Annotated in this window: 49 protein-coding genes; 18 read left to right on the forward strand and 31 right to left on the reverse strand. The window is 69.1% G+C overall.

Annotated features, from left to right (window positions below; genetic code table 11):
- The 7 genes from OPU67_RS12440 to OPU67_RS12470 all read left to right on the forward strand — a co-directional run.
- On the forward strand, nt 1-357 hold a 357-nt coding region (locus OPU67_RS12440), incomplete at its 5' end, for a flagella basal body P-ring formation protein FlgA (RefSeq protein WP_267620046.1).
- Nucleotides 358-454: 97 nt separating this feature from the next.
- Nucleotides 455-751, forward strand: a complete 297-nt coding sequence (flgM, locus tag OPU67_RS12445) for a flagellar biosynthesis anti-sigma factor FlgM (protein WP_267620048.1) — start codon at nt 455-457, stop codon at nt 749-751.
- Nucleotides 752-755: 4 nt separating this feature from the next.
- Nucleotides 756-1,130 (forward strand): flagellar protein FlgN, encoded by a 375-nt coding sequence (locus OPU67_RS12450; protein WP_267620050.1) that lies wholly within the window; start codon nt 756-758, stop codon nt 1,128-1,130.
- A 119-nt stretch (nt 1,131-1,249) separates the two neighbouring features.
- The gene (locus OPU67_RS12455; protein WP_267620051.1) at nt 1,250-2,269 is read left to right on the forward strand and encodes a transglycosylase SLT domain-containing protein; all 1,020 of its coding nucleotides are present in this window, start codon (nt 1,250-1,252) and stop codon (nt 2,267-2,269) included.
- A gap of 65 nt (nt 2,270-2,334) precedes the next feature.
- Entirely contained in the window at nt 2,335-4,380 is a 2,046-nt protein-coding gene (locus OPU67_RS12460; RefSeq protein WP_267620135.1) for a flagellar biosynthesis protein FlhA, read from the forward strand.
- Nucleotides 4,377-5,126, forward strand: a complete 750-nt coding sequence (locus OPU67_RS12465) for a sigma-70 family RNA polymerase sigma factor (protein ID WP_267620052.1) — start codon at nt 4,377-4,379, stop codon at nt 5,124-5,126. Before OPU67_RS12460 ends, OPU67_RS12465 begins: the two co-directional genes overlap by 4 nt.
- A gap of 321 nt (nt 5,127-5,447) precedes the next feature.
- Entirely contained in the window at nt 5,448-6,407 is a 960-nt protein-coding gene (locus OPU67_RS12470; RefSeq protein ID WP_267620053.1) for a bile acid:sodium symporter family protein, read from the forward strand.
- A gap of 92 nt (nt 6,408-6,499) precedes the next feature.
- Here OPU67_RS12470 and OPU67_RS12475 read toward each other — a convergent pair whose 3' ends face one another.
- The 3 genes from OPU67_RS12475 to OPU67_RS12485 all read right to left on the reverse strand — a co-directional run bounded on the left by OPU67_RS12475 (nt 6,500) and on the right by OPU67_RS12485 (nt 10,601).
- The gene (locus tag OPU67_RS12475) at nt 6,500-7,786 is read right to left on the reverse strand and encodes an acyl-CoA dehydrogenase family protein (protein ID WP_267620055.1); all 1,287 of its coding nucleotides are present in this window, start codon (nt 7,784-7,786) and stop codon (nt 6,500-6,502) included.
- 4 nt (nt 7,787-7,790) lie between these two features.
- Nucleotides 7,791-8,984: a phosphotransferase family protein gene (locus OPU67_RS12480; RefSeq protein WP_324255368.1), complete on the reverse strand. Its 1,194-nt coding sequence runs from the start codon at nt 8,982-8,984 to the stop codon at nt 7,791-7,793.
- 189 nt (nt 8,985-9,173) lie between these two features.
- The gene (locus OPU67_RS12485) at nt 9,174-10,601 is read right to left on the reverse strand and encodes an aldehyde dehydrogenase family protein (RefSeq protein WP_267620059.1); all 1,428 of its coding nucleotides are present in this window, start codon (nt 10,599-10,601) and stop codon (nt 9,174-9,176) included.
- A 190-nt stretch (nt 10,602-10,791) separates the two neighbouring features.
- On the opposite strand from OPU67_RS12485, the gene OPU67_RS12490 reads away from it, so the two are divergent.
- Entirely contained in the window at nt 10,792-11,496 is a 705-nt protein-coding gene (locus OPU67_RS12490; RefSeq protein ID WP_267620061.1) for a glutathione S-transferase family protein, read from the forward strand.
- 35 nt (nt 11,497-11,531) lie between these two features.
- Nucleotides 11,532-12,398 carry an S-methyl-5'-thioadenosine phosphorylase gene (gene mtnP, locus OPU67_RS12495; protein ID WP_267620062.1) on the forward strand — a complete coding sequence of 289 codons (867 nt, stop codon included), beginning with the start codon at nt 11,532-11,534 and terminating at the stop codon, nt 12,396-12,398.
- Between the two features lie 19 nt (nt 12,399-12,417).
- Here mtnP and OPU67_RS12500 read toward each other — a convergent pair whose 3' ends face one another.
- Nucleotides 12,418-13,602: a hypothetical protein gene (locus OPU67_RS12500; RefSeq protein WP_267620065.1), complete on the reverse strand. Its 1,185-nt coding sequence runs from the start codon at nt 13,600-13,602 to the stop codon at nt 12,418-12,420.
- Between the two features lie 181 nt (nt 13,603-13,783).
- Between OPU67_RS12500 and OPU67_RS12505 the strand changes: the two genes are divergently transcribed.
- From OPU67_RS12505 to OPU67_RS12515, 3 genes are all read left to right on the forward strand, one after another.
- Entirely contained in the window at nt 13,784-14,680 is an 897-nt protein-coding gene (locus OPU67_RS12505) for an SH3 domain-containing protein (RefSeq protein WP_267620067.1), read from the forward strand.
- A 192-nt stretch (nt 14,681-14,872) separates the two neighbouring features.
- On the forward strand, nt 14,873-15,145 hold the full coding sequence (locus OPU67_RS12510; protein WP_267620069.1) for a hypothetical protein: 273 nt from the start codon (nt 14,873-14,875) through the stop codon (nt 15,143-15,145).
- Nucleotides 15,146-15,200: 55 nt separating this feature from the next.
- Nucleotides 15,201-15,968 (forward strand): hypothetical protein, encoded by a 768-nt coding sequence (locus tag OPU67_RS12515; protein ID WP_267620071.1) that lies wholly within the window; start codon nt 15,201-15,203, stop codon nt 15,966-15,968.
- Between the two features lie 66 nt (nt 15,969-16,034).
- Here OPU67_RS12515 and OPU67_RS12520 read toward each other — a convergent pair whose 3' ends face one another.
- From OPU67_RS12520 to pepN, 12 genes are all read right to left on the reverse strand, one after another.
- A complete protein-coding gene (locus tag OPU67_RS12520) occupies nt 16,035-16,454 on the reverse strand; it encodes a Na+/H+ antiporter subunit G (protein WP_267620073.1) in 420 nt (139 codons plus the stop codon).
- Nucleotides 16,451-16,720 carry a K+/H+ antiporter subunit F gene (locus tag OPU67_RS12525; RefSeq protein WP_267620075.1) on the reverse strand — a complete coding sequence of 90 codons (270 nt, stop codon included), beginning with the start codon at nt 16,718-16,720 and terminating at the stop codon, nt 16,451-16,453. Before OPU67_RS12525 ends, OPU67_RS12520 begins: the two co-directional genes overlap by 4 nt.
- Nucleotides 16,713-17,204, reverse strand: a complete 492-nt coding sequence (locus OPU67_RS12530; protein WP_267620077.1) for a Na+/H+ antiporter subunit E — start codon at nt 17,202-17,204, stop codon at nt 16,713-16,715. Before OPU67_RS12530 ends, OPU67_RS12525 begins: the two co-directional genes overlap by 8 nt.
- Entirely contained in the window at nt 17,201-18,718 is a 1,518-nt protein-coding gene (locus OPU67_RS12535; RefSeq protein ID WP_267620079.1) for a monovalent cation/H+ antiporter subunit D, read from the reverse strand. The genes OPU67_RS12530 and OPU67_RS12535 overlap by 4 nt, the downstream gene beginning before the upstream one ends.
- Complete coding sequence (locus OPU67_RS12540) at nt 18,715-19,113, reverse strand: Na+/H+ antiporter subunit C (RefSeq protein WP_267620081.1); 399 nt, start codon at nt 19,111-19,113, stop codon at nt 18,715-18,717. The genes OPU67_RS12535 and OPU67_RS12540 overlap by 4 nt, the downstream gene beginning before the upstream one ends.
- Nucleotides 19,110-21,947 carry a monovalent cation/H+ antiporter subunit A gene (locus OPU67_RS12545; RefSeq protein WP_267620083.1) on the reverse strand — a complete coding sequence of 946 codons (2,838 nt, stop codon included), beginning with the start codon at nt 21,945-21,947 and terminating at the stop codon, nt 19,110-19,112. Before OPU67_RS12545 ends, OPU67_RS12540 begins: the two co-directional genes overlap by 4 nt.
- A gap of 144 nt (nt 21,948-22,091) precedes the next feature.
- Nucleotides 22,092-22,643 (reverse strand): adenine phosphoribosyltransferase, encoded by a 552-nt coding sequence (locus OPU67_RS12550; protein ID WP_267620085.1) that lies wholly within the window; start codon nt 22,641-22,643, stop codon nt 22,092-22,094.
- Nucleotides 22,644-22,734: 91 nt separating this feature from the next.
- Complete coding sequence (locus OPU67_RS12555; protein ID WP_267620087.1) at nt 22,735-23,565, reverse strand: cytochrome c1; 831 nt, start codon at nt 23,563-23,565, stop codon at nt 22,735-22,737.
- Nucleotides 23,566-23,622: 57 nt separating this feature from the next.
- Nucleotides 23,623-24,999 (reverse strand): cytochrome b, encoded by a 1,377-nt coding sequence (locus tag OPU67_RS12560; protein WP_267620089.1) that lies wholly within the window; start codon nt 24,997-24,999, stop codon nt 23,623-23,625.
- A gap of 66 nt (nt 25,000-25,065) precedes the next feature.
- Entirely contained in the window at nt 25,066-25,629 is a 564-nt protein-coding gene (petA, locus tag OPU67_RS12565) for a ubiquinol-cytochrome c reductase iron-sulfur subunit (RefSeq protein WP_267620091.1), read from the reverse strand.
- Between the two features lie 225 nt (nt 25,630-25,854).
- On the reverse strand, nt 25,855-26,607 hold the full coding sequence (gene pgeF, locus OPU67_RS12570) for a peptidoglycan editing factor PgeF (protein ID WP_267620093.1): 753 nt from the start codon (nt 26,605-26,607) through the stop codon (nt 25,855-25,857).
- A 1-nt stretch (nt 26,608) separates the two neighbouring features.
- Nucleotides 26,609-29,269: an aminopeptidase N gene (pepN, locus tag OPU67_RS12575; protein ID WP_267620094.1), complete on the reverse strand. Its 2,661-nt coding sequence runs from the start codon at nt 29,267-29,269 to the stop codon at nt 26,609-26,611.
- Between the two features lie 137 nt (nt 29,270-29,406).
- On the opposite strand from pepN, the gene OPU67_RS12580 reads away from it, so the two are divergent.
- A complete protein-coding gene (locus OPU67_RS12580; RefSeq protein WP_267620096.1) occupies nt 29,407-30,246 on the forward strand; it encodes an SDR family NAD(P)-dependent oxidoreductase in 840 nt (279 codons plus the stop codon).
- A 47-nt stretch (nt 30,247-30,293) separates the two neighbouring features.
- Here OPU67_RS12580 and OPU67_RS12585 read toward each other — a convergent pair whose 3' ends face one another.
- Together OPU67_RS12585 and OPU67_RS12590 are read right to left on the reverse strand one after the other, a co-directional pair.
- Nucleotides 30,294-31,217, reverse strand: a complete 924-nt coding sequence (locus OPU67_RS12585) for a DMT family transporter (protein WP_267620098.1) — start codon at nt 31,215-31,217, stop codon at nt 30,294-30,296.
- Nucleotides 31,218-31,237: 20 nt separating this feature from the next.
- The gene (locus OPU67_RS12590) at nt 31,238-32,257 is read right to left on the reverse strand and encodes a threonine aldolase family protein (protein WP_267620100.1); all 1,020 of its coding nucleotides are present in this window, start codon (nt 32,255-32,257) and stop codon (nt 31,238-31,240) included.
- Nucleotides 32,258-32,309: 52 nt separating this feature from the next.
- Between OPU67_RS12590 and OPU67_RS12595 the strand changes: the two genes are divergently transcribed.
- The gene (locus tag OPU67_RS12595) at nt 32,310-32,627 is read left to right on the forward strand and encodes a GNAT family N-acetyltransferase (RefSeq protein WP_267620102.1); all 318 of its coding nucleotides are present in this window, start codon (nt 32,310-32,312) and stop codon (nt 32,625-32,627) included.
- Here the strand turns inward: OPU67_RS12595 and OPU67_RS12600 are convergent.
- Both OPU67_RS12600 and OPU67_RS12605 read right to left on the reverse strand, forming a co-directional pair.
- Nucleotides 32,573-34,144: a PH domain-containing protein gene (locus OPU67_RS12600; RefSeq protein WP_267620103.1), complete on the reverse strand. Its 1,572-nt coding sequence runs from the start codon at nt 34,142-34,144 to the stop codon at nt 32,573-32,575. The genes OPU67_RS12595 and OPU67_RS12600 overlap by 55 nt on opposite strands.
- Nucleotides 34,145-34,154: 10 nt before the next feature.
- The gene (locus tag OPU67_RS12605; RefSeq protein WP_267620106.1) at nt 34,155-34,688 is read right to left on the reverse strand and encodes a PH domain-containing protein; all 534 of its coding nucleotides are present in this window, start codon (nt 34,686-34,688) and stop codon (nt 34,155-34,157) included.
- A 128-nt stretch (nt 34,689-34,816) separates the two neighbouring features.
- On the opposite strand from OPU67_RS12605, the gene OPU67_RS12610 reads away from it, so the two are divergent.
- On the forward strand, nt 34,817-36,409 hold the full coding sequence (locus OPU67_RS12610) for a fatty acid--CoA ligase (protein WP_267620108.1): 1,593 nt from the start codon (nt 34,817-34,819) through the stop codon (nt 36,407-36,409).
- A gap of 21 nt (nt 36,410-36,430) precedes the next feature.
- Here the strand turns inward: OPU67_RS12610 and folD are convergent, their stop codons facing one another.
- From folD to argB, 3 genes are all read right to left on the reverse strand, one after another.
- Nucleotides 36,431-37,327, reverse strand: a complete 897-nt coding sequence (gene folD, locus OPU67_RS12615; protein WP_267620110.1) for a bifunctional methylenetetrahydrofolate dehydrogenase/methenyltetrahydrofolate cyclohydrolase FolD — start codon at nt 37,325-37,327, stop codon at nt 36,431-36,433.
- The gene (locus OPU67_RS12620; protein WP_267620112.1) at nt 37,327-37,608 is read right to left on the reverse strand and encodes a YggT family protein; all 282 of its coding nucleotides are present in this window, start codon (nt 37,606-37,608) and stop codon (nt 37,327-37,329) included. Before OPU67_RS12620 ends, folD begins: the two co-directional genes overlap by 1 nt.
- A gap of 120 nt (nt 37,609-37,728) precedes the next feature.
- A complete protein-coding gene (argB, locus tag OPU67_RS12625) occupies nt 37,729-38,652 on the reverse strand; it encodes an acetylglutamate kinase (protein WP_420709012.1) in 924 nt (307 codons plus the stop codon).
- Nucleotides 38,653-38,803: 151 nt separating this feature from the next.
- Between argB and OPU67_RS12630 the strand changes: the two genes are divergently transcribed.
- A complete protein-coding gene (locus OPU67_RS12630; protein ID WP_267620114.1) occupies nt 38,804-38,974 on the forward strand; it encodes a hypothetical protein in 171 nt (56 codons plus the stop codon).
- Nucleotides 38,975-38,988: 14 nt separating this feature from the next.
- Here the strand turns inward: OPU67_RS12630 and OPU67_RS12635 are convergent, their stop codons facing one another.
- A complete protein-coding gene (locus tag OPU67_RS12635) occupies nt 38,989-39,240 on the reverse strand; it encodes a YdcH family protein (protein ID WP_267620116.1) in 252 nt (83 codons plus the stop codon).
- 178 nt (nt 39,241-39,418) lie between these two features.
- On the opposite strand from OPU67_RS12635, the gene OPU67_RS12640 reads away from it, so the two are divergent.
- Nucleotides 39,419-39,859 (forward strand): thermonuclease family protein, encoded by a 441-nt coding sequence (locus OPU67_RS12640; RefSeq protein WP_324255369.1) that lies wholly within the window; start codon nt 39,419-39,421, stop codon nt 39,857-39,859.
- A 304-nt stretch (nt 39,860-40,163) separates the two neighbouring features.
- Here the strand turns inward: OPU67_RS12640 and OPU67_RS12645 are convergent, their stop codons facing one another.
- Nucleotides 40,164-40,472 (reverse strand): DUF1294 domain-containing protein, encoded by a 309-nt coding sequence (locus tag OPU67_RS12645; protein ID WP_267620120.1) that lies wholly within the window; start codon nt 40,470-40,472, stop codon nt 40,164-40,166.
- 170 nt (nt 40,473-40,642) lie between these two features.
- Between OPU67_RS12645 and OPU67_RS12650 the strand changes: the two genes are divergently transcribed.
- A complete protein-coding gene (locus tag OPU67_RS12650) occupies nt 40,643-41,008 on the forward strand; it encodes an endonuclease domain-containing protein (RefSeq protein ID WP_267620123.1) in 366 nt (121 codons plus the stop codon).
- Nucleotides 41,009-41,252: 244 nt separating this feature from the next.
- Here OPU67_RS12650 and OPU67_RS12655 read toward each other — a convergent pair whose 3' ends face one another.
- The 6 genes from OPU67_RS12655 to OPU67_RS12680 all read right to left on the reverse strand — a co-directional run bounded on the left by OPU67_RS12655 (nt 41,253) and on the right by OPU67_RS12680 (nt 48,875).
- Nucleotides 41,253-42,206: a hypothetical protein gene (locus OPU67_RS12655; RefSeq protein WP_267620124.1), complete on the reverse strand. Its 954-nt coding sequence runs from the start codon at nt 42,204-42,206 to the stop codon at nt 41,253-41,255.
- Nucleotides 42,207-42,226: 20 nt separating this feature from the next.
- Nucleotides 42,227-43,273: a ribonucleotide-diphosphate reductase subunit beta gene (locus OPU67_RS12660; protein WP_267620126.1), complete on the reverse strand. Its 1,047-nt coding sequence runs from the start codon at nt 43,271-43,273 to the stop codon at nt 42,227-42,229.
- Between the two features lie 66 nt (nt 43,274-43,339).
- A complete protein-coding gene (locus OPU67_RS12665) occupies nt 43,340-43,525 on the reverse strand; it encodes a hypothetical protein (RefSeq protein WP_267620128.1) in 186 nt (61 codons plus the stop codon).
- A 78-nt stretch (nt 43,526-43,603) separates the two neighbouring features.
- The gene (locus OPU67_RS12670) at nt 43,604-45,622 is read right to left on the reverse strand and encodes a ribonucleoside-diphosphate reductase subunit alpha (RefSeq protein WP_267620130.1); all 2,019 of its coding nucleotides are present in this window, start codon (nt 45,620-45,622) and stop codon (nt 43,604-43,606) included.
- Between the two features lie 524 nt (nt 45,623-46,146).
- On the reverse strand, nt 46,147-47,160 hold the full coding sequence (locus OPU67_RS12675; protein WP_267620132.1) for a sensor histidine kinase: 1,014 nt from the start codon (nt 47,158-47,160) through the stop codon (nt 46,147-46,149).
- 65 nt (nt 47,161-47,225) lie between these two features.
- The gene (locus OPU67_RS12680; RefSeq protein WP_267620133.1) at nt 47,226-48,875 is read right to left on the reverse strand and encodes an AMP-binding protein; all 1,650 of its coding nucleotides are present in this window, start codon (nt 48,873-48,875) and stop codon (nt 47,226-47,228) included.
- Between the last annotated feature and the right edge of the window lie 840 nt (nt 48,876-49,715).

Raw genomic sequence — 49,715 nt, forward strand, 5'->3', positions numbered from 1 at the left:
GCCGACCCCCGCCTCCAGCTCGCCCCGTGCGGCGGAGCGCTGGCGGTGAGCTGGCACAGCCCCGCCCGCACGGCGGTGCAGGTCGCGTGCCCCGGGCCCACGCCCTGGCGCATCTTCGTCGCCATCGCACCCGCGCAGGGCACCTCCGTCGCCGCCCGCGCTGGCGCCCCGTCAGTCAAGCGCGGCGAGGCGATCACCGTCATGGTGCGCGGGCGCGGCTTCACCGTCCAGCAACCGGGCGAGGCGCTGGAAGGCGGCGCCGTCGGCGACTGGATCCTCGTGCGCAGCAACAGGAAGGCCGAGGCCCTGCGCGCGCGGATCGAGCGGCCCGGCCTCGCCGTCATCCCGGCGGGGTGAGCCGCGCCCCCGGACCCGCCTTGCAACGCCCCCCCTTAAACCCGCGCCCACGCTGCCGTTCTCGCCCGCAGAAACCTGATCGAAGGACACCCACGCCATGCCCTCCGTCGAACTGAGCAAATTGCCGAGCGTCGGCGCGGCCCGCGCCCCGACCGCCAGCGAGCGCGCGCAGGTCGAAACGCGCGCCGCTGCGCCCACTGCCGCATCCGGCACGCCGGGGATCAGCCTTGAGGTCGCCGCCGCCAGCGCCACGCCCTCGCCGCCGGTCGATGCCGAGCGCGTCGCGGCGATCCGCGCGGCGCTGCGCGACGGCTCCTACCCGCTGGTGCCGACCCGGATCGCCGACGCGATGATCGCCGCGCAGGTCAGCCTCTCGATCCCCGAGCGGAGCTGAGCACGTGGCCGAGACCCTCGTCCCCGCCCGCCGGCCCGAGCCTGTGCCGAACACCGATCCGCTGGCCGGCAACCTGCGGCAGATGATTGCCGTGCTCGAACGCGAGCGGCAGGCGCTTGCCGCGCTCGATGCCGACAGCCTGGTCTGCGCCGCGCAGGACAAGGAGGCGCTGTGCGATGCGCTCGCCGCGCTGGGCCCGCTGGGTCTGGTCGACGGCGAGACCCGCAGCCTCGCGGAAACCGCGCGCCAATTGAACGACGTCAACCGCCGGGTCCGCAACCTGCTGGCGGCCAATGTCGCCGCGCGGATCGAGGCGCTGGGCGGTGGGCGCCTGATGCCGCGGGCGACCTACGCCGCGATGCGGGGCCCTACCGCCTGAGGCGCCGTCGGGCGCGGCCACGGACGGTCCGCCCCGCACTCCACTTGGCACGGGCCTTGCTGCTTCTCCCGCGACAAGCGCGCCGCACCCCCGCGGCACGCGACACTGGCGGAGGACGCGTGAGCCAGCCCATCCCCTTCCCGAGCCTTCCTGCGGGCTCGATCCGCGCCGGCTTCGATGGCGCCGCGCAGATCCATGCCGCGGCGCGGGCCGAGATCGAGGGCCGCACGATCCCGGCCGATCGCCAGATCACGACCGCAGCCGGAGGCCCGGTCGAGGCGGCGATCGCCCGCGCGGCCGAGCGCACCAGCATCGATTTCAACTTCCTCCTCGCCCAGGCCGAGGTCGAATCCGCGATGAACCCCGCCGCCCGCGCCGCAACCTCGAGCGCGACCGGGCTCTACCAGTTCATCGAGAGCACGTGGCTCGGCACCATGAAGCGCCACGGCCACCGCTTCGGGCTCGGCGATCTGGCCGACCGGATCGACATGACCGCCTCGGGCAACGCCTGGGTCGCCGACCCGGGCCAGCGCGAGGCGATCCTCGCGCTGCGCAACGATCCGCAGGTCGCCTCCTTCATGGCCGCCGGGCTCGCCGAGGACAACCGCGCCTATCTGATGCCGATCCTCGGACGCCAGCCGAGCCATGCCGAGCTCTACCTCGCCCATTTTCTCGGCGCGGGGGGCGCGGGGCGGTTCCTGTCCGAACTGCAAGCCGATCCCTCGCAGAACGCCGCCGCGCTGTTCGCCCGGCCGGCGGCCGCCAACCGGGGCATCTTCTACGGCCCCGACGGCAGCCCGCGCAGCCTGGCACAGGTCATGAGCGTGATCGCCGGCAAGCTCGACCGCGCGCTCGCCCGGGCGAGCGACGGGCAGCAGGTGCGCTTCGTGCGCGCCGATTACCCGCGCACCGGCGGCCCGGCGCCGAGCGCGGGGGTCGCGCAGACGCCTTACCTCATCGCCGACGAGGCGGTGTTCGGCCCCGGCGTCCCGCCGCCGCTCACCCAGCAATCCGTGCCGGGAACGCGCCTGCGCCCCGCCATGTCCGACGTGCTGGGGAACACCTTCGGCAGCGATCCCGCCGCGGTTCCGCGCCAGGTGCGGCGCGCCTATGACCGGCTGAAGGCGCTCGGCCTGTGACCCCGGCCGCTGCTGTCACCCCCGCCGCGCGCCTCGCCCGGTTCGGCACGGTGCCGGCGGCGCTGATGCTGCCGGTCGGCATCTTCGCGCTGCTGGCGCTGATGGTGCTGCCGATCCCGGCGGTGCTGCTCGACATCTTCTTCGTGCTCAACATCGCGATCTCGATCGCGGTGCTGATGGTGGCGCTCAACGCGCGGCGCCCGCTCGATTTCTCGTCCTTCCCTTCCGTGCTGCTGTTCGCGACCCTGCTGCGGCTCGCCCTCAACGTCGCCTCGACCCGCGTGGTGCTGGTCCACGGGCACGAGGGGGGCGCGGCCGCCGGGCACGTGATCGAAAGCTTTGCGGCCTTCCTCGTGGGCGGCAATTTCGTCGTCGGGTTGTTCGTCTTCGCGATCCTGATGATCATCAACATGATCGTCATCACCAAGGGCGCGGGCCGCGTCTCGGAAGTCTCGGCGCGCTTCGTGCTCGACGCGCTGCCGGGCAAGCAGATGGCGATCGATGCCGATATCGCCGCAGGCCTCATCACTGCCGACGAAGCGCGCGAGCGCCGCCGCGAGGTCACCGTCGAGGCCGATTTCTACGGCTCGATGGACGGTGCCAGCAAGTTCGTGAAGGGCGACGCAATGGCGGCGCTGCTGATCCTCGGGGTCAACATCGTCGCCGGTTTCGCCATCGGGATGCTGAGCCACGGCCTCAGCGCAACCGAGGCGGGCGAGGCTTACGTCACGCTCGCGGTGGGCGATGCGCTGGTGGCGCAGGTGCCCGCGCTGCTGCTCTCGATTGCGGCGGCCGCGATCGTCACCCGGGTTTCCGACGCCCGCGACCTTGCCGGGCAGATCGGCGGCCAGTTCGCCGATCCCCGCGGGTGGCTGCCAGTGGCGCTGATCCTCGGCGCGGTGGGGCTGGTGCCCGCCATGCCGCAGGTGATCTTCCTGCCCGCCGCTGCGATTGCGGGCACGATCTGGTGGCGGCTCAAGGCGCGCGCGGCACGGCCTGCACCCGTCCCCGAACCGGTGGAGGAGGTCGCCCCCGATCACATCGCACTCGCCGACGTGGCGGATGCGACGCTGGTGACGCTCGAGCTGGGCTACGGGCTTGTCGGGCTGGTCGAGCCTGCGCAAGGCGCCCCGCTGGTCACCCGCATCACCGGCATCCGCAAGCAATTGTCGCGCGACCTGGGCTTTGTCCTCCCGCAGTTCCGGATCCGGGATTCGCTCGATCTCGCCGCACAGGACTATGCGGTTCTGATGGGCGGGGTGAGCATTGCGCGCGGGAGCGTGCGGCCCGGCAAGCTGCTCGCCATCGACGCGGGCGAGGTGCGCCCCGGGCACGGGCTGACGGGCGAGCCGACCCGCGATCCCTCCTTCGATTGTCCGGCGCTGTGGATCGCCCCGGCCGCGCGCGATCATGCCGTGGCCGAGGGGTTCCTCGTCGTCGACCCGGCCTCCGTCATCGCCACCCACGCCAACCAGGCGCTGCTCGCCGAGGCGCACCAGCTGCTCGGCCCCGACGAGGTGCGCGAATGGGTCGAAGGATTGAAGGCCCGCTCGCCCGCGCTGGTCGAGGCGGTGCATCCCGATCCCCTGCCGCTCGCCGCGCTGACCCGCACCCTGCGCGCGCTGATCGCCGACGGCATCGGCCTTGCCCATCCCCAGCCGCTGTTCACCTCGCTCGCCTTGGCGCTCCAGAAAACGTCGGAGTTCGAGGCGGTTATCGATGCCGTTCGGGCCGACATGGCGGCCCGGCTGGTCGCCCGGATCGCCGCGCCGGGCGAAACCCTCAAGGTGGTGACACTCGACGCAGGGCTCGAGGCGGCGATCCTTGGCGGGATGCACGATCCGGCCACCGGCCAGCCGCTGATCGAGCCTGATTGCGGGAGCATGATCGTGCGCGAGGCGGGGCGGATCGCGGATGCGGAAGGGAGCCCGATCGCGCTGATCGTCCAGCCCCCGGCGCGCCGCGCCCTCGCCGGGCTGCTCAGGACCCGCTGCCCGCGCTGTCTGGTGCTGTCCATCGCCGAGCTGCCGCCGAGCCAGCCGATCGCGGTGGTGGGCGTCATCGGCGCGCCTGACGAGCCCCCGGCATTGACCGCGGAGCTGGCCGCGTGAAGCACGATCACAGCCAATTCGGCGTTGCCTCTCAAGGGTTTGCCGTCCAGCCCTACGCCCCATCGCGGGCCGAGGTCGAGGACCGGGTGCGCCGCTTCCTCCCGCTCGTCCGCCGCACCGCCTGGCACATCAACGGGCGGGGGCGCGAGGGGCTGGAGATCGAGGACCTCGTGCAGGTCGGCATCCTCGCGCTCACCGAATGCGCGCAGCGCCACGCCGGGCCGACCGAGGATGGCTTTGCCGCCTATGCCAAGATCCGGGTGCGCGGGGCGATGCTCGACGAGGTGCGCCGCACCGCGCACGACAGCCGCACCGCGCGCGCCCGCCGCGCCGCCTACGAGCGGGCGCTCGCTTCGCTTCGCGGGTCCCTGGGGCGCGAGCCGAGCCGCGCGGAACTCTCTCAGATCCTTGATATTTCCGATGCCGAACTGCTCGCGATCGAAGCCTCGGGCATCCGCCTCACCCCGATCGAGGACGCCTATGACGAGACCAGCCTCGCCTTCGCCAGCGACGATCCCGACCCCTTCGAGGCGCTGTGCGCGGCCGAGGACCGCGAGCGGCTGATCGCGGCGATGATCCGGCTGCCCGACCGGCTGAAACTGGTGCTCCAGCTGTTCTTCGTCGAGGAGCTGAACCTCACCGAAATCGCTGCCGTGCTGGAGGTCAGCGTGCCGCGGGTCCACCAATTGCGGGCCAAGGCGCTGAAGGATTTGAGGGCGCTGCTCGAGGCCGATTGTTCCACGTGAAACATCCGCGTGACAGGCACCTGGCGGCACCCTGGAGGGGGTCTGGAGGGGGTCTGGCGGGGGTCTGTGGGCGGCGAAGCGGGGTCTGGGGCGGCCCTGGCCCGGTCTGCCGCCGCGAGCCATGGGCACTGCCGAGTGCGGCCCGCGCGGCCCGGGCCCGGCGGGCTGGGCTGGCCTTGCACCGCCGCCCGGTGACACTTCCTGCATCCCCCGACGGCGAGAATCCTACGGACCGCCGCTCGCCTGCGCATGGGACTGGCCCTCCCCGGCGCAGATGCTAGAGCGGTTCGCCGGATGGGGGCGGACCTAAGGGAGCGGGCGATGTTGCGCAGGATCACCGATAACTTCGCTGCGCTGACGCTCGCGGGGGTCGCGCTGGCGTGGCTTGTCCCATCCGCCTTCACCTGGATGACCGACGGCAGCATCCGCTTTGCCGGGCAGCCGCTGCTGAGCCTCGCGCTGGGGGTCATCATGCTGGCGATGGGCCTGACGCTGACCTTCGACGACTATCGCGGGCTTTTGAACATGCCTCGCGCGTTTGTGGCGGGCGTGGCGCTGCAATACACCGTGATGCCGCTGTCGGGCTTTGCCGTGGCAAGGGTGCTGGGGCTGGAGCCGGGGCTGGCGGTGGGCCTCATTCTGGTGGCGTGCTGCCCGGGAGGCACGGCCTCGAACATCGTCACCTATATCGCGCGCGGGCATGTGGCTTTGTCGGTGGCGATGACGATGGCCTCGACGCTCGCCGCGGTGGTGCTGACCCCTCTGCTGACGGGGTGGCTGGCGGGGGCCTATGTCGAGATCGACCGGCTCAACCTGCTGGTGAACATGATCGCGGTGGTGCTGGTGCCGGTGGTGCTGGGCACCCTGCTCAACCGCCTGTTTCCGCGCGCCGCGGAGGCGGTGAACGGCGTGCTGCCGCTGGTCGCGATCGTGCTGGTGGTGCTGATCGTGGGCGGGATCGTCGGCGGCTCCAAGGCGCAGATCATGGAGCACGCGGGCGTGCTGCTGCTGGCGACCTTCCTGCTCCACGCGCTCGGCTTCGGGTTGGGCTATCTGCTGGCGCGCTTTCTGGGGCTGGGCGAGATCGAGGCGCGCACGATCAGCATCGAGGTGGGGATGCAGAATTCGGGCCTCGGGTCAGGCCTCGCCAAGACCCCTGCCTTCGCCGCGCAATTCGCCAATGCGACGCAAGCCGCGCTTGCGCCGGTGCCGGCGGCGATCTCGGCGGTGTGGCACGTGCTGATCGGGAGCCTGCTGGCGGGGATTTGGCGGCGGCGGTAGACAACCCGTGAGTCCCCGCGCAGGCGGGGACCTCTCTCGGCCTTGCGCCAGTTTGCCCGAGATCCCCGCCTGCGCGGGGACTCGCAATGGGGTTAGCCGTACATCCCCCGCTTCGGCCCGAGATAGCCGAACAGATAGGCCCCCACCTTCCGCATCTGGATCTCCTCCGACCCTTCGGTGATCCGGTAGCGTCGGTGGTGGCGGTAGATGTGCTCGAAGGGCTTGTGGCGCGAATAGCCGATGCCGCCGTGGACCTGCATCGCGCGGTCCGCCGCTTCACACACCAGCCGGTTCGCCCAGTAATTGCACATCGAGACCTTGTCGGAGATAGTTTTCTCGATCGCCTCGTGGGGCATATTGTCCATCTCCCACGCAGTCTTGAAGATGAGGAGCCGCAGCATTTCCGCCTGGGTGGCCAGTTCCACCAAGGGGAACTGGATCGCCTGATTGCGCGCCAGCTCCTCACCGAAGGGCTTGCGCTCCCGCGCGTATTTCACGCTTTCATCGATGCAATAGAGCGCCGCGCCGCAGCTGCTCGCCGCCTGCCGGATGCGGTTCTGGTGGACAAAGCTCTGGGCGAGCGCGAGGCCCCTGCCCTCGACGCCGAGGATCGCGCTGTCGGGCACCCAGACATCGCGCACGCTGAGGCGCGGGTGGTCGGTGGGCATGTTGAAGGTCCACAGCCACTCCTCGATTTTGAGGCCCTCGGTGGGGTTGGGAACGAGGAAGCAGGTGATCCCGCTCGCATCCCCCGCCTTGCCCGAAGTGCGCGCGAACATCGCGCAGTGGGTCGCGACGTGCATCCCGGTGATCCACATCTTCTCGCCGTTGATGAGCCAGCCGTCGACGCCGTCATGGGTCTCGCGCACCGCATGGGTCTCCATGTGGGTGGCGTCCGAGCCATGGTCGGGTTCGGTCAGCCCGAAGGCGACGCGCCGCGTGCGTTCGAACCCGCCGGTGATGAATTCCTGCTTCTGCTCTTCCGTCCCCCACTGGTCGAACATGGCGACGAAGGGGAAGTTGCCGACAATGCTGTGCTCGTTCTGCAAGTCATTGTGCAGCCCGAGGCCCATACGCGCAAAATGCTCGCGGATCACCGCCATCCAGAGGTTGCTGCCGTCCTTCCCGCCATAGCGCTTGGGCGCGGAGAAACGCCAATGGCCGGCCTTGTCGGCGCGGCGGGTGGCTTCCTTGAGCAGTTCCTCCCACTCGTGCCGGGGCAGCCCGCCCGCCTCGAAATCCGTGCGCGCATATTCGCGGCGGTGGTCGAAGAAGCGGATATTGTCGTCCTGCTGTTCGAGCGGCTTGATCTCGGCGGCGATGAAGGCGTCGAGTTCATCGAGATAGGCTTGCAGGTCGGCGGGGATGGCGAAGTCCATGCGGCTATTCCTCTCCGGTCCATTTTTTGCGCGCATGAGCCAGCGCGGGGTATTTGGGGCAATCTATTGCGGCCCTATCCAAGGCCTCGCGGCGGAGAACCGACAACCAGCCTCCCTCCAATCTCACCGACCCGTTCAAGAAATTCTCGGCCCATTCGCTCGACCATTCGGCGTGAAAGGTACTCTGGCGCGCGATCATGCCCAACGCATTGCGCGCGACGGCGAGTTGAAACAGATCGTGGCCTGAGAGATGCGGCTTGATGGTGCCCAACCATTCAGAAATCGCGACGGCCAGTTCCCCGAATGTCGCTTCGCCAACCGGCAAAGCGAGCAAGTCGGGTTCGTGCACCTGACGCGCTCGCTCCGCCGTCGGCGCATCCTCCTCAAGCAGCAGAAGCAGGTCGAGCTCCTGCTCGCTCGTCCGCCGCGAGATCACCACGCGTTCGAGCATCCGGTCCGCGCCCCAGCGCCATTGCGCCGCCATCTTTAGGCAGCCGAGCGCCCACCAGACGGTGCGGTAGATGGTCCAGAAGCGGAAGCGCGCCGGGTCGATGGTCACCCCCGCCTCGGCCTCATAAGCGGCGAGATAGTCCTCGATACTCCCCAACCCCAGCGCGGGCCGGTGGTAGCGGGCGAAGCGCCACACGGCCATGCAGCCGAAGGCGAGGTCTTCGTGGCGATCGCCGAAATGGGCGAGTTCCCAGTCGAGCACGCCGGTCAGTGTGGAGCCTTCGACCAGCAGATTGCCCATCCGGTAATCGCCGTGGTTGAGGACGGGCTCGACTTGCTCAGGGCAATGGTCCTCCAGCCACTTGAGGCCCAGCGCGATGATCGGGCGATCCCCGCCCGCGTCCATGAACTGCTGCTTGAGGTCGGCGATGGCTGCGCGGTAATCCATCACCGGCATGCCCCCGGGCACATCGCCCTGCCGCAAACGATGGATGCGCGCCAGATCGCGAGCGATGCCGCGCAGCAGCGTGCCCGGATCGTCACATTGCAAAATGACCTTGGGATCGGCCGTTCCCGGCAGCGCGCGCATCACAAAGCCGCTGCCGAGCCCGTCGCCCTCTTCCAGCACCGCGACCACCTCCGGCGCGGTGACGCCCTTCGCGCGCGCGGCCTCGATCAGCGCAGCCTCGACTGCATGCCCGTAAGGCCGCCCCTCCATGAAGGCGAGGCTCGGCGCGCGGCGCAGCACGAACTGCTCCCCCTCCCCCCGGGGAGGGGGCTGGGGGGTGGGGGCTCCACCGCCTGCGGAAAAGCGCCAGCTCTCCATCACCGCCCCGCCGGTCAGGCGCTGCGGCTCCGACGACAAAGCGCCGAGCCCAGCGCGGGCACACACCCGCGCCAGCCCGGCGCTCAATTCATCAACCGTCATTGCCACAAATCAGGCGGTGACGGCGTCCTTCTTCACGGTGATCACCTGCGAATAGGTGAACTCCTTGAGGCCTTCCTTGCCATATTCGGCGCCGAAGCCCGACTGCTTGTGCCCGCCGAAGGGCGCAAACGGCGAGAGGTGAAGGAATTCGTTGATCCACACCGTGCCAGTTTCGAGCTGCTCGGCGATTGCCACGCCCTTCTCGGGATTGCCGGTCCACACGGCCCCCGCAAGCCCGTATTCGGAGTTGTTGGCGCGGGCGATGACTTCTTCCTCCGAGGAGAACTTCATCAGCGGCATGACCGGGCCGAACTGTTCCTCGGCGACGATGCGCGCATCTTCGGGCGGGTTGTCGAGGATGGTCAGCGGCACGAAGTAGCCGGTGCCGCTCGGGTCGACATTCCCGCCGAGCAGGAACTTGTAGCCGTTCGCCTTCGCGTCCTCGATCAGCTCCAGCACGCGCTCATACTGCTTCTTGTTCTGGATCGGGCCGACCCCTGTGCCCTGCTCGCTGCCGTCACCGACCTTCACGGTCTTGGCGTATTCGACGATCGCCGCGGATAGCTCGTCATAGATGTCCTCGTGGATATAGACGCGCTTGGCCGCGACGCAGATCTGCCCGGCATTCGAGAAGCTCGACCAGAACAGCTGTTCGGCGACCTTCTTGGGATCGGCATCGGGGAGCACGATCGAAGCGTCGTTGCCCCCAAGCTCCAGCGTGATGCGCTTGAGGTCGGCGCTCGCGCCTTCCATGATCTTCTTGCCCGTCGCGGTCGAGCCGGTGAAGGTGATCTTGTCGATATCCGGGTGGCTGGTCATCAGCGGGCCCAAATCGTCCTCGCCGGTGATGATGTTGACGACCCCGGGGGGCACCAGCGGGGCGATCAGCTCGGCGATCCTGAGCGTGGTCAGCGGGGTGAAGGGCGAGGGCTTCAGAACGATGGTGCAGCCCGAGAGCATCGCGGGCGCGATCTTCTGCATCGCCATCATCACCGGGAAGTTCCACGGCACGATCCCCGCGACCACGCCCACCGGCACGCGGCGGGTGCGGCTGAGGCGCTTGTCCGAATCCTCGGTGATCTCGTCGTCGAGGCTCAAGGTCGATTGCGCGGCGCTCATCGCGGCGGCGCCGTAGATCTCGCCGCGTGCCTGATCGTGGGGCTTGCCCTGCTCGCTCGTCAGCAGGCGGTAAAGCTCGTCGGCATTGGCCTTGATCGCGCCCGCAATCGCCTGGATCGCGGCGCGGCGTTCCTCGATGGGCGTGTTCTTCCACGTCTTGAAGGCGGCGCGCGCGGCGGCGACCGCCTTGTCGAGCTCCGGTTTGCCGCAGGCCGGCACCTGGCCGATCACCTGCTCGTTGGCGGGGTTCACCACGTCGAGCCAGCGGTCGGCCCCGACCATCTCGCCGCCGATGAGGTTCTTGTACTGCGTGACCATGGGTGTGTCCTCTCTCTCGTCCGATGGGGAGTCGTCCCTCTCGGCCCAAGGTTGGCGCGTTGCATCCGAAAACGCAATCGGGTTGCTGCAATGGTCCGGGGCGCGCCGCGCCGCGCCCGCGACCTGACGATTGCGCTTGCCGCAGGGCGGCCTATGGAGACGGCACAAGACAACGAGAGGAGCCGCCCGCATGACCGATCCCCGCCCCGATTATCTCATCTACGGCAGCCCACTCTCGCCCTTCACGCGCAAGGTCATGGGCGTCTGCATCGCCAAGGGCGTCCCCTACGATATCGAGGGCGTGAACATCTTCGATCCTCCCGCCTGGTTCCGCGACATCTCCCCGCTGAAGCGCATCCCGGTGCTGCGCGACCGATCGGTGGGGGTAGAAGGCAGGGCGGGCACCATCGTCGACAGCTCGGCGATCTGCGCGGCGATCGAGAAGAAGCACCCCGCGCCCGCCCTCTACCCGGATGACCCGATGGCGCTCGGCGAGGCGCTGTTCATCGAGGAATATGCCGACACCTCGCTTGCCGTCGCGGGCGGGGTGGGCATCTTCCGGGCGATCTTCGTCCCGCTCGGCAAGGGCGAGGCGCCGGGGATCGACAAGGCGCGCGAGGCCTGGGCGAACCAGGTCCCGCCGGTGCTCGACGTGCTCGAGACGCGGCTCGGCGGGAGGGCCTTCTTCGCGGGCGATGCCCTGTCGATCGCCGACATCTCGGTCGCCTGCGTGCTGATGCAGATGATGTTCGCCGCGACGATTTCGCTCGACCGCTGGCCGGGCCTTGCCGCGCATATCGCTGCGATGCAGGCGCTGCCGCTGATCGCCGAGCCCTTCGCCGCCGCCGAGCGGATCGCGCGCAAGGCCTTGCCGCAGCCCTTCGACCTGACCTAAGCCCCTCATCCCCAAGACACAGGACATATCGGCGCATGGCCAGCGAATGGTGCATCGGGATCATCGGCGGATCGGGCCTCTACGCCATCGACGGGCTCGAGGACGCGCAGTGGATCGCGGTTCAGACGCCGTGGGGCGATCCTTCGGACGAGATCCTGTTCGGGACCCTCGCCGGGGTGAAGGTCCGCTTCCTCCCCCGCCACGGGCGCGGGCACCCGGTGAGCCCGTCCGAGCTCAACGCGCGCGCCAACATCGACGCGCTGAAGCGCGCGGGCTGCACCGATATTCTCGCGATCAGCGCGGTGGGCTCCTTGCGCGAGGAGCTCGAGCCCGGGCGCTTTGCCGTGGTCGAACAGTTCATCGACCGCACCGTGGCGCGGCCCAGCACCTTCTTCGGCAGCGGCTTCGTCACCCACGTCTCGATGGCCGATCCGGTCTGCCCGCGCCTGTCCGACATGGCCGCCCACGCCATCCACGCCGCAGGCGGCAAGGTCGCGGTCGGGGCGACCTATCTCGCGATGGAAGGCCCGCAGTTCTCGACCCGCGCGGAAAGCCGGATGTACCGCCAATGGGGCGCCGACGTGATCGGGATGACCGCCATGCCCGAGGCCAAGCTCGCCCGCGAGGCGGAGTTGCCCTATGCGCTGGTCGGGATGATCACCGACTATGATTGCTGGCGGGAAGGCGAGGCGGTCGACGTCGCGCAGGTGGTCGGCCAGATGCAGGCCAACGGCGCGCTCGCCCGGGCGATGGTGAAGACCCTTGTCGCGAGCCTGCCCGAGGCGCGCGAGCCGTCGCCCATCGACTTCGCGCTCGACGATGCGGTCATCACCGCCCCTTCCGAGCACGATCCGGAACTGATGGCGAAGCTCGACGCGGTCGCCCGGCGGCTGTTCGCCTGAGCGCGGGCGCGACCAGCCCTCAGCCGAACAGGTAGAGCCGCGTGTCCGGGTTCTCCCGGCGCCACATCACGTTGTCCAGCAGGTAGTGGTGGATGTTGATGAAGATCCAGAACACGAACAGGAACAGCGCCCCGGCGATCGCCTGCCGGTCATAGGGGACCAGCCCCTCGGCGAGGATCGGGATGCCCCAGAAACCGAGATAGCCCAGCACCGCGCCCGTCAGCACGAACGCCGCCATGTGCCCGGCCGGGTTGGCGCCGAACACGGCGCGCACCAGCGAGCCCTTGCGGTAATCGTCCGAGGCGAGCTGCGCGCGCTCGTAATTGAGCTGGTAGCGCCACACCACGGTCAGATATTGCAGCGAATGGAGCGCCGGGACCACCAGCCCCCACAGCGGGTTGATCGTCACGAACAGCAGCCACAGGTAAAGGCTCACCCCGTAGGCGACGACGCCGTTGACCGGCAGCGTGCCCTTGGCCTTCCAGTGCATCGCCAGGACCCAGAGGCTCGCTGCGGTGGTGGCGATGGCGGCGATGACGGTGAGGACATAGAGCGGCTGCGGCAGGGCGAAGCTGTAATAGGCAAGGCCCCACAGGTCCTCCTTGTTGACCGCGATGTTGAGCCCCACCCACCCGGCGAGCCACACGGCGTAGCAGTTCGCGACCAGCACTTTCTTGGTCCGCTCGTCGAGGAAGCGCCGCTTGAGCGCCGCGTCGACCATCAGCATCCCGTAGCCCTGCTTGGCGTAGTGCCAGCCGACCGCGAGGCCCATGATATTGGCGCCATAACCGAGCAGCCGCGTGTCCGCCGCCAGCGCGCCCCAGGCGAGGAACGCCGCGAGCAGCGCCGGGCCGATCAGCCCCGCAAAGAGGTAACGCGCCTGCATCTCGCGCCCCAGCGTGCCGCCGAAGGCCTTGCCCGCGAAGCCGCGATAGAAAATCTGGTAACTGTGCGCGAAGTGCGGGTGATTGACGAGGTTCGCGAGCAGCAGCATCGCGGTTGCGATCGGTGCCCCGAAGCGCGCCTCGGGCAGGAGGTAGAGGAACGGCAGCAGCAGCAGCGACGAGCCGCCCAGACACAGGAAATCGGTGACCGGGCCGAACAGGTAGCCCGGCTGGCGCGTCGGGGCCGGAGCGGGCGCCGTCGTGGCCGCCGCCGCCGGACGGGCAAGCAGGTCGCCGATTGCCGTGGCTTGCGTGTCCATTGCCTCACCCTTCCGCTGGCGGCGCGCTCATGGGGCCGCGAGCGAGGCTTAGCCGATCATCCTTAACAATCGGTTCGGACCTTTGCCGACAGGCTGCGCTGCACGCGCAGATGCTTCCGGTCGGGATCGAACCGTGGTAGCCTTCGCTCCGGGGATGGCTCGGCCAGTGGGGGGACTTCGGATGAAATTTGGCAGAACGGGCCGCGCTGCGGCCTATGCGGCGGTGGCAGTGATGGTCGCGGCACCGGTCGCGGCGCGCAAGGCGGATTCGCTGCGCGACCTCAACGGCGAGACCGCCGCGCGCGCGCGGATCGAGCTGCAACGCCGGGGCTTCACGCTCGCCCGCGGGGACCGCAACGATTTCGCCGGGACCGACTACTGGTGGCATCGGGGCGACAAGGATTGCGTCGCCGTGCAGGTGATCCGCAGCCGGGTCTCGGACATCAGGGACGCGCGCGCCAGCGATTGCGGCGAGAAGGGCGGCGGCAGCGATGCGGCGTTGATCGCCGGCGCGATCGGGGCGGTGGCGATCGGCGCGCTGCTGCTCTCGCGCAAGGACAAGGACAAGCACCGCGAGCAATACCAGCAGGACTGGCAGGACGTCGAGGCGACCGGCACCCAGTCGGGCCGGGTGCGCATCTTCCGCCAGCCCGACAAGGATGCGCGGGTGGCCGGCGAAGTGCGCGAGGGCGAGCGGCTTCGCAACTACGGCTGCGAGAACACCAAGGGCGAAAGCTGGTGCGAGGTGACGACCATCGACCGGCGCATCAGCGGCTGGGCACGCGACCGCTACCTGCGCCCGGTCGGCGGGCAGGGCGGATCGGGGAGCGGCGGCTGGGGCGGATCGGGCGGCGGGTCCTATCCGGTTGGCTTCTCCGACCTCGTCGGCGAACGCACCGCAAACGCCGAAAGCACGTTGCGCCAGCGCGGCTTCCGCGATGTCGACCGGTTTGGCTCGGGGCGGACGGACTACACGATCTGGTATCGCAACGAATCCACCCAGTGCATCCAGATGGCAGCGACGAACGGCCGGGTCGAGGACGTGGTCGACATCCGCGCTCACCCCTCCTGCCGGTAGGGCGCGCCGGGCGCCGCCGCGCTCGCCTCAGATGGTGCTGATAGTGCCGCCGTCGATCACGAACGCGGCTACGTGGCTCGCCACTGGGTGGCCTGAGACGAGGCCGGTTACCTCGTGCGGCTCGGCCGCGCGGACATGAGCGGCATGACCGCCTTGCTCGAGGCATAGAGCGGTTTCCGACCAACCTGACCCGTGACGCGGAGCTGCCCTTGGGCCCTTGCCGACATGGTCACCGACGACGACTGCCGGTGGGAAAGCAAAGCCGCCGATGCCGCGCAGGAGGTCGGCCCGATGCAAGCCAAAGGCGCGCTTGCCCGCGCAATGGTCAGGAACTTCGACGCCGCCTTTCCGGCGACGCGCGAGCCCTCGCCCATCGTTCACGCGCTGGAGGATGCCGTTATCCCCACGCCTTCCGAGCATGATCCGGAACTGATGGCGATGCTCGGCGCGGCGACCTCGTTGTGATACCGTTGGGATCGCTCACCTCACTCCACGGGTAGGGACGCACCACGAGGAGATAATGACCAGACCGCCCCGCACTCTGCTGAAAATTGGCTGTGCTGCGGCGGCTTCTATCGCGAGCGTCCCGCACGCGCAGGTGGCGGATGTCCTGCCAAATCAGGTCACCATCCCGGATCGGCTCGACGAGATCGTCGTCTCCCGGCGCACGGGAGCCCCACCTGCCAGGCTGGACGCGATCGGCTACTTGCAGCGCTACTGCTTCGATGCCAACCGTCTCGCCGGGCGCTCCGCCCCGCCCGAGGATGATCCGGTCTGGGAGCCGCTCGACGAGGAGACGCGGGCACGTTTCGGCATCGCCGATGCAAGCGTACCCGCGTTCGGACTGGTGGACGAGGACCGCAGGCACACGCTTGCGATCAAGTTCGATACCCGCGCGTCGCGCGAAGGTCTGCGCGAGAACCGCTGCACCCTTGCGGTGATCGGCGGCGAGGATCATGCCCGACTGCCGGACCGGATCTCCGCGATGTTCCGCGGCCGCGGGACACAACGGCATGTCGGCCAGCGCGAGGGTTTCGAAAGGACCGAGGGTTGGCGGCAATGGTTATGGACCGCGATGCCGAACCGCCGGTCACGAAACTGGCAGTCGATCAACGGAGCGACTCGGGGCAGGGTTTCGGACACCTGGCTGGTGGTGACCGACGAAGCCTTCTACGACATGCACGATTACGTCGTTACCGACCTGAAGACACGCGACGGCGAAAACGAGAGCCTTAGCATCATCACCTTCGTCTACATGACGCGGGAAACGCGCAAGCCGGGGCGGTAAGCAGCGCCCGCAACGATCAGAGGCCTATCGCCTCAATCTGCTCGCGCATCGCCGGACCGGCCAGACTCAGTCGCCGACGAAATCGCCCGGCGTGCCCCGGTGCGGGACCTCGTGGGTCGCCCAGTCGACGCCGCCCGGCGGCGGCGCGGGCGTTCCGGCGGGGCCGGCAGGCGCGGTCGGCTCGTGCTGGCGCAGGCGGTGGAGGTGGACCTTGGCGATCATGTTGGCGCTGATCGGCGCGGTCATGAACAGGAACACCGAGACCAGCAGCTCGTGCGTCGTCCAGGTCCCGCGCGCGAGGTGAAACCACGCCACCGAAGCGACCAGCAGCGCGCCCAGCCCCAGCGTCGTCGCCTTGGTGGGCCCATGCAGCCGCTCCATCAGCGAGGGCAGGCGCACCAGCCCCCAGCTGCCGATCAGCGCGAAGCTGCCGCCGATCACGATCAGCGCGCTGACCAGCCATTGGGCAAAGGTCGCGGTGCTCATTCGATGATATCCCCCCGCAGCAGGAACTTGGCATAGGCGACCGTGCCGACGAAGCCCACCATCGCCAGCAGCAGCGCGGCCTCGAAGGCGGTGGCGCTGTCGGACGCGATGCCGATCAGGACGATGAGGCCGATCGCATTGATCACCATCGTGTCCAGCGCGAGAATGCGGTCCGCCACCCCCGGCCCCTTGAACAGGCGCCACAGGTTCATCGCCAATGCCAGGCCCAGTGCCGCGAAGCCGAAGGCGAGCGCTCCCTCAATCACTGAAGATCTCCTTGAGCCGCGCTTCGTAGCGAGTCTTGACCTTGGTGACCTCGGCGGCCGGATCAGGCGCGTGGAGCGCGTGGACCAGCAGGTAACGGCCGCAGGCGGAAACGTCGGCCGAGACCGTGCCGGGGGTGAGGCTGATCGTGCCGGCGAAGACGGTGATCGCCTCGGGGCTGGCGAGCTCGAGCGGGATGGCGAGCCAGGCGGGGCGCAGATCGCGGGTGCGCTTGAAGAGGATGATCCAGGCGACCTCGACATTGGCGACGAGGATGTCCCACAGCACGATGCCCGCATAGGACAGCGCCGGGACGAACCGCACCCGCGGGCGGCCCGGCCACCACGGCGCGGTGAAGATCGGCACGACGATCCCGAACACGATACCGAGGAACAGCGCGCCGAAGCTGACCTCGCCGACCATCACCATCCACATCACTACCAGCAAAACGCTGAGGCCGGGGTGGGGAAGCAGTCGCCGGGTCATGACACGGCGTCCTTGAGCACCGCGCGGACGCTCTGCGCGGGGTCGAGCACCTGCGCGGCGGCGGCGCCCGCATAGCCGCTCGCCCAGCCCGCGCCGACCGACCACGCCGCCAGCAGGGCGAGCGCGATGGCGGGCGCGGCGAGGTCATGGCGGGTCGCGGGGGCGGGCGGCACCTCGCAATCGGCGGACTTCCAGAACACCGCGCTCCCCACCCGCGCGAAGCCGACGACGCCGAGGAAGGTTGTGCAGAGGATCACGCCCCACGCCCAGCCCCAGTCGGGCAGGACGGCAACGGACTTCAGGATCAGCAGCTTGCCGATGAAGCCCGACAGCGGCGGCAGGCCGGAGGCGGCGATCGCGGCGGCCATGAACATCAGCGCGACCGTGCCTCTGCCGGCGAAGGCCGGGCCGGGGCTTGCCGCATCGCCGAAGCTCCCGCGCCGCCGCGCCGCGACATCGGCGACGAGGAACAGCGCGGCCGCCGCCAAGGTCGAGTGGACGAGGTAGTAGAGCGCGGCGCCGAGGCTCTCGGCGCTCCATCCGGCGACCGCGATCATCAGCGTGCCAGTCGATCCGATCACCGCATAGGCGGCCTGCTCGGCCATCGAGCGGGCGACGAACACCCCGGCAAAGCCGATCACGGCGCTCGCCAGCGCGGCGGGGAGGAGGAAGGGCGCCGGCACCCAGGCGGCCGCGCCCGCGCCCTCGCCGAACACCTGCGGGACGACGCGGATCAGCGAATAGACCCCGACCTTGGTCATGATCGCGAACAGCGCGGCGACCGCCGGGGTCGATACCGCATAGGTCCGCATCAGCCACAGGTGCAGCGGCGCGACCGCCGCCTTCAGCGCGAAGACGCTCACCAGCAGCAACCCGCCGATTCGCAGCAGCCCCTGGTCCGCCGCCGGCACCGCCGCGACCCGCAGCCCCATGTCGGCCATGTTGAGCGTGCCGGTCAGCGCATAGAGGATCCCCAGCGCGATCAGGAACAGCGAGGAGCCGACAAGGTTCACCACCACATATTGCACCCCCGCCTTCAGCCGGCCCGCGCCCTGTCCGTGCAGCATCAGGCCATAGGAGGCGATCAGCAGCACCTCGAAGAACACGAAGAGGTTGAACAGGTCCCCGGTGAGGAAGGCGCCATTGAGGCCCATCAGCTGGAACTGGAACAGCGGGTGGAAGTGCCACCCCTTGCGATCGGCGCGGGTCAGCACCGCGTGGGAAAAGGCGATCAGCGCCAGCACCGCGGTCAGCACCAGCATCATCGCCGCGAGCCGGTCGGCGACCAGCACGATGCCGAAAGGCGCCGGCCACGAGCCGAGCGCATAGGACCGGATCGTCCCGTCGCCCGCCTCGGCAAGCAGCGCCAGCGCGCAGGCCAGCAGCGACAGCAGCGAGGCGAGCCCGATGCCCACCGCCAGCACTCGCCGCCGCAGCATCGCCAAGAGCGCGAGCGGCCCGGCCAGCGCGGGGATCAGCACCGGCAGGATGGTGAGGTGCGCCGCCCAGCTCACAGGCGGGTCTCCTGCCCGCCATCGCCTTGGGGCGCGTCGCCAAGCCCATCCTGCCGGTCGCAGGGCACCTTGTCGCCGTCGACATGGTCGCTGCCGGTCTCGAGAAAACTGCGCAGCGCAAGGATCACCACGAAGGCGGTCATGCCGAAGGTGATGACGATCGCGGTCAGGACCAGCGCCTGGGGGAGCGGATCGGTGTATTCGCTCACGCCTGCGTCCCAGATCGGCGGGCGGCCGACGACCAGCCGGCCGCTCGCGAAAAGGAACAGGTTGACCGCATAGGAGATCAGCGTGAGGCCCAGCACCACCTGGAAGGTGCGGGCGCGCAGGGCGAGGTAGATCCCCGCGCCGACCAGCACGCCGATCGCGCTTGCGACCATGAATTCGTAGGTCATGGCTGGCCCCCTTCCGCCGTGCCGGCGGCGCGCGCGGCGCGCTGCGAGACATGGCTGAGCTGCGCCAGCGCCAGAATCACCGCGCCGACCACGGTCAGGAACACGCCGGTGTCGAACAGCATCGCGCTCGCCAGTTCGAACTTGCCGATCAGCGGCAGGCTGAAATAGTCGAACCACGAGGTGAGGAAGTCCGCGCCGAGCAGCATTGCGCCGACGCCCGTCGCCCAGGCAGCGAGGATGCCCCAGCCGATCAGCTGGTGCTCGCCGAAGGGTTTCCTCGCATCCGACCAGTCGAACCCGGCGGCGAGATACTGGACGAGGAAGGCGATCGCGACGACCAGCGCGGCGATGAAGCCGCCGCCCGGCTGGTTGTGACCGCGCAGGAACAGGAAGATGCCGACCATCAGCGTCAGCGGCAGGATGATCCGGCTCGCGGCGACCAGCATCATCGGATGGCGTTCGGGAGAGCGCGGCATTTCGTCCCGCCAGGCGCGCAGGCGTGCGCCGGCCGCCCCGATCGCGGCGGTGTCGAGCAGCGCGAAGATGCCGAGGCCGGCGATGCCCAGCACGATGATCTCGCCAAAAGTGTCGAAGCCGCGGAAGTCGACGAGGATCACGTTGACCACGTTGGTCCCGCCCCCACCCGGCTTGGCATTGGCGAGGTGATAGGCGGCGATGCTCGGGCCAGGATCGCGGGTCAGCATCGCCCAAGCGATCCCGCCGACCAGCAGCCCGCCGGTGATCGCCAGCCCCGCGTCGGCCCACTTGCGCGGCACGCTGGAGATGTTGGGCGGGTTCTTGGGCAAGAGGTTCAAGGCGAGCAGCAGCAGCAGCACCGTCACCACCTCGACCGAGATCTGGGTCAGCGCGAGGTCGGGCGCGGAGAACTGGACGAAGGCGAGCGACACGACGAGGCCGATCACGCTGATGTAAATCAGCACCCGCAAGCGGTTGGCGCTGTCGTTCACCACCGCTGCCGTCGCCCCGATCAGGAGCACCCAGGCGACGATGCCCGGAACGCTCGCCGGGATGCCGGTGCGCGCGCCGGTCAGCACCCCGCCGCTCATCGCGCCGTCGATCACCAGCAGCGCGGTGACGGCGAACGTGACGAAGAGCATGATCTGGAGCCGCGGCGTGTGCGTGGCGACGATTGCCTTTCTCACCCAGGTGTCGGCAAAGCGCATCACGAGGTCGAACAGCAGCTTGGCATCGGGCAGCGGCGCGCGCTCCCACGCGGCGAGGAGGCGGTGGTGGAGCCCCATCAGCAGCATCCCGCCGATCACCGCTGCAAGGCTGAGCGCGAGCGCGAGGTTGAGCCCGTGCCACAGCGCCAGCTCGACCACGGGCGTCGCGCCGCCCGTCACCGCGCCCGTCGCCGCCGCGACCAGCGGGGCGGCGAGACTCATCGGTACGAGCCCGAGCAGCACCGCCAGCGCCGTCAGCAGCGCCGGACCGCCCCACATCCCCGCGCCCGGATCATGCGCGCGGGCGAAGGGCTCCGGCTCGCGCGGGCGCCCGAAGAAGAGATGCAGCGCGAGGCGCAGCGAATAGGCGACCGAGAAGGTCGCACCCAGCGTCGCCAGCACCGGCAGCAGCCAGGCGACGCCGAACAGCGCGAGCTTGGGAGTCTGGTAGAGCATCAGCTCCTTGGAGATGAACCCGCCCAGCGGCGGCAGACCCGCCATAGAGGCGGCGGCGAGGGTTGCGATCACGGCGGTGATCGGCATCGCCGTGGCGAGCCCGCCGAGGCGGCGGATGTCGCGCGTGCCGGTCTCGTGCTCGACGATCCCCGCGCTCATGAACAGCGCGGCCTTGAAGGCGGCGTGGTTGAGGATGTGCAGCACCGCAGCCATCGCCGCCGCCTCGAGGCTGAAGCCGAGCAGCATCACCAGCATCCCGAGTTGGCTGATCGTTGAGTAGGCAAGGATGCTTTTCAGGTCGTGCCGGAACAGCGCGACGACCGCGCCGAGGATCATCGTCACCAGGCCGACGCTGGTGACGGTGACGGTGTAGAGCTCGGTCCCCGCCAGCACCGGCCACAGGCGGGCGAGGAGGAAGACGCCGGCTTTCACCATCGTCGCCGAGTGCAGGTAGGCGCTGACCGGCGAGGGTGCGGCCATCGCGTGGGGAAGCCAGAAGTGGAACGGGAACTGCGCGGACTTGGTGAAGCAGCCGATCAGGACCAGGGTCAGGATCGCCGGGTAGAGCGGCGAGGCGCGCACCACGTCGCCGCTCGCGAGAATCGCCCGCAGGTCGAAGCTCCCCGCCGCAAGGCCCAGCAGCACCATCCCCCCGATCAGCGCGAGACCCCCGCCCCCGGTCACCGCCAGCGCCATGCGCGCCCCCTGCCGCGCCTCGGCCTTGTGCTGCCAGAAGCCGATGAGGAGGAAGGAGGCGAGGCTGGTCATCTCCCAGAAGACCAGCAGCAGCAGCACGTTGCCGGCGATGACGATCCCGAGCATCGCCCCCTGGAACAGCATCAGGCTGGCGAAGAAGCGCCCGGTGTCTTCGTCCTTGTAGAGGTAGGCATGGGCGAAGATCACCACGAGGAGGCCAATGCCGAGGATCAGCAGGCCGAACAGCCACCCCAGCGGATCGACGATCAGCGCGAGGTCGAGGCCCAGCGCCGGGACCCAGGACCAGCTCGCCTGCGGGATAGCGCCGCCGCCCAGCGCAGGGCCGGAAAGGCTGGCAAGCAGTGCGAGGCCCCCTGCGCTCGCCCCGCCGGCGATGGCCGAATGCACCGCGCGCGGGGACCCATGCAGCAGCGCGATGGCGAGCGCGGCCGCGAAGGGAAGCAACACCAGCGTCAGAAGCGTCAAGGCTACAGCCATGGCGGCGCTCGTGGTCCTTCCCTTGGGTGATCGGGCGTCGTTGCGGAAAGCCGGGATGGCGGTCCCGGTCGGCATAGACGAGCGTCTCGCCTCAAGACAACCCGGTGCGGGCGGCGGCGTTCCCGCCGGGCGGCGTATGGGGCGTCAGTCGCCCTCGAAGTCCATCAGCGCCTCGACCGTGATGCCCGCCTCGCGCAGCCGCTGCGCGCCGCCGAGATCGGGCAGATCGATCATGAAGAGGGCATGGGTCACCTCGGCCCCCGCCTCGCGCAGCAGCTGCGCCGAGGCAAGCGCGGTGCCGCCGGTGGCGATGAGATCGTCGACGATCACCACCCTCTCGCCGGGGCTCACCGCGCCCGGGTCCATCTCGAGCCGGTCGGTGCCGTATTCGAGTGCGTAGTCGATGCCGATGGTGACGATCGGCAGCTTGCCGGGCTTGCGCACGGGCACGAAGCCGACACCGAGCTGCACCGCGACCGCCGCGCCGAAGATGAAGCCGCGCGCTTCCATCCCCGCGATCTTCTGCGCCCCCGCCGCTGCCGCCATCAGTGCAAGGTGGCCGACGCTCGCGGCGAGGCCCTGCGGGTGGCCGATCAGCGTGGTGATGTCGCGGAACTGGATGCCGGCGTGAGGGAAATCCGGCACGGTGCGCACGAGCGCCTTCAGGTCCTCGGGCGAGAGCGATGGTGCGGTCATGACGGGCAGGCCCCTTTCGGCCCCCTCAAAGCAGAGCGCCCCGCCATCCGCAAGGGATGACGGGGCGCCGCTGTGTCGGTGGCCGAGCCGCTTAGCGCTTCTTCGGCTTAACCCCGGCCCAGATCTGCTTGTAGCTGAGGAAGGCCAGCGTGGTGGCGAACAGCAGGAAGCCGATCACGAACCAGCCGGTCTGCTTGCGCTGGATCAGCGAAGGCTCGGCGGTCCAGGTCAGGAACGCGGCGACGTCCTTCGCCATGTCGGCGGTGGTGTTGGGCGAACCGTCGGCGAAGGTCACCTGCCCGTCGCTCAGCGGCGCCGGCATGGCGATCGTCACGTTCGGGAAGTGCTTGTTGAAGTAGAGCCCGTCGGGCACCTCGAAGCCGACCTTGGCGGCCTTCGCCGGATCGGGTTCGCCATAGCCCAGCATCAGGTCATAGACGTAATTCGACCCGTCGTGACGCGCCTTGGTGATGAGCGAGAGATCCGGCGGGACGCCCTGGCCGGCATAGTACACCGGCGGGAAGGCATCGGTCGGCTTGCCGGGGTTTTCGACCTTGTCGCCGGTGGTCGGATCGATGCTCGGGATCGTCCAGGTCGCCGCTTCGGCCGCGACCTCGTTCTCGGTATAGCCGAGCTGCTGGAGGTTGCGGAAGGCGACGAACTTCAGGCTGTGGCAGCCCGCGCAGACTTCCTTGTAGACCTGGTAGCCGCGCTGCAGCTGGGCATAGTCCCAGCGGCCGAACGGACCGTCGAAGGAAAAGCCGCCCTTGGGGCCGTGGCCATGCTCGTAGAAGGCATAGGACGGCTGCTGTTCCGGCTTGGGGCCGAAGGCGAGGTTGTAGGCACCGGGCAGGAGCGACCAGAACAGCAGCACCAGGGTGATGCCGAGGCCTGCGATGATGCCGCCGAGACGAATGGTCATGTCCGAACTCTTTCTCGTTGTCGGTTCAGATTGCGTGAGGGCTGCGGGGCTGGCCGATCACTCGGCCGGTTGCAGCGAGCCGTCGGTGGCGGTGCCGGGCAGGCCCTCGACAACGCTTTCGGGAGGGATCGCGCCGCCGCCCGAGGTGCTGCCCGGCTTGTCGCCGCCGAGCACCGCGTCGGTGATCGAGAAGGGCAGGGGCTTGGGCACTTCGATCTGGCTGACGATCGGCAGGATCACCAGGAAGTGGAGGAAGTAGTAGGCCGTCGCGATCTGGCTGATGATCACGTAGGGCTCTTCCGCCGGGGCGCCGCCGCAGATGAACAGCGCGATCATGCACGGGATCAGGCCGAACCAGAAGAACTTGCGGAACAGCGGGCGGTAGTGACCCGAACGCACCGGGCTCTTGTCGAGCCAGGGGAGGATGAACCACAAGAGGATCGAGCCGAACATCGCGATCACGCCGAGCAGCTTCGCCGGGATCAGGGTGATGCCGGTGAAGGGGATCGTGAGGTCGCCGGTGAAGGCGCGCAGGATCGCGTAGAACGGCCAGAAGTACCATTCGGGCACGATGTGCGCAGGCGTCGAGAGCGGGTTCGCCTCGATGTAGTTGTCCGGGTGGCCCAGCGCGTTCGGCAGGAAGAACACCATGGTCATGAACAGGATCAGGACCACGCCGAGGCCGAAGCCGTCCTTCGCCGTGTAGTAGGGGTGGAACGGCACGGTGTCCGATTCCTGCTTCACTTCCACGCCGGTCGGGTTCGACGAGCCGGGGATGTGCAGCGCCCAGATGTGCAGGATCACGACGCCCGCGATCACGAAGGGCAGCAGGAAGTGCAGCGAGAAGAAGCGGTTCAGCGCGGCGTTGTCCGGCGCGAAGCCGCCCAGCAGCCACACCTGCAGCGGCTCGCCAACCAGCGGGATTGCCGAGAACAGGCCGGTGATGACCTGCGCGCCCCAGAAGCTCATCTGGCCCCACGGCAGCACGTAGCCCATGAAGGCGGTCGCCATCATGAGGAGGAAGATCACCACGCCCAGCAGCCAGATCATCTCGCGCGGGGCCTTGTACGACGAGTAGAAGAACCCGCGGAAGATGTGCATGTAGATGACGATGAAGAAGAAGCTCGCCCCGTTGGCGTGGGCGTAGCGCAGCATCCAGCCGTAGTTCACGTCGCGCATGATGTGCTCGACCGTGGCGAAGGCAACGAGGCCGTTGGCCGCGTAGTGCATCGCCAGCACCACCCCGGTGACGATCTGCACCACCAGGAAGAAGCCGGCGAGCACGCCGAAATTCCACATATAGTTGAGGTTGCGCGGCACCGGATAGCCGGCGCCCACCGCGTTGTAGACGAGCCGCGGAAGCGGCAATTTCTCGTCAAGCCACTTGGTAACAGCGGTTTGCGGTTCGTATTGCTTGGCCCAGGCGAAACTCATGGCGTTCTCTCGGCTTGATCGATGTGGAAGGTCGGTCGGTTGTTGTTATTGGCTAGCTACGCAAGCTCAACCCACGCGGACGACGGTATCGGACTTAAATTCGTAATCCGGCACGACGAGGTTCTTGGGCGCCGGACCTTTGCGGATGCGCGCGGCGGTGTCGTAGTGGGAACCGTGGCACGGACAGAAATAGCCGCCGAAATCACCCTTGCTCTCGCCTTCGGCCGCGCCCAGCGGCACGCAGCCGAGGTGGGTGCACACGCCCATTGTGATCAGCATATCCTCGTGGCCCGGCTTGGTGCGGTCGGCGAGGGTCTGGGGGTCACGCAGCGAGGCGACGTCGACCTTGTTGGCCTCCTCAACCTCGGCCGGGGTCAGGCGGCGCACGAACAGCGGCTGCTTGCGGAACGAGGCCTTGATCGCCTGGCCGGGCTGGATCGCGCTCACGTCGATGTCGGTCGAGCTCGCCGCGAGCACATCGGCGGACGGCGACATCTGGCTGATCAGCGGCAGCAGCACCGATGCCGCGCCGACGCCAGCGGTGCTCAGCGCGGCAATGTGGATCCAGTCGCGGCGACGCACGCCGTCATCGTTGGTGAGGTCGGTCGTGGCGGCCGGTTCAGTAGCCATTTCGTCTTACCCTGCTCGTTTTGCCGCGGCGGAAAAAAGCCCGCGCGGCGTGTGTTCCCGTGGCGGGGCCGGGCCCCGGTCCGATCCGTCGATTGATCCCCGCTCCGGTCCATTCAGCGCCGCTGCGGCGCGCTTGGCCCGAAACTTGGGGGGCAATTAACGACAATCGAGCGAAAATCCAACATCGTTTTCGTCAAGCCGCGTTCGCCCGCGTGCAAGGCTCTCTCACGGAAGCGCGATCATGCTGATCTGCCGCCCATAATTCGCCTCGCCCGCCTGACTGGCGCGTCGATGCGAGTGGTAACGCGCGATGTGAGAGAATGTATCCCGGCCGATATCCGCAATTTTGCTAAGCCCCGCGTCCGCCAGCCGCGCAACAATAAACCCCGGCAGATCGAAGTGCCAGCGGGCGATCCCTTCACGTTCGGGGGCGGGCGCGAAGAAGCGCGCGGCGCCGTCGGGAAAGCGGGCGCGGAACGCCGGGTCGACCTCGTAGCTCGCCTGGGCGATCGTCGGGCCGAGCACGGCAGCGATGCGCGCCCGCCGCGCGCCGAGCGCCTCCATCGCGGCAAGGGTGTTCTCCAGCACGCCCTCCACCGCCCCGCGCCACCCGGCGTGGGCCGCCCCGACCACGCCTGCCTCGGCATCGGCGAAGAGGACGGGTGCACAATCGGCGGTGACGATGCCGAGCACGATTCCCGGCGCCGCGGTCACCACCGCATCGCCAACGGGGCGGCCGTCGGCGGCATCGTCCCATGTCTCGCCGACCGTGACCACGTCCGGCGAATGCACCTGATGCGGCGCGGCGAGAACACCGCCGGGCCGAATCGCTCCGGCCGCCGCCGCCCTGAGGGCGCGCACCTGCGCGCCGTCGCCCGGCCCGCCGAAGCCGAACTGGTGCGCGCCGCCGTTGCTGCCGAAGAAGCCGTGCCGCACGCCTTCGAGCAGCGGATGGGTCTCGACCTGGAAGTCGGCCACCTCAGCCCTCCAGCGATCGGCTGACCTGTTCGAAGGTGTCGCGCGACAGCTTGCCGCTCGCCAGGATCCGCTCCAGCTCCGCCTTCATCAGCGCCGCCCGCCCCGGCTCGATCCGCCGCCAGCGCCCGAGCGAGGGCACGAAACGCGCCGCAGTCTGCGGGTTGATGGGGTCCAGCGCGAGGATGACATCCGCGACCATCCGGTAGCCCTCCCCGTCCGCCTTGTGGAAGCCCTTGGGATTGCCCGCGAAGGCCATGTGCAGCGAACGCACGCGGTTGGGGTTCTTCATCGTGAAATCCGGATGCTCGGCGAGCTTGCGAACATGGGCGATGACGTCGGGGTGGAGCGACAGCGCCTGCAAGGTGAACCACTTGTCGATCACCAGCGCATTATCCCGGTAGCGCTCGTAGAAGGCGGCGAGCCGCTCCTCGCGCGCGGGATGATCGAGGCCGCACAGCACCATCAACGCGCCCTGCCGGTCGGTCATGTTGTCGGCGGCGTCGTACTGCGCCGCCGCCAGCGCTGCCGCCCGCGCCGGATCGGCCGCCGCAATGAGGCCCAAGGCGATGGTCTTGACCTTGCGCGCCCCGCGCCCGGCCGGATCGGCCAGCGCCACGCCCGATGCCCGCGCATGGAGCGCATCGAGCTCGCCCGCCAGCGCGGTGCCGATCCTCGCCTTCAGCCCCTCGCGCGCGGCATGGATCGCGCCCGGGTCGGCGAGCCGGTCGCCGGTCGCCATGGCCTCGAAGAGGTAGGTCTCGGAAGGCAGCACCATCAGCTCGCCCCGCATCGCATCGTCGAGCGCGTCGTCGGCAAGGCTCGAACGGAACGCGGCGATGATCGCCGCCTCGCCCGCAGCCTCGGCGTCCGCCGACAGGGTCCCGGCGGCGGCGCCCACGAGGTGCCCGACGGCAAGCTCCTGGAGCGCCTCCGAACGGGCGAAGGGATCGTCGTCATGCGCGGCGAGGAAGACGAGGTCCTCGCGCGCCAGATCGCGCTCGATCACCACCGGAGCGGTGAAGCCGCGGTTGATCGAGACCACCGGGTCGGGGCCGGCCAGCGGCAGGTCGAAGGTCTGCTCCTCCTGCTCGAGCACCACCAGCTGCTCCGCACCCAGCGCGCCGCTGCGGGAATGCACCGCGATCCTCAGCGGTATCGGCATCGGCAGCTTGTCGGGCTGGCCGGGGGTCGGAGGGACGGTCTGCCTGAGGGTAAGCCCCAGCGTGTCGCCCTCCACCGCCTGGCGCACCGCGACGCGCGGCGTGCCGGCCTGCGCGTACCAGCGACGGAAGCGGGTGAGGTCGATCCCGGCCCCGTCCTCGATCGCCCTCACGAAATCCTCGCAGGTCGCGGCCTCGCCGTCATGGCGGTCGAAATAGAGGTCGGTGCCCGCCCGGAAGCGCGCCTCGCCCACCAGGCTGCGCATCATGCGGATCACCTCGGCGCCCTTGTTGTAGACGGTCGCGGTGTAGAAGTTGCTGATCTCGCGGTAGGAATCCGGGCGGATCGGGTGGGCGAGCGGCCCGGCATCCTCGGGGAACTGGGCGGCGCGCAGGATGCGCACGTCCTCGATCCGCTTGACCGCCTCGCCCCGCATGTCCTGCGAGAAGAGCTGGTCGCGCAGAACGGTGAAGCCTTCCTTGAGGCTGAGCTGGAACCAGTCGCGGCAGGTCACGCGGTTGCCTGACCAGTTGTGGAAGTATTCGTGCGCGATCACGCCTTCCACGGCGTCAAAGTCCGCATCGGTTGCGGTGTCGGCGTCGGCGAGCACGTATTTGGTGTTGAAGACGTTGAGGCCCTTGTTCTCCATCGCCCCCATGTTGAAGTCGGAGACGGCGACGATGTTGTAGAGATCGAGGTCGTATTCGCGGCCGAACACCTGCTCGTCCCACGCCATCGAGCGGTGGAGCGATTCGAGCGCATGATCGGTGCGTGCGAGGTCTTCCGCGCGCACCCACACGTTGCACTGGACCACCCGGCCCGAGCGGGTGGTGAAAGGCTTGCTGTTCGCCAACAGGTCGCCCGCGACCAGCGCGAAGAGGTAGGAGGGTTTGGGCCAGGGATCGTGCCATTCGGCCCAGTGGGTGCCGTCGGGGTTGTCGCCCTCGCCGGTGCGGTTGCCGTTGCACAGCAGGATCGGGAAGGCCGCCTTGTCGCCTTCCATCCGCACCGCGTAGGTCGAGAGCACGTCCGGCCGGTCCGGGAAAAAGGCGATCCTCCGAAAACCCTCGCTCTCGCACTGGGTGCAGAGCATCCCGTTCGAGGCGTAGAGGCCCATCAGCTGGGTGTTGGCGGAGGGATCGATCTGGGTGACGACCTCCACGACGTGCTTCTCGCCGGGCAGCGTCAGGACGAGGTCGGGCCCGTCCATCCGCCACTCGGCAGGGACACCGTCCACCACGACGCTCTCGGCGGTGAGGCTGTCGCCGTTGAGGCGCAATTCCGGGGAGGCATCGGCGGCAGGGTTACGCTCCACGCTCAGGGTGGCGGTGACGCGGGTGGCCTCCAGCCCCAGCCGGAAATCGAGCCGCGTCGTCGGCACGGCCCAGGGGAAGGGCCGGTAATCCTCGCGCCGGATCACCGGCGGCTCGTGCGGGGTGGGCGCGGCGTCGGCGAGTTCGGGGTTGCCTTCGGGGGTGGTGGGGGTGGTGGCGATGTCCATGGCCTCCTCTCTACCCCTTGGTGTCGAGCCGCGTCGAGCCTGAATGCGCCGCAACCACCTCCGTTCGTGTCGAGCGAAGTCGAGACACTGTGTCCGGGCCTCTCGACTTCGCTCGAGGCGAACGGCAAGGTGCAAGCATGGCGAGCCTCCTGATCTTCGGCCTCGGCTACACCGCATCGCGCATCGCCGCCGATTTGCGCGCGCGCGGGTGGCGGTTGCGCGCGACGGGCAGCGCGGGCGACATCGCCTTCGCGGACCGCGCCGCCGTGCTGGCCGCGATCGGCGAGGCGACGCACATCCTTTCCTCCGTGCCACCGGACCGCGACAGCGGCGATCCGGTGCTGGAAGCCTACGGGGATGCCCTTGCGGGCAAGGCGCTGTTCTATCTGTCCTCGACCGGCGTCTATGGCGACCGTGCGGGCGCATGGGTGGACGAAGCGACGCCGACGGTCGCGCAGGGCGGAGAGGGCCGCCGCAACGCCCGCGCGGAGGCGGACCTTGCCTGGCTGAATCGCGGCGCGCGGGTGTTCCGACTTCCCGGCATCTATGGCCCGGGCCGCTCTGCGCTCGACCGCGTCCGGGAAGGCAAGGCGCGGCGCATCGACTTGCCCGGGCAGGTGTTCAGCCGCGTCCATGTCGAGGATATCGCCAGCGGGGTGATCGCGGCGCTCACGCAAGGCGCGCCGGAGGGAGCCTACAACCTCGGCGACGATCTGCCGTGCAGCGGCAATACCGTCACCGAGCACGCCTGCCGCTTGCTCGGCCTGCCGCTGCCGCCGCTCGAGACGCTCGAGCAGGCGAACCTTTCGGAGATGGCGCGCGGCTTCTACATGGAGAACCGCCGCGTTGCCACCGGCAAGGCCAAGCGGGTCCTGGGGTGGGCGCCGCGCTACCCGACCTATGTGGAGGGGCTCGAGTCCTTGTTTGCGCCTCAAGCGCCGGCGGGCGCGTGCGCGCCCTTGGCTACCGCGCCATAAGGCGCGACGGGCGTTCGCCCTTGCGGCCCTGCGGGCCGATCAATGCGTCACCGCCGCAGCGCGCCCGACTGCTGCACCTGCACCGCCTTCACCCGCCGCGCCCTCAGCGCCAGGGCCATCCCCAGCAGCGCCAGCGCCATGCCGCTCGCCGACAGCGCGTCCCAGCGAAACCCCTCGAACAGGGTCGACAGCAGCATCGCCACGCACACCGTGACGATCGCGTTGTAGGCGGTCTTGCCCGCCCCGATCTCGCGCACGAGGTTGTAGTGCAGCGGGAAGGTGACGACCGATCCGATGATCGCGAGATAGGCCGTCCCGGCCCAGAACTGCCAGGCGGTCGGCACAACCGGCGGCCCGTGCATCGCTAGCGCATAGAGGAAGTCGAAGGCCGTCCCGTAGAGCATCGCCCAGGCGAGCAGGCTCACCATCGGCACGCCGCGGCCGGTGGGGTTGGCCTGCACCACGTTGGCGATCGAGGCGGCGAGCATCCCGCCCACCGCCAGCACGATGCCTAGGCCGACATCGCCTTCCAGCGGCGCGGCGCGCCATTCATGGACCAGCAGCAGCGCCACCCCCGCAATCGCCACCAGGCTGCCGCCGACAAAGCCGCCCTGCACCTTCTCGCCGATCACCAGCCGCGCGAACAGGGCATTCGGCACCATCAAGAGGGCGAACATCACCGCGACGATGCCGGAGGTGATGTGGCTCTCGGCGTGATAGACAAACAGGAAGTTGCCCGAGAACTGCGCGATGCCGACGAGGAAGGCGAGAATATGCTCGGCCCGATTCAGGCGCAGACGGTTGCCCATCAGCATCGCCAGCGCGAACATCGCGGGCGTCGCCAGCATGAAGCGGAAGAACACCCCCCACGCGGCAGGCACCCCCGCGATCTGCCCGGTGATGACGAACCATGTCGATCCCCAGATCGTCCCCGTCGTCAGGAACGGGATCAGCACCTTCGGGCTGAGCATGGAGGGCGCCCCCGACCCGCTCACAGCGCCGCGATCGCCTTGCCGAGCGCTGCGGCATCCTCGGCCCGGGTGTTCCATGCGGTGACGAAGCGGGCGGAGTCCGTGCCCCAGTCGTAGAAGGCAAAGCCCTGCGCGCGGAGCCCCTCGCGTTCGGCGGGGCTGAGGCGGACGAACAGCTCGTTCGCCTCGACCGGGTGCATCAGGCGCGCACCGCATCCGGCCGCCACCTCCTGCGCGGCGGCATTGGCGGCGCGCGCGTTGGCGAGCCACAGGTCGCCGTCCAGCATCGCGAGGATCTGCGCGGCGAGGTAGCGACCCTTGCACTGGAGGTGCCCAGCGCGCTTGCGGCGGTAGCGGACCTGCGTGGCGGCCTCGGGGTCGAAGAGGATCACCGCCTCTGCGCCCATCCCGCCGTTCTTGATGAAGCCGAAGGCGAGGCTGTCGACCGCCCCGCTCGCCGCGCGCGCGGCCTCTTGCGCGCTGCCGCCTAGGAAAGCCGCAGCGTTGGCGAAGCGCGCCCCGTCCATATGCAGGCCAAGCCCGCGTTCCTTCCCAAAGGCCCCGAGCGCCGCCAGTTCCTCCGGGGTATAGGTCCGGCCATATTCCGAAGCCTGCGTGATCGCGATGGCGTGGGGCTGGACCTGGTGGACGTCGTTGCGGATCGGGTCCACCAGCGCGGCGATGCCTTCCGGCGTCAGCTTCGCACCCTCGCCGTCGGCCAGCATCAGCTTCGCGCCGTGGAGGAAGAAGCCGGGCGCCCCGCCCTCGTCCACCTCGATATGCGCCTCGCGGTGACAGACCACGCCGCCGTGGGGCTGGACCAGCGTGCCCAGCGCAAGGCAGTTCGCCGCCGTCCCCGTCGCCACCCACAGGCCTGCGCACTCCCGCCCGAATAGCGCGGAGAAGCGCGCGTCGAGCTCGGCCGAGAGCCGGTCCCCGTCGTAAGGGCTGTCCGACTCGTCCGCCGCGCGCATCGCCTCCCACAGCTTGGGGTGGACGGCGGCGGCGTTGTCGGACAGGAAGGGCTTGAGCACGGTCATGGGGCACGCCTCTAGCCGCACATTCGGACCTGACAAGCGGGAGCAGACGATCATGGGCGACGAAAGCGCAAAGGTGACAATCACCCATCACGTTCAGGGAACCGGGGGGCGCTATGTCGCCGCGCTCGAGGGCGAGGTCGAGCAGGGCTACCTCGAGTGGGAAGCGGGCGGCGAGCGCCACGGCAAGGAGGTGCGGATCGCCGCGCACACCATCGTGCCGCGCGAAATCGGCGGGCGCGGGGTGGCGGCTGCGCTGGTCGCGCGGCTGGTCGAGGATGCCGGGCGCCAGGACTTCCTGATCCGCCCCGATTGCTCCTACGTCGCCAAGCGGTTCGCCGACAACCCCGGCTGGGCCGCGCTCAAGGCCTGATCGCGCTCGTCGGTCAGCGGCGCGTCGAGCCGCGAGTAATCGGTCGCCGCGATGGTCTCGATGACCGCCCGGCGCAGCGCGCGCGCCTCGGGAAGCGGCACGCCGTGCATCGCGAAGGTGCCGCCGGCGAGCCCCAGATGCACGGTCGCATAGCCGCGCCACCGGGCAAGCGGCCCCTGCGCGATCTCCACCGAATGCAGCTTCAGCCGCGTTGCGACCTCTTGGCGGGGCGAGAGATAGCCGTGGCTGGCATAGACGTGCGCGGCGTCGATCGCATGGCGCCGGAACTCCCAGGCGTAGAGGTTCACCCCCACCGCGATCACCGCCGCGCCGAGCGGGATCAGGAACAGGCCGAGGGGCGCGAAGATCGCCGCGGGAATGGCGAGGAGGACGAAGGCCGCAGCATCGCGCACGGCAAGGTCGGTGCGGTGGCGCTTGCTCGCCCGCTGCCAGCGGGTCGCGGCGTCGGGCAGGCAAAAGCCCGCCGCGCCCGCGATCCGGGCGATCTCATCCATCCTGGCGAAGGGTGCGACCACGTGGCTTTCGTTCTCGGAGTCCTGCGCAAGGCTGACGAAGCTCAGCGAATGCCACCCGAAGCGGTGGCGCAGGATGCCGGTGCCGATCACCAGCCCCTGCACACGGTGCGCCGGCATCACCACGTCTGTGCGGGTGAGGAGGCCGCGCTGGCGGCGGAACCCGCGCGGCGAGCGGGTCAGGGTGAAGCCCCAATCGCGAAGGAACGTGCGAGCGACGCCTGTCACCACCCCGATCAAGACGAGGCCGACCAGTCCCGCGAGTGCCCCCAATGCCTGCGCCATCGGGCCGATAGTCGCGACGGTCTCACCCTGCTCGGCCAGCCATCGGCGCCACAGGTCGACGTCCCAGATGTCGACCGAAGAGATGTTGTCGACATATTGCAGAAGGCCGCCGAGCACCGCGAAGACCGCCAGCGAGAACTCGAAGAGGCCGAAGGTGAGCAGCCGGCGCGGGGTGAGGGCGTAGAGCACCTCGCCATCCTCGTCCTCGGGCCTCGCGGCGGCCGGTGCGGCGAGGCCGGGCGCCGTCTCGCTGGTGTCGTCGCGGCGCTCGCGGACCAGGCGGCGCAGCGCCTCGCCCTGCTTCGTGGTGAGGTATTCGAGCGCGAGATCCTCGCCCCCGCCCGCCCCGGTCTCGAACTTGACCGCGACGAGCCCGAACAGCCGCGGCAGCGGCTTGGCCTCGAGGCTCACGTCCTGGATGCGCTCGTAGGGGATGGAACGCGCCGCGCGGCTGAGGATGCCGCTCTCGACGCGGATGTCGGCCTCGCCGATGGTATAGGTGAGCCTGCGCCACTTCACGTAGGCCACGCCCGCGCCGATCACCGTGGCCGCGACGAGGGTGCCGAGCGCGATCCAGATGCGCCCGCTCCCGCCGATGCCGGAAAAGCCGATCGCCAGCGCGCCGATGACGGCGCTCTGCACCGAGGCCAGCGCGCCGAGCACGACGCTGACCGGCGCGGTGCGCTGCGGCTCGCTCACCGGACCGCCCTCACAGGGTCTCGCGGCGGATGTGCGCGCGGATCGTCTCGCGCATCTCGCGTGCCAGATCCTCGCCGAGGCCGGGGAGCGCAACGCTGGCATTGTGGTTGCCTGCGGTGTGCAGGGTCAGCGTGGCGATCCCGAAGAACCGCTCGAGCGGACCCTGGTCGACGTCGATGTGCTGGACCCGGCCGAAGGGCACCACGGTGTCGGAGCGGAACAGGATACCGCGCACCACCCGCAGCCGGTCGGCGCTCATCTGATAGCCGCGCGCGCCGTAGCGCCGGGCGGGGATGCGCAGGATCAGCAGGATCGCGATCAGCAGCACCGGGCCGGCGATGATCCCCTGCGCAATGACGCCCTCGTCGCGCACCACCAGTTCGAGCACCAGCGCGCCGATCAGGAAGGGGACCGCCATCAGCGTGGTGCGCACCCGCAGCGCGTGCGCATAATTGGGGTGGAGCTTGGTCAGCGTGCCTTCCCCGTCGTCGTCGGCATCGGCGAGCGGCTGGGCAGATAGGGCGGAAGCGGGGGCTGTCTCCATGGTGCCTTAGTGGCGCAATACAGCGCCCGCGCGCAAGCGGTTTCGCACGCGGATCGCCCCCGCGCGCGGACATCTGTCACCCCAGTCGGGCCGATGACAGGCTGCGGCAGGCGGTGTATCCCACGGTCATGGGAGAGAACACGGCAGCGGCCGCACAATCGTTCTGCGCCGTGGTGCGCGCGCACGCCGAGGCTGATGGCGATGTCGTCGCCTTCACCTTCGGCGAGGAGGAACTCGGCTTCGCCGCGCTTTCGGCCGGTGCGGACCGGGTGGCGAACGGCCTGCTGGCGCTCGGTGTCCGGCCCGGCGAGCGGGTCGCCTTTCTCGGCAAGAACCATCCGCTCTACTTCGAGGCCTTCCTCGGCGCCTCGCGGATCGGCGCGGTGATGACGCCGGTCAACTGGCGCCTCGCCCCGCCCGAAGTCGCCTACATCCTTGCCGATTGCGAGGCGCGCGTGGTGTTCGTCGGCGCGGGCTTTGCCGCGGCGCTCGCAGATGCCCGTGGCGAGGCGACCCGCGTCGCTCACGTGATCGGCATCGACGCTCCGGACTGCGCAGGCCCCGACTATCGCGGCTGGCGCGACAGCTTCCCGGCGACACCTCCACTCCACCAGCCGCGCGGCGAGGACGACGCCCTGCAGCTTTACACCTCGGGTACCACCGGCAAGCCCAAGGGCGCGGTCATCACCCACGGCGCGATCCTTTCCAGCCGCGCTGCCGATGCGAGCGGCGCGGCCGTGCGCGCGTGGCAGGAACCGGTCCCCGGCGATGTCACGCTCATCGCCATGCCCTGCTTCCACATCAGCGGGACCGGCAGCGGCCTCGGCACGATGGTGGCGGGGACGAGCGCGATCGTCCTGCCGGACTACGATCCGGCCAAGGCGCTCGACCTCATCGAGACCTACCCTATCTCGAAGATCTTCCTCGTGCCGGCAGCGCTGCGCATCCTGCTCGATCACCCGCGCATCGGCGAGGTCGATTTCAGCCGCCTGCGATACGTGACCTACGGCGCCTCCCCGATCCCGCTCGAACTGATGCGCGAAGCGATCCGGGTGCTGGGCTGCGGCTTCGTGCAGATGTACGGCATGACCGAGACCTGCGGGACGATCGTCGCGCTCGATCCCGAGGACCACGTGCCCGAGGGATCGGCGCGGATGCGCAGCGTCGGCAAGCCGCTCGCCGGGGTCGAAATCAAGGTGATCGACGAAAGCGGCAGCGAGGTTCCTGTGGGAACCGTGGGGGAGATCGCCACCCGCTCGGCCAAGACCATGCGCGGGTATTGGAACAACCCGGAGGCCACCGCCGCCGCGATCGATGCCGAGGGCTGGCTGCGCACCGGGGACGCGGGCTATCTCGACGCGGACGGATACCTCTACATCCACGATCGGGTGAAGGACATGATCATCACCGGGGGCGAGAACGTCTACCCCGCCGAGGTCGAGAACGCGCTCTATTCGCACCCTGCGGTCGCGGATGTCGCGGTGATCGGCGTGCCTGACGCCCGGTGGGGCGAGGCGGTCAAGGCCTGCGTGGTGACGAAGTCGGGCGCGGCCCTGAGCGAGGCGGAGCTGATCGCCCATGCCCGCACGCTGATCGCGGGCTACAAGTGCCCCAAATCGGTCGACTTCATCGCGGCCCTGCCGCGCAATCCTTCAGGGAAGATCCTGCGCCGCGAACTGCGCGCGCCCTACTGGGAGGGCAGGGACCGGGCGGTCAACTGAGGGACCGATTCGACCGCCCGGCTAAAGCCCCTCGGGTGCGTCCAGCCCGGCGTGGGCGTGCGCGGCGACCAGCGTGTTTCTGAGTAGCACCGCGATGGTCATCGGCCCCACCCCGCCCGGCACCGGGGTGATCGCACCTGCGACCTCCAGCGCCTCGGCAAAGGCGACATCGCCCACCAGCCGCCCCTTGGGCCGGTCTTCGGTGGGCGGCAGGCGGTTGATGCCGACGTCGATCACGCAAGCGCCGGGCTTGATCCAGTCGCCCCGCACCATCTCCGGCCGGCCCACCGCGGCGACCACGATATCCGCCCGGCCCACCACCTCGGCAAGGTTCCGGGTCCGGCTGTGCGCCAGCGTCACCGTCGCGTTCGCATCGGTCAGCAGCTGCGCCATCGGCTTGCCGACGATGTTCGAGCGGCCGATCACCACCGCCTCGAGACCCGCAAGGTCACCCAGCCGGTCCTGCAGCAGCATCAGGCAGCCCAGCGGCGTGCAGGGCACGAAACCCCGCTGCCCCACCGCCAGCCGCCCGGCGTTGATGACGTGGAACCCGTCGACGTCCTTGTCCGGGTCGATCGCGGCGATCACCGCCTGCTCGTCGAGCCCGGCGGGGAGCGGCAGCTGGACGAGGATGCCGTCGACCTCCGGGTCGCGGTTCAGCCGTTCGACCAGCGTCAGCAGCTCGGCGGCGCTCGTCTCGGCGGGCAGGCGATGCTCGAAGCTGGCGATCCCCGCCTCGGTGCAGGCCCGGCCCTTGGCGCCGACATAGACCTGGCTCGCCTCGTCCTCGCCGACCAGCACCACCGCCAGCCCCGGCGCACGGCCGGTGGCCTGGCGGAAGGCTGCGGCGTGCGCGGCCACGCGGGCGCGCAGTCCCTCGGCGAACGCCTTGCCGTCGATCCGCGCCGCCTCGCCCATCAGGCGAGCGCGCCCTGGAGGATGTAGCCGACCGCGTTGAGGAGCATCAGGAAAACCATCGGCGAGAAGTCGATCGCCCCGGTATCGGGCATCACCCGCCGGATGGGGCGAAGCGCGGGCTCGAACAGGCGGCTCAGCGCATCGTGGACGGCGGCGGCGAACTGGTTGCTCGGGCTGATCACGTTGAAGGCGAACAGAAGGCCGAGGATGAACCAGATGATCAGCAGCATATTGGCGGTGTTGATCACCATCAGGAAAATCTGGAGAATGGCGTCACTCATGGCCTGTGCGGCTCCCTAACGTGCGGCGCTGCCCGGCCCGTTGCCGTCGGCGCGTTATGTGATGTCCCTCGAACGAGGCGTATTAACCGGATAACACGCCTCGCGCCAGCCCGTTCCGCCTCAGGCCCGCACCAACGTGCCGGCGCCGCGCGCGGTGAAGAATTCGAGCAGCATTGCGTGCCCCACCCGCCCGTCGAGCACCACCGCCGCCTCGCAGCCCGATTGCACCGCGGCGACGCAGGTCTCGAGTTTCGGCACCATGCCGCCGCGGATCACGCCGTCCTCGCGCAGCTTGGCGATATCGGCGGGGGTGAGATCGGTGAAAAGCTCGCCGTCGGCGCCGAGCACGCCGGGCACGTCGGTCAGGAGGAACAACCGTGCCGCGCCCAGCGCCGCCGCGATGGCGCCCGCCATGGTGTCGGCATTGATGTTGTAGGTCGCCCCGTCCTCGCCCTGAGCGATGGGGGCGATCACCGGGATCATGCCGGCTGCGACCATCGTGTCGATCACCGTCGTGTCAACGCTCGCCGGCTCGCCCACGAAGCCGAGGTCGACCGCCTGCTCGATATTGCTGTCGGGATCGCGGGTGGTGCGCGTGACCTTGCTCGCCATGACCAGCCCGCCGTCCTTGCCCGAGATGCCGATTGCCTTGCCCCCGGCGGCGGCGATCCAGCCGACCAGCTCCTTGTTAATCGCGCCCGACAGGACCATCTCGGCGACCTGGGCGGTGGCCTTGTCGGTCACCCGGAGGCCGTCGACGAAGGTGCTCTCCACCCCGAGGCGCTTCAGCATCTGGCCGATCTGCGGGCCTCCGCCATGCACCACCACCGGGTTGATGCCGACTGCCTTCAGCAGCACGATATCCTCGGCGAAATCGCGCGCCGCCTCGGGATCGCCCATCGCGTGGCCGCCGTATTTCACCACGAAGGTGCGCCCGGCGTAGCGCTGGAAATAGGGCAGCGCCTCGATCAGCACCTCGGCCTTGGAGAGATCGGGGGAGAGATCGGGCGTGCCCGCCACGGGATGGTTCGGCTTGTCGGTCACCGGCGTCTTTCCGTTGTGCGCGGGCCTTACCGCGCGCTCGCCGGCGCCCTAGCGGCTTGCGAGGTCCGGGCCAAGCGGCTTGGTGCCCCGGGCACGATCCGGAGTGCGCCTGCAACGGACTGTTGACGCCCGGCGCGCAAGAGTGCCGCGCATGAGCGACATCTTTTCAAGCACTTCTCCCTCCGATCCCCCGGGCGGCGGGCGGCGCCGGGCCGAGCGGCGGCAGGCATCGGCTCCCTGCGAGGGGGCCGAGCGCCGCGACGTGGAGCGCCGATCGGGCCGGGATCGCCGCGCCGCCCCGCGCAGCGACGGCCTCGGCTGAACCGCCTCGCAGGCCTACCCGGCGGGCGCCTGTTCGAGGATCGCGGCGATCGTGTCGAGCAGGTGCAGCCGCTCTTTCCGCAATGTTTCCAAGCGCGTATCGCAGGCCGCCTCGACCCCTGCCTCGATCCGGTGGATGGCGCGGTCGACCTGGTGGTGCCGCTCGGCGAGGCGCGCGACGTGGGCATCGGTCTGTTTCAGCCGGCGCAGCGCGATCGCGTCCCGGGGGAAGATTTCGGCAAGCTCGTGGGGGGTGTGTGCGGACATCGGCGTCTCCCGTGTTGGAGCCCCCCGCCGAGGCCCCAACGCCGCAGCGGCATTTGACCGGGGTCAAAAGGGACTGGAAGCCTGCGCGCAGGCCGCTATTCTGGGGTCGGGATAAGTCATGCAGCGCCTGCCATCCATCCGTCGCTTTGCGGCTATCGCCCTGATTCCGCTCGTTTCCTTGAGCGCTCTTGCGCTGTGGCCGCGGGCCGGGGAGGCGCAGGGCACGCGCCCGCCGCCGCCCGCCGGAGAGCACCGCGCGCTCTTCCCCATCTGCGCCGGCCCCAGCCGGGTCACCTGCGTCGTCGACGGCGACACACTGTGGCTGCGGGGCACCAAGATTCGCATCGCGGACATTGATTCTCCAGAGATTTCAAGGCCTGGCTGCCCGCGCGAGGCGCGGCTCGGGCGGCAGGCGACCGAGCGGCTGCGCCAACTCCTCAACGCCGGACCCTTCACCCTCCTCCCCCCGCCGGACGGGCGCAGCGAGGACCGCTACGGGCGCCAGCTGCGGATCGTCCACCGGGACGGCGAATCGCTCGGCGAGACCCTCGTGAAGGAGGGGCTGGCGGCCCGCTGGGGCGGACCAAGGCCGCGCTGGTGCGGGTCTGAGGGGGTCTAGGCGGGGTCTGGAAGGGGTCAAGCGGGGGCTGGACCGGGGGTAGAAATCGCCCTCGCCGAGGCCAAGCGCCTGAAGGACAAGGGATTTTTCCGCAGAATGCCTAGCCGCAAGCGGTTTGCCGCGCCTTTTCAGGCAAATGCGCGAAGCACCCTGACGCGGACCGCCCGTCTAGGAAAGGCCGCAAGCCTCCGCGCCTGCCTACCGGCCGCTGCGCCCCGCCCTGTCGCGGCCCGCGCCGCGTAGGATCGGCGGGCGGGCGCGTGTCGTCCAAATTCGTGTAGGAATTCGCCCCCGGCGCGTGGGCTCACGGCGCGCCGCCGAGGCCGAGCCACACGGCAAGCGCCGCGCCGCCCACCACCTGGAGCACGGCGATCGCGTGAAGCTGGCCGGAGAAGGGCTGCTTCCGCGTCTTGTGCCGGAACAGCGCACGCCCGGCATAGGCCCCCGGGGTGCCGCCGATCAGCGCGAGCCGCAGCAGCGTCCCCTCCGAGATCCGCCACGCCCCTTGTTCCGCCCGCGCCTTGTCGATCCCGAAGGCGGCAAAGGCGCAGAAGTTCACCGCGATCAGCGCCGTGGCGATGTTGGCGGGGGTGAGGAGCGCGAGGAGGTCCATGCAGGAAAGCGATAGCGCGCAAGGGGTTGCGGAAGGGTTGAGGAGAAGGGCCCACCCCTAACCCCTCCCGCAAGCGGGAGGGGGACCTCCTTCTCCCCTCCCGCTCGCGGGAGGGGCCGGGGGTGGGCACGCCTTGCCCGCAAACCCGCCCGCTCGTATCCTACCCCCCCATGCCCACCTTCGCCCCCCGCGACACCGCCCGCGCCCGCAGGCTGCGACGCGAGGCGACGCCGGCGGAGCGGGCGCTGTGGGCCTATCTGTCGAAGAGCCAGCAAGGCGCGAAGTTCAGCCGCCAGATGCCGGTCGGCCCGTTCTTTGCCGACTTCCTGTGCCGGGAGTTGGCGCTGGTGATCGAGCTCGACGGCCACAGCCACGACATCGCCCCTGAGCGGGACGCGCGCCGCGACCGCTGGATGGCGGAGCAGGGATTTACCGTGTTGCGCTTCACCAACGACGATGTGCGCGGGAACGTAGAGGGCGTGGTAGCCGCGATCCGCGCCGAGGTCGGGCGGCTGCGGGGGTTGAGAGGAAGCTGACTCCCCTCCCGCTTGCGGGAGGGGCAGGGGGTGGGCCTGTCACAAGGCTCGCTGCGCTCGCGCCCACCCCTAACCCCTCCCGCAAGCGGGAGGGGGCCTACCGGCGGCAAGCGATCGGAGTCGGGCCTCTCCGACACCCCTTCCCGCCTGCGGGAAGGGCGCGAGACTTGGCGGCTCTGCCGCCTAGTCGCAGCGGGTTGGGCCTACGCCGAGGGCAAGAAATGAACCGATGAAATGACGGCGATTACGCGGCGGACCGCTTGGGTGCGGGAAGCGCAGGCAATTTGTATGCTGCGAGCGCGGCATTTGCAGCAGCTGCTGTAATGCCCTTCCTAGCGACTTGCCCCTTGATGTAGGCGACCAGCTTTCCGCCTCGGATGTAATCTTCGCGAAGCCACCGCTTGAACTCTCCGAGCGCAGCTTCCGGGTAGGCCCAAGGTGTCTGAGGATTGGAAGCCGCCTGCGGGAAATACGCCGGGTAATTATGCTCATAGTCAAGTCGCTGACCAAAGCGATCAGCAAGGCGGTTATCAACCCAGTGCTTGCTCCAGCACTTGCCGATGCTTATGTCAGGGATGACCCCGTCATCGGTGTACACCCCGCCCTGCCCGAGCGTAACCGTTACCTCCGCACTTTCCTTGAAGATGCTGAAGTAGCCGTCAGGCGCACTGTTGTAGACGAGTGAAACGCGATCGTGGAACGGCTTCCACAGGTCGTCCATTTGCCGGCTCGGCGTGTATCCAAGTGTCTCGTAGATCGCATCCCGGAAGCCCTTCCGAGCCAATATGCGGAAATTGTCTCGTGCTTCTTCTTGGCAAAACTGCCCAGCTTCAAATGCATAGTATTCTATGACCGCGAGCGAAATCTCTTCGCGATATGCGTAAAGCACTCTGCCGCCGACCTGAACGGGGACATGGGCTTCCGAAAGTGAATGACCGTTCTTGGCCAAGATATCGCGAATCTTGCTGATGCGGGGCTTGGGCAGGTCGTCCTGCCATTGAGTGCTGATGGTTCCGATGTGGGCGTTCTCAACACCGCAGAGTACTGCAAGACCGCGCTGAGTTAGAAATGGCGTGCCATCGCTCAAGATACCCATGCCGAAGGTGTTCAGACGCGCGCCATCCAGCTCCTCAAGAGCGAGTTGGCCCTGTGCTTCATCTTGCCTGAGGCTCGCGGGGAGCCGGAAAACTGAAACCATCTCGCTCTCGCTCCTTCTACCTACTCCGCAGCCTCAGCCCCAAACAGCCCAGCCTCGGCCTCTTCAGCCCCCGCCTCATTCGCAGCCTTCGCCTTCTGGCGCTTGTCGAAGCTCGACCAGACGTCGTTCCAGTTCCCCCGCGTCGCGCCCTTCGAGTATTCGGTCGCGCGGGTTTCGAAGAAGTTGGCGTGTTCGACGCCGTTCAGCAGCGGGGTCAGCCACGGCAGGGGGTGTTCCTCGATCATGTAGATCTCCTGGAGGCCCAACTGCTTCAGGCGCCAGTCGGCGATGTAGCGGATGTAGCGCTTGATCTCCTTGGCGCTCATGCCGTCGACCGGGCCCATTTCGAAGGCGAGGTCGATGAATGCGTCCTCGAGGCGGACGGTCTTCTGGCAGATGTCGATGAGGTCCTCCTTCACCGCCTTGGTGAGGCACTGGCGTTCCTCGCAGAAGGTGTGGAAGAGCTTGATGATGCCCTCGCAGTGGAGGCTCTCGTCGCGGACCGACCAGCTGACGATCTGGCCCATGCCCTTCATCTTGTTGTGGCGCGGGAAGTTCATCAGCATGGCGAAGGAGGCGAACAGCTGGAGCCCCTCGGTGAAGCCGCCGAAGGCCGCGAGCGTGCGGGCGATGTCTTCATCGGTGTCGACCCCGAACTGGCCGAGGAAGTCGTGCTTGTCCTTCATCTCCTCGTATTCGAGGAAGGCGGAGTATTCCGCCTCGGGCATCCCGATGGTGTCGAGCAGGTGCGAATAGGCGGCGATGTGCACCGTCTCCATGTTGGAGAAGGCGGCGAGCATCATCTTGACCTCGGTCGGCTTGAACACCCGGCCGTAGTTTTCGTGGTAGCAGTTCTGCACCTCGACGTCGGCCTGGGTGAAGAAGCGGAAGATCTGCGTCAAAAGGTTGCGCTCGTGATCGGTGATCTTCTGCGCCCAGTCGCGGCAATCCTCGCCCAGCGGCACTTCCTCGGGCATCCAGTGGATCTGCTGCTGGCGCTTCCAGAAGTCGTAGGCCCAGGGGTACTGGAAGGGCTTGTAGGTGTTGCGGGCTTCGAGCAGCGACATGGGCGGATACTCCTTCGCGTGTGTTCTTGGCAGATACGCGCGTGGGGCGCGTCCGGATTCAGGTTTCTAGGGCGCGTAGGCGACGAGGACGTAGAGGCAGAAGGGCGCGAACATCGAGACCATCGCGACGTGGATCATCGCCGCGTTGCGGGCGTGGCCGGGGCGGTTGCGCCTGAGCTCGCGCCACGCGTTGAAGGCGAAGACGAGGCAGGTGACGAGGCCGAACAGGCCCATGGCAAATGGCAGGTTCACGTCTTGCTTCTCCCCCTGAACGCGCGGTGCGGGCGTGGGCGGCAGGGCTGTCCCCGCGCCGCCCGGCCCGGCCCGGCCTTACTGGCAGCTCAGGCATTCCTCGTAATCGGTCTGCTCGCCATTGGCGGACAGCTCGATCTTGGGGGCTTCCGAGGTGTTGTCCGCCTCGACCCCGCCGGCGAACCCGGCGCGCTGCACCGACTTCGAGCGCAGGTAGTAGAGCGACTTGATGCCGCGTTCCCACGCCTGGTAGTGGAGCATCATCAGGTCCCACTTGTCGACATCGGCCGGGATGAACAGGTTCAGCGACTGGGCCTGGTCGATATAGGGCGTGCGGTCGGCGGCGAATTCGAGCAGCCAGCGCTGGTCGATCTCGAAGCTGGTCTTGTAGACCGCCTTCTCCTCCGGCGTCAGGAAGTCGAGGTGCTGGACGCTGCCGCCCCGCTCGAGGATCGAGTTCCAGACATTGGTCGAGTTCTTGGCCTTCTTCTCGAGCAGCTTCTCGAGATAGGGATTGCGCACGATGAAGCTGCCCGACAGGGTCTTGTGGGTGTAGATGTTGGCCGGGATCGGCTCGATGCAGGCGCTCGTGCCGCCGCAGATGATCGAGATCGAGGCGGTCGGCGCGATCGCCATCTTGCAGCTGAAGCGCTCCATCGCGCCCATGTCGGCAGCATCGGGGCAGGGCCCACGCTCCTGCGCGAGCAGCATCGACGCTTCCGAGGCCTTGGCGTGGATGTGCTTGAACATCTGCAGGTTCAGCGCCTTGGCCATCGCGCTTTCGAAGGCGACGCCCTTCTGCTGCAAGTACGAGTGGAAGCCCATCACCCCGAGGCCCACGCTGCGCTCGCGGCTGGCGGAGTACTTGGCGCGGGCCATCTCGTCCGGCGCGCGGTCGATATAGTCCTGCAGCACGTTGTCGAGGAAGCGCATCACGTCCTCGATGAACTGCTTGTCGCCCTTCCACTCTTCCCAGGTTTCAAGGTTGAGCGAGGACAGGCAGCACACCGCCGTGCGGTCATTGCCCAAGTGGTCGATGCCGGTCGGCAGGGTGATTTCCGAGCACAGGTTCGAGGTCGAGACCTTGAGGCCGAGATCGCGGTGATGCTTGGGCATCATGCGGTTCACGGTGTCGGAGAAGACGATGTAGGGCTCGCCGGTCGCCAGCCGGGTTTCGACCAGCTTCTGGAACAGCGAGCGCGCGTCGACCTTGCCGCGCACGCTCCCGTCACGCGGGGACTTCAGCTCGAATTCCGCGCCCTCACGCACGGCCTGCATGAACTCGTCGGTGACGAGCACGCCGTGGTGAAGGTTCAGCGCCTTGCGGTTGAAGTCGCCGCTCGGCTTGCGGATTTCGAGGAACTCCTCGATCTCCGGGTGGCTGATGTCGAGATAGCACGCCGCCGAGCCGCGCCGCAGCGAGCCCTGCGAGATCGCCAGAGTCAGCGAATCCATAACCCGCACGAAGGGAATGATCCCGCTGGTCTTGCCGTTAAGGCCGACCGGCTCGCCGATGCCGCGGACATTGCCCCAATAGGTGCCGATCCCGCCGCCCTTGGAGGCGAGCCACACGTTCTCGTTCCAGGTGCCGACGATCCCTTCGAGGCTGTCCTCGACGCTGTTGAGGTAGCACGAGATCGGCAGGCCGCGGTTGGTGCCGCCGTTCGAGAGCACCGGCGTCGCGGGCATGAACCACAGGTTCGAGATGTAGTCGTAAAGCCGCTGGGCGTGCTCCTGATCGTCCGCATAGGCGTCGGCCACGCGGGCGAAGAGATCCTGATAGACCTCGCCGGGCAGCAGGTAGCGGTCGGTCAGCGTGTCCTTGCCGAAATCGGTGAGGCGCGCATCGCGGGCGGGATCGGTGACAATCGTGAAGCGCCGGTCGTTGACCTTCTTGCTGTCCACCTTGGCCGCATCCTTGACCATTTCGGCCATCGCGCCGGCCAGCGCCTCGCCCGCCTTGGCGGCGATCAGCGTGTCGGTGCCCGCATCGCTCGTCTTCATCGTCACAGCCTTTCCGTCCCCCGTCGCAGGCGCGCCCGCATCTTGTTCTTCGATCACATCATCCGGCACGTTGTCGCTCGCCTTGAAATCCATAAGTCGCCCACCTTGTCCCCCGAATCGGGACCATGCCACAAGGGGCCGTGTTCCGATTCTGTTCTATACCGGCCAGTCCACAGACTTGCCAACATCCCGGCCCCGTCTCCGTCGTGTCGGCAGGTCGATCGACCCGGTTCGCGGCGTCGCCGCAATGCCCCGGCATTAGCGAATCCCGTTCTGCTTGCCCTCTGGCGGGGCGGCGGGATTTCACCATTGCTTGGGGTCGCTTTCGCAGCGAACCACTAGATGATGAATCAGCGCGGGAATCCCGTCAACGCCCGATTAAGCACTCGGTTACCATCCGGAGCCTTCATACCTGCGTCACAAACCCGCGACGCGTGGAGCAAGCTTGAGTCGCGGACCCCGCAAGCCCCAAATTGAATCTGTGCAGAAAAAGATGGGGTCTGAATCAATCGAATCCACCCGTGAATCTTTTGCACGCGCCAGGCTTAGAATGTTGCGCTGGCGGGCCCGCGATATGTGCGCCGGAAGGTCGCTTCCCGGCCTCGCGGCGCACCGGGTCATCGGGGCGTCAGGGTGAGGCTGATCGTGCAGACCAGCCCTTCGGGCGCAAATTCGAGTTCGGCAGACCCGCCGAATTCGTAAGCGAGCTGGCTCTCGACCAGCTCCACCCCGAGCCCACGGCGGGTCGGCGGCGTCACCGGCGGGCCGCCGCGCTCCTCCCAGACCAGCCGGAGCATGGGCGTCCCGGCGCCGGGCGCATCGCTCCAGCGCACCGCGATGCGGCCCTCGGGCGTGCTCAGCGCGCCATACTTGATCGCGTTGGCGGCGAGTTCGTGAAGCGCCACCGTCAGGCTCACCGCGATCTTCGGAGAGACCATCGTCGACGGCCCGCCGAGCGTGAAGCGGTCCGGGCCGAAGGTGCGCGCGGCGCTGGCGACGATGTCTGCGAGCGCGGTCGGCTCCCAGGCGTTGCGGGTCAGCACCTCGTGCGCCTCGGACAGCGCGGCGATGCGGTTCATATAGCTCTGCAAGGCCGCCGGATCGCTGCCGCCGAAGGTCTGGCGGGCCATCGCCTGCACCGTGGCGAGGGTGTTCTTGACCCGGTGGTCAAGCTCGTTGACCAGCACCTGCCGCATCGACGCGGCGCGCTTCTCCTGAGTGATGTCGCGCACCTCGATGACCGTGCCGATGGTCCGCGAGGCTTCGTCGCGCACCGGACTGGCGCAGAACGCCACGGGGTAGAAGTGCCCCCGCCGGTGCACGAACAGCTCCTCGCCGCGCATCTGGTTGTGTTCGGGAAAGGCGCGGTCGATGGCGCATTCGGCGAGCGGGTAGGGGCTGCCGTCGGGGCGGGTGTGGTGGATGATGTCGTGCAGCGGCCGGTCGGCGGCGAGGATCTCGGCGAGGGTGAAGCCGGTGAGCTGTTCGGCGGCGGCGTTCATGTAGATGCAGTGCTGGCGGTCATCCATCAGGAAGATCGCCACCGAGGCATTGTCGAGCACCGCCTGCAGCCGCAGGGTGGCGCTGGACAGGCCGGTGGCCGGGCCGCCCTCGTGACGTTGGTCGATCATCGGACCTTGCTCGCGCAAGATTTGTGTGCAGGGCACAAACTAGGTTGCCGCCGAGGGCGTCAGGTTCAACGGTTTACCGCATCGCCGGCGGCGTCCACGATGGCCTGCGCGGTCCTGTAGTCGGGCTTGCCGTTGTTGAGCCGCAGCGCGCTCTCGGTCAGCACGTAGCGGCGCGGCACCTTGTAGGCCGCGAGCCCCGCGCGAGCGTGGGCGTCGAGAGCATCCGCGAGGGAGCCCTCGGCTGCGCCTTCGGGGGGAATCCGGGGCTGCACCACCGCCACCACCTTGCGCCCGAAGCGCGGGTCCGGGAGGCTGACGACGCGCACGTCCCGGACCGCCGGATGCTCCATCAGCACCGCCTCGACCTCCTCGGGGAAGACCTTCTCGCCGCCGGTGTTGATGCACATGTTGTCGCGGCCGATGAATTCGAGGCTGCCGTCCGCCGCCCAGCGCGCGCGGTCGCCGGTCATCAGCCAGCGCTTGCCGTCGATCACGGGAAAGGTCGCGGCGTTCTTCTCGTCCTCGCCGAGGTAGCCCAAGGGCAGCGGGCCGGTGCGCGCGACGATGCCGACGCCCGGGGTGCCGGGCGGGATCTCGCGCAGGTTCTCGTCGAACAATCGCACCTCGCGGCCCGGACCGGGGATCGGCTGGAACCGGCCCCCGCCGCTCGATCCGGCGGCGGTGGTGAGCACCACCCCGGTGCCCGAGCTCTCCGACGATCCGAGGGCATCGATGATCGTCAGTCCCGGCGCATGGGCGAGCAGGCGTGCCTTCAGTGCGGGCGAGAACACCGCGCCCGAAGAGGCGACGGTGCGCAGCGAGGCGAGCGCCTCGGCGCCGTCGCCGCGCGCATCGAGCCGCTCGGCGAGCGGCAGGGCGAAGGCGTCGCCGACGATGAACAGGCTCCGCGCGCCGAGGCGGCGCACCTCGTCCAGCGCGCAGTCGGCGTCGAATTTCGGCGCGGGGAGCAGCGCCAGCGTGCCGCCCTTCAGCAGGTGGATCAGCGCGCTGAATAGCCCCGCCCCGTGCATCAGCGGCGAGAGCAGCAGCAGCGGCGAGGTGTTGGCCGGATGCCCGGGGGCGATGCGGACCGCCTCGGCGACCTGTTCGGCGAGGCTTCGGGCCATCAGCGGCGGGGTGCCGGGCGGGCGGGTCCAGACGCCGATGTTGAACGCCGCCCAGGCCGCGCGCATCGGCCACATCACCGCCTTGGGCATCCCCGTCGTGCCGCCGGTGGCGGTGAGGAACAGGGCATCGGGATCGTCGTGCACGGCGAAGCCTTCGGGCAGCGGGCCCGCGCACAGGCTGTCCCACTCGGCGCTCCCCACCGCGATCACCGCCGCGCCCTGCGGCATCGCCGCACGCGCCGTCCCGGCGAAGTCGCGCTCGGCGAACAGCGCCTTCATGCCGAACCGCGTGGCGATGTCGGCGAGCTCGCGGCGCTGGTAGTGGTAGTTGACGTTGACCGGCACCAGCCCCGCCTTGACGCAGCCGAACCAGGCGAGGAGGTATTCGGGCGTGTTGCGCAGCATCTGCCCGGCGATGTCGCCCGGCTTCAGCCCGCGCGCCGCAAGCCCCGCCGCAATTCGGTCGGTCAGCGCACCGAACGCGCCCCAGGCGACCACCCGCTCGCCGTGCACCAGCGCCGGGCGATCGGCCGGGATCGCCGCCGCCAGCGCCTTCAGCACCAACCCGAAATTCGCGCCCTCGAACATCCTGCGCGCGCCCTCCCTCGTCCCGAGCCCCTCGCCGGACCCGTTGTTCCGCAGGCGAGGGCCGAGGACAACCGCAAAGATCGCGCGGCGGCGGCGGGACCGGGGCCGCGCGCAAGAGCACAAGAGCAGGGGCGGGAGCGCAAGGCGGGCGCGGCGGCGCGTGCCGCCGCAGGCCCCGCGCCCGGATGCGCCCCCCGGACAGGGCATCGCTGAAGGTCCGCCCCGCCGCCGTCGCCGCCCCGGCGCGGCCCGATCGCCGCGCCGGGGGGCGAGGTTGCCGACGCGGAGCGCGCCCGGACAAAGGTCGCGGGCCGCGGTGCCGTTTGGCGCGGCACCTCGCTGCGGGCGACGCTCGGCGGTCGGCTCGCGACGCCTGCGGGAGCGGGCGCGGCGGCGCGTGCTGCCGCTGGCCTGCGCCCCGGCTCCGTCCTCGGACCCTGCACAGCCGCAGGTTTGCCCCGCAAGCGTCGCCGGAGCACGGCGCGGCCCGACCGCCGCGCCGAGGCGGCGAGGTTGCCGACACGGCGCACGTCCGGGGTGGAAGGTCGCGGGCGGCGGGTCACGGGCGGCGGGTGGCGGGACTGATCGCCCGTTCCATGTGGCGGCACCGGCAAGAACCGCGCCTGCACCTTGACGAAGCAACGCGCCGCCCGGCTCGCCCCTCACCAAGGCACGTAGACCGCTAGCACCCTGCACCCCGCGCCCCGCCACATCGGTGGCAGCCCTGCCTCGCAAGTGTGGCAGACCTCGAGGAAGCTGAAGCGGGGGGGGGGGGGGGGGGGGGGGGGGGGGGGGGGGGGGGGGGGGGGGGGGGGGGGGGGGGGGGGGGGGGGGGGGGGG

It is taken from the genome of Erythrobacter sp. WG (genome assembly GCF_026586795.1).
Lineage (GTDB): Bacteria > Pseudomonadota > Alphaproteobacteria > Sphingomonadales > Sphingomonadaceae > Erythrobacter.

What these genes read in the sequence shown, in the direction of transcription:
- OPU67_RS12550 (WP_267620085.1), bottom strand. Translation starts at nt 22,643, where the DNA reads ATGACCGCACCATCGCTCTCGCCCGAGGACCTGAAGGCGCTCGTGCGC.
- OPU67_RS12505 (WP_267620067.1), top strand. Translation starts at nt 13,784, where the DNA reads ATGAAATTTGGCAGAACGGGCCGCGCTGCGGCCTATGCGGCGGTGGCA.
- OPU67_RS12590 (WP_267620100.1), bottom strand. Translation starts at nt 32,257, where the DNA reads ATGACCGTGCTCAAGCCCTTCCTGTCCGACAACGCCGCCGCCGTCCAC.
- OPU67_RS12540 (WP_267620081.1), bottom strand. Translation starts at nt 19,113, where the DNA reads ATGACCTACGAATTCATGGTCGCAAGCGCGATCGGCGTGCTGGTCGGC.
- OPU67_RS12515 (WP_267620071.1), top strand. Translation starts at nt 15,201, where the DNA reads ATGACCAGACCGCCCCGCACTCTGCTGAAAATTGGCTGTGCTGCGGCG.
- OPU67_RS12470 (WP_267620053.1), top strand. Translation starts at nt 5,448, where the DNA reads ATGTTGCGCAGGATCACCGATAACTTCGCTGCGCTGACGCTCGCGGGG.
- OPU67_RS12650 (WP_267620123.1), top strand. Translation starts at nt 40,643, where the DNA reads ATGCCCACCTTCGCCCCCCGCGACACCGCCCGCGCCCGCAGGCTGCGA.
- OPU67_RS12460 (WP_267620135.1), top strand. Translation starts at nt 2,335, where the DNA reads ATGCTGCCGGTCGGCATCTTCGCGCTGCTGGCGCTGATGGTGCTGCCG.
- OPU67_RS12500 (WP_267620065.1), bottom strand. Translation starts at nt 13,602, where the DNA reads ATGGACACGCAAGCCACGGCAATCGGCGACCTGCTTGCCCGTCCGGCG.
- pepN (WP_267620094.1), bottom strand. Translation starts at nt 29,269, where the DNA reads ATGGACATCGCCACCACCCCCACCACCCCCGAAGGCAACCCCGAACTC.
- OPU67_RS12670 (WP_267620130.1), bottom strand. Translation starts at nt 45,622, where the DNA reads ATGGATTTCAAGGCGAGCGACAACGTGCCGGATGATGTGATCGAAGAA.
- OPU67_RS12555 (WP_267620087.1), bottom strand. Translation starts at nt 23,565, where the DNA reads ATGACCATTCGTCTCGGCGGCATCATCGCAGGCCTCGGCATCACCCTG.
- OPU67_RS12530 (WP_267620077.1), bottom strand. Translation starts at nt 17,204, where the DNA reads ATGACCCGGCGACTGCTTCCCCACCCCGGCCTCAGCGTTTTGCTGGTA.
- OPU67_RS12485 (WP_267620059.1), bottom strand. Translation starts at nt 10,601, where the DNA reads ATGGTCACGCAGTACAAGAACCTCATCGGCGGCGAGATGGTCGGGGCC.
- OPU67_RS12655 (WP_267620124.1), bottom strand. Translation starts at nt 42,206, where the DNA reads ATGGTTTCAGTTTTCCGGCTCCCCGCGAGCCTCAGGCAAGATGAAGCA.
- mtnP (WP_267620062.1), top strand. Translation starts at nt 11,532, where the DNA reads ATGGCCAGCGAATGGTGCATCGGGATCATCGGCGGATCGGGCCTCTAC.
- OPU67_RS12630 (WP_267620114.1), top strand. Translation starts at nt 38,804, where the DNA reads ATGAGCGACATCTTTTCAAGCACTTCTCCCTCCGATCCCCCGGGCGGC.
- flgM (WP_267620048.1), top strand. Translation starts at nt 455, where the DNA reads ATGCCCTCCGTCGAACTGAGCAAATTGCCGAGCGTCGGCGCGGCCCGC.
- OPU67_RS12560 (WP_267620089.1), bottom strand. Translation starts at nt 24,999, where the DNA reads ATGAGTTTCGCCTGGGCCAAGCAATACGAACCGCAAACCGCTGTTACC.
- OPU67_RS12490 (WP_267620061.1), top strand. Translation starts at nt 10,792, where the DNA reads ATGACCGATCCCCGCCCCGATTATCTCATCTACGGCAGCCCACTCTCG.
- OPU67_RS12645 (WP_267620120.1), bottom strand. Translation starts at nt 40,472, where the DNA reads ATGGACCTCCTCGCGCTCCTCACCCCCGCCAACATCGCCACGGCGCTG.
- petA (WP_267620091.1), bottom strand. Translation starts at nt 25,629, where the DNA reads ATGGCTACTGAACCGGCCGCCACGACCGACCTCACCAACGATGACGGC.
- OPU67_RS12635 (WP_267620116.1), bottom strand. Translation starts at nt 39,240, where the DNA reads ATGTCCGCACACACCCCCCACGAGCTTGCCGAAATCTTCCCCCGGGAC.
- OPU67_RS12585 (WP_267620098.1), bottom strand. Translation starts at nt 31,217, where the DNA reads ATGCTCAGCCCGAAGGTGCTGATCCCGTTCCTGACGACGGGGACGATC.
- OPU67_RS12580 (WP_267620096.1), top strand. Translation starts at nt 29,407, where the DNA reads ATGGCGAGCCTCCTGATCTTCGGCCTCGGCTACACCGCATCGCGCATC.
- folD (WP_267620110.1), bottom strand. Translation starts at nt 37,327, where the DNA reads ATGGGCGAGGCGGCGCGGATCGACGGCAAGGCGTTCGCCGAGGGACTG.
- OPU67_RS12660 (WP_267620126.1), bottom strand. Translation starts at nt 43,273, where the DNA reads ATGTCGCTGCTCGAAGCCCGCAACACCTACAAGCCCTTCCAGTACCCC.
- OPU67_RS12675 (WP_267620132.1), bottom strand. Translation starts at nt 47,160, where the DNA reads ATGATCGACCAACGTCACGAGGGCGGCCCGGCCACCGGCCTGTCCAGC.
- OPU67_RS12545 (WP_267620083.1), bottom strand. Translation starts at nt 21,947, where the DNA reads ATGGCTGTAGCCTTGACGCTTCTGACGCTGGTGTTGCTTCCCTTCGCG.
- OPU67_RS12520 (WP_267620073.1), bottom strand. Translation starts at nt 16,454, where the DNA reads ATGAGCACCGCGACCTTTGCCCAATGGCTGGTCAGCGCGCTGATCGTG.
- OPU67_RS12610 (WP_267620108.1), top strand. Translation starts at nt 34,817, where the DNA reads ATGGGAGAGAACACGGCAGCGGCCGCACAATCGTTCTGCGCCGTGGTG.
- OPU67_RS12605 (WP_267620106.1), bottom strand. Translation starts at nt 34,688, where the DNA reads ATGGAGACAGCCCCCGCTTCCGCCCTATCTGCCCAGCCGCTCGCCGAT.
- OPU67_RS12620 (WP_267620112.1), bottom strand. Translation starts at nt 37,608, where the DNA reads ATGAGTGACGCCATTCTCCAGATTTTCCTGATGGTGATCAACACCGCC.
- OPU67_RS12595 (WP_267620102.1), top strand. Translation starts at nt 32,310, where the DNA reads ATGGGCGACGAAAGCGCAAAGGTGACAATCACCCATCACGTTCAGGGA.
- OPU67_RS12680 (WP_267620133.1), bottom strand. Translation starts at nt 48,875, where the DNA reads ATGTTCGAGGGCGCGAATTTCGGGTTGGTGCTGAAGGCGCTGGCGGCG.
- OPU67_RS12475 (WP_267620055.1), bottom strand. Translation starts at nt 7,786, where the DNA reads ATGGACTTCGCCATCCCCGCCGACCTGCAAGCCTATCTCGATGAACTC.